The sequence below is a fragment of the Bradyrhizobium sp. USDA 3262 genome (assembly GCF_054060035.1).
This window is the reverse complement of sequence record NZ_JBSSCT010000001.1, coordinates 5188790-5246460: the sequence shown is the minus strand read 5'-3', so window position 1 is coordinate 5246460 and position 57671 is coordinate 5188790. Positions and strand designations below refer to the sequence as shown.

Annotated in this window: 50 protein-coding genes (2 of these 50 running past the window's edge); 20 read left to right on the top strand and 30 right to left on the bottom strand. The window is 64.9% G+C overall.

Going from position 1 to position 57671, the window contains the following annotated elements:
• Nucleotides 1-16, bottom strand: partial view of a carboxymuconolactone decarboxylase family protein gene (locus ACVWYP_RS24085; protein WP_304500124.1) — the 5' portion only. It extends 464 nt beyond the left edge of the window; 16 of the gene's 480 nt are visible here — the first part of the coding sequence; the start codon lies at nt 14-16; its stop codon lies off the left edge, out of view.
• A gap of 95 nt (nt 17-111) precedes the next feature.
• Between ACVWYP_RS24085 and ACVWYP_RS24080 the strand changes: the two genes are divergently transcribed.
• Both ACVWYP_RS24080 and ACVWYP_RS24075 read left to right on the top strand, forming a co-directional pair.
• On the top strand, nt 112-684 hold the full coding sequence (locus ACVWYP_RS24080; RefSeq protein WP_304500295.1) for a MarR family winged helix-turn-helix transcriptional regulator: 573 nt from the start codon (nt 112-114) through the stop codon (nt 682-684).
• A gap of 140 nt (nt 685-824) precedes the next feature.
• Nucleotides 825-2060 (top strand): lytic murein transglycosylase, encoded by a 1236-nt coding sequence (locus ACVWYP_RS24075; protein ID WP_304500123.1) that lies wholly within the window; start codon nt 825-827, stop codon nt 2058-2060.
• Nucleotides 2061-2346: 286 nt separating this feature from the next.
• Here the strand turns inward: ACVWYP_RS24075 and ACVWYP_RS24070 are convergent, their stop codons facing one another.
• From ACVWYP_RS24070 to ACVWYP_RS24040, 7 genes are all read right to left on the bottom strand, one after another.
• Nucleotides 2347-3165 carry a glucose 1-dehydrogenase gene (locus ACVWYP_RS24070; RefSeq protein ID WP_304500122.1) on the bottom strand — a complete coding sequence of 273 codons (819 nt, stop codon included), beginning with the start codon at nt 3163-3165 and terminating at the stop codon, nt 2347-2349.
• Between the two features lie 18 nt (nt 3166-3183).
• Nucleotides 3184-5025, bottom strand: a complete 1842-nt coding sequence (gene recJ / locus ACVWYP_RS24065) for a single-stranded-DNA-specific exonuclease RecJ (protein WP_304500121.1) — start codon at nt 5023-5025, stop codon at nt 3184-3186.
• A gap of 55 nt (nt 5026-5080) precedes the next feature.
• Nucleotides 5081-5800, bottom strand: a complete 720-nt coding sequence (locus ACVWYP_RS24060) for a haloacid dehalogenase type II (protein WP_304500120.1) — start codon at nt 5798-5800, stop codon at nt 5081-5083.
• Between the two features lie 119 nt (nt 5801-5919).
• A complete protein-coding gene (gene glpX / locus ACVWYP_RS24055) occupies nt 5920-6918 on the bottom strand; it encodes a class II fructose-bisphosphatase (protein WP_304500119.1) in 999 nt (332 codons plus the stop codon).
• Nucleotides 6919-6997: 79 nt separating this feature from the next.
• The gene (locus ACVWYP_RS24050; RefSeq protein WP_304500118.1) at nt 6998-8317 is read right to left on the bottom strand and encodes a homoserine dehydrogenase; all 1320 of its coding nucleotides are present in this window, start codon (nt 8315-8317) and stop codon (nt 6998-7000) included.
• A gap of 38 nt (nt 8318-8355) precedes the next feature.
• A complete protein-coding gene (locus ACVWYP_RS24045) occupies nt 8356-9576 on the bottom strand; it encodes an LL-diaminopimelate aminotransferase (RefSeq protein WP_283061657.1) in 1221 nt (406 codons plus the stop codon).
• Nucleotides 9577-9792: 216 nt separating this feature from the next.
• Nucleotides 9793-10068, bottom strand: a complete 276-nt coding sequence (locus ACVWYP_RS24040) for a hypothetical protein (protein ID WP_016842954.1) — start codon at nt 10066-10068, stop codon at nt 9793-9795.
• Between the two features lie 291 nt (nt 10069-10359).
• On the opposite strand from ACVWYP_RS24040, the gene ACVWYP_RS24035 reads away from it, so the two are divergent.
• Together ACVWYP_RS24035 and ACVWYP_RS24030 are read left to right on the top strand one after the other, a co-directional pair.
• Nucleotides 10360-12168 (top strand): PHA/PHB synthase family protein, encoded by a 1809-nt coding sequence (locus tag ACVWYP_RS24035; protein WP_304500117.1) that lies wholly within the window; start codon nt 10360-10362, stop codon nt 12166-12168.
• Between the two features lie 73 nt (nt 12169-12241).
• Complete coding sequence (locus ACVWYP_RS24030) at nt 12242-12640, top strand: MAPEG family protein (RefSeq protein ID WP_304500116.1); 399 nt, start codon at nt 12242-12244, stop codon at nt 12638-12640.
• Between the two features lie 46 nt (nt 12641-12686).
• Here the strand turns inward: ACVWYP_RS24030 and ACVWYP_RS24025 are convergent, their stop codons facing one another.
• From ACVWYP_RS24025 to ACVWYP_RS23995, 7 genes are all read right to left on the bottom strand, one after another.
• Nucleotides 12687-13283 (bottom strand): class I SAM-dependent methyltransferase, encoded by a 597-nt coding sequence (locus tag ACVWYP_RS24025; protein ID WP_304500114.1) that lies wholly within the window; start codon nt 13281-13283, stop codon nt 12687-12689.
• Nucleotides 13284-13297: 14 nt separating this feature from the next.
• Nucleotides 13298-14278, bottom strand: a complete 981-nt coding sequence (argC, locus tag ACVWYP_RS24020; RefSeq protein ID WP_304500113.1) for an N-acetyl-gamma-glutamyl-phosphate reductase — start codon at nt 14276-14278, stop codon at nt 13298-13300.
• Nucleotides 14279-14398: 120 nt separating this feature from the next.
• Entirely contained in the window at nt 14399-15445 is a 1047-nt protein-coding gene (gene argC, locus ACVWYP_RS24015; RefSeq protein ID WP_304500112.1) for an N-acetyl-gamma-glutamyl-phosphate reductase, read from the bottom strand.
• On the bottom strand, nt 15442-16116 hold the full coding sequence (locus ACVWYP_RS24010; protein ID WP_304500111.1) for an FMN-binding negative transcriptional regulator: 675 nt from the start codon (nt 16114-16116) through the stop codon (nt 15442-15444). The genes argC (ACVWYP_RS24015) and ACVWYP_RS24010 overlap by 4 nt, the downstream gene beginning before the upstream one ends.
• A gap of 341 nt (nt 16117-16457) precedes the next feature.
• Nucleotides 16458-17447, bottom strand: a complete 990-nt coding sequence (locus ACVWYP_RS24005; protein WP_304500110.1) for an MBL fold metallo-hydrolase — start codon at nt 17445-17447, stop codon at nt 16458-16460.
• 217 nt (nt 17448-17664) lie between these two features.
• On the bottom strand, nt 17665-20316 hold the full coding sequence (locus ACVWYP_RS24000; protein WP_304500109.1) for a DUF3857 domain-containing protein: 2652 nt from the start codon (nt 20314-20316) through the stop codon (nt 17665-17667).
• 141 nt (nt 20317-20457) lie between these two features.
• Nucleotides 20458-20988, bottom strand: a complete 531-nt coding sequence (locus ACVWYP_RS23995) for a DedA family protein (protein WP_028332199.1) — start codon at nt 20986-20988, stop codon at nt 20458-20460.
• 189 nt (nt 20989-21177) lie between these two features.
• Between ACVWYP_RS23995 and ACVWYP_RS23990 the strand changes: the two genes are divergently transcribed.
• The 4 genes from ACVWYP_RS23990 (at nt 21178) to ACVWYP_RS23975 (ending at nt 25719) form a co-directional block, all read left to right on the top strand.
• Nucleotides 21178-21546: a hypothetical protein gene (locus ACVWYP_RS23990; RefSeq protein ID WP_028342133.1), complete on the top strand. Its 369-nt coding sequence runs from the start codon at nt 21178-21180 to the stop codon at nt 21544-21546.
• A 126-nt stretch (nt 21547-21672) separates the two neighbouring features.
• Complete coding sequence (gene parE / locus ACVWYP_RS23985) at nt 21673-23733, top strand: DNA topoisomerase IV subunit B (RefSeq protein WP_028342134.1); 2061 nt, start codon at nt 21673-21675, stop codon at nt 23731-23733.
• A gap of 227 nt (nt 23734-23960) precedes the next feature.
• Nucleotides 23961-24752, top strand: a complete 792-nt coding sequence (locus ACVWYP_RS23980; RefSeq protein WP_028342135.1) for an outer membrane protein — start codon at nt 23961-23963, stop codon at nt 24750-24752.
• 196 nt (nt 24753-24948) lie between these two features.
• Nucleotides 24949-25719, top strand: coding sequence for an SDR family NAD(P)-dependent oxidoreductase (locus ACVWYP_RS23975; protein ID WP_304500108.1), 771 nt, complete (start codon nt 24949-24951; stop codon nt 25717-25719).
• A 36-nt stretch (nt 25720-25755) separates the two neighbouring features.
• On the opposite strand, the gene ACVWYP_RS23970 is transcribed toward ACVWYP_RS23975, so the two are convergent.
• Nucleotides 25756-27000, bottom strand: a complete 1245-nt coding sequence (locus ACVWYP_RS23970) for an FAD-dependent oxidoreductase (RefSeq protein WP_304500107.1) — start codon at nt 26998-27000, stop codon at nt 25756-25758.
• A 72-nt stretch (nt 27001-27072) separates the two neighbouring features.
• The gene (locus ACVWYP_RS23965; RefSeq protein ID WP_304500106.1) at nt 27073-28569 is read right to left on the bottom strand and encodes a caspase family protein; all 1497 of its coding nucleotides are present in this window, start codon (nt 28567-28569) and stop codon (nt 27073-27075) included.
• Nucleotides 28570-28798: 229 nt separating this feature from the next.
• Between ACVWYP_RS23965 and ACVWYP_RS23960 the strand changes: the two genes are divergently transcribed.
• The 4 genes from ACVWYP_RS23960 to ACVWYP_RS23945 all read left to right on the top strand — a co-directional run bounded on the left by ACVWYP_RS23960 (nt 28799) and on the right by ACVWYP_RS23945 (nt 33868).
• Complete coding sequence (locus ACVWYP_RS23960; RefSeq protein WP_304500105.1) at nt 28799-29752, top strand: helix-turn-helix transcriptional regulator; 954 nt, start codon at nt 28799-28801, stop codon at nt 29750-29752.
• Between the two features lie 226 nt (nt 29753-29978).
• Nucleotides 29979-30695 (top strand): helix-turn-helix transcriptional regulator, encoded by a 717-nt coding sequence (locus ACVWYP_RS23955; RefSeq protein ID WP_304500104.1) that lies wholly within the window; start codon nt 29979-29981, stop codon nt 30693-30695.
• A 253-nt stretch (nt 30696-30948) separates the two neighbouring features.
• Nucleotides 30949-32484, top strand: coding sequence for a DEAD/DEAH box helicase (locus tag ACVWYP_RS23950; protein WP_304500103.1), 1536 nt, complete (start codon nt 30949-30951; stop codon nt 32482-32484).
• 316 nt (nt 32485-32800) lie between these two features.
• Nucleotides 32801-33868, top strand: a complete 1068-nt coding sequence (locus ACVWYP_RS23945; protein ID WP_304500294.1) for a GGDEF domain-containing protein — start codon at nt 32801-32803, stop codon at nt 33866-33868.
• 117 nt (nt 33869-33985) lie between these two features.
• On the opposite strand, the gene ACVWYP_RS23940 is transcribed toward ACVWYP_RS23945, so the two are convergent.
• The 8 genes from ACVWYP_RS23940 to ACVWYP_RS23905 form a co-directional block, all read right to left on the bottom strand.
• Complete coding sequence (locus ACVWYP_RS23940; protein ID WP_028342141.1) at nt 33986-34468, bottom strand: TfoX/Sxy family protein; 483 nt, start codon at nt 34466-34468, stop codon at nt 33986-33988.
• Nucleotides 34469-34645: 177 nt separating this feature from the next.
• Complete coding sequence (locus ACVWYP_RS23935) at nt 34646-35035, bottom strand: HesB/IscA family protein (protein ID WP_028342142.1); 390 nt, start codon at nt 35033-35035, stop codon at nt 34646-34648.
• A gap of 74 nt (nt 35036-35109) precedes the next feature.
• On the bottom strand, nt 35110-35481 hold the full coding sequence (locus ACVWYP_RS23930) for an SUF system Fe-S cluster assembly protein (RefSeq protein WP_016845787.1): 372 nt from the start codon (nt 35479-35481) through the stop codon (nt 35110-35112).
• The gene (locus tag ACVWYP_RS23925; RefSeq protein ID WP_304500102.1) at nt 35478-36719 is read right to left on the bottom strand and encodes a cysteine desulfurase; all 1242 of its coding nucleotides are present in this window, start codon (nt 36717-36719) and stop codon (nt 35478-35480) included. The genes ACVWYP_RS23930 and ACVWYP_RS23925 overlap by 4 nt, the downstream gene beginning before the upstream one ends.
• A gap of 2 nt (nt 36720-36721) precedes the next feature.
• Nucleotides 36722-38044, bottom strand: a complete 1323-nt coding sequence (gene sufD, locus ACVWYP_RS23920; protein ID WP_304500101.1) for a Fe-S cluster assembly protein SufD — start codon at nt 38042-38044, stop codon at nt 36722-36724.
• A gap of 17 nt (nt 38045-38061) precedes the next feature.
• Nucleotides 38062-38814 carry a Fe-S cluster assembly ATPase SufC gene (sufC, locus tag ACVWYP_RS23915; RefSeq protein ID WP_028342146.1) on the bottom strand — a complete coding sequence of 251 codons (753 nt, stop codon included), beginning with the start codon at nt 38812-38814 and terminating at the stop codon, nt 38062-38064.
• Between the two features lie 57 nt (nt 38815-38871).
• A complete protein-coding gene (gene sufB / locus ACVWYP_RS23910; RefSeq protein WP_038380064.1) occupies nt 38872-40368 on the bottom strand; it encodes a Fe-S cluster assembly protein SufB in 1497 nt (498 codons plus the stop codon).
• Between the two features lie 94 nt (nt 40369-40462).
• A complete protein-coding gene (locus ACVWYP_RS23905) occupies nt 40463-41620 on the bottom strand; it encodes a cysteine desulfurase family protein (protein ID WP_304500100.1) in 1158 nt (385 codons plus the stop codon).
• A gap of 459 nt (nt 41621-42079) precedes the next feature.
• On the opposite strand from ACVWYP_RS23905, the gene ACVWYP_RS23900 reads away from it, so the two are divergent.
• The gene (locus ACVWYP_RS23900; protein ID WP_016843213.1) at nt 42080-42727 is read left to right on the top strand and encodes an alpha/beta hydrolase; all 648 of its coding nucleotides are present in this window, start codon (nt 42080-42082) and stop codon (nt 42725-42727) included.
• Between the two features lie 98 nt (nt 42728-42825).
• Here the strand turns inward: ACVWYP_RS23900 and ACVWYP_RS23895 are convergent, their stop codons facing one another.
• From ACVWYP_RS23895 to ACVWYP_RS23885, 3 genes are all read right to left on the bottom strand, one after another.
• Entirely contained in the window at nt 42826-43155 is a 330-nt protein-coding gene (locus ACVWYP_RS23895; protein ID WP_304500099.1) for a DMT family transporter, read from the bottom strand.
• A gap of 3 nt (nt 43156-43158) precedes the next feature.
• Nucleotides 43159-43836 carry a glutathione S-transferase family protein gene (locus ACVWYP_RS23890; protein ID WP_038388384.1) on the bottom strand — a complete coding sequence of 226 codons (678 nt, stop codon included), beginning with the start codon at nt 43834-43836 and terminating at the stop codon, nt 43159-43161.
• Nucleotides 43837-43918: 82 nt separating this feature from the next.
• The gene (locus ACVWYP_RS23885; RefSeq protein ID WP_304500098.1) at nt 43919-45022 is read right to left on the bottom strand and encodes an anhydro-N-acetylmuramic acid kinase; all 1104 of its coding nucleotides are present in this window, start codon (nt 45020-45022) and stop codon (nt 43919-43921) included.
• Between the two features lie 151 nt (nt 45023-45173).
• Between ACVWYP_RS23885 and tyrS the strand changes: the two genes are divergently transcribed.
• The 5 genes from tyrS to ACVWYP_RS23860 all read left to right on the top strand — a co-directional run bounded on the left by tyrS (nt 45174) and on the right by ACVWYP_RS23860 (nt 50499).
• Nucleotides 45174-46427 carry a tyrosine--tRNA ligase gene (gene tyrS / locus ACVWYP_RS23880; protein ID WP_304500097.1) on the top strand — a complete coding sequence of 418 codons (1254 nt, stop codon included), beginning with the start codon at nt 45174-45176 and terminating at the stop codon, nt 46425-46427.
• 113 nt (nt 46428-46540) lie between these two features.
• On the top strand, nt 46541-47791 hold the full coding sequence (locus tag ACVWYP_RS23875; RefSeq protein ID WP_304500096.1) for an MFS transporter: 1251 nt from the start codon (nt 46541-46543) through the stop codon (nt 47789-47791).
• 763 nt (nt 47792-48554) lie between these two features.
• Entirely contained in the window at nt 48555-49361 is an 807-nt protein-coding gene (locus ACVWYP_RS23870) for an AraC family transcriptional regulator (RefSeq protein WP_304500095.1), read from the top strand.
• Between the two features lie 147 nt (nt 49362-49508).
• Nucleotides 49509-49916 (top strand): ester cyclase, encoded by a 408-nt coding sequence (locus ACVWYP_RS23865; protein WP_304500094.1) that lies wholly within the window; start codon nt 49509-49511, stop codon nt 49914-49916.
• A gap of 67 nt (nt 49917-49983) precedes the next feature.
• On the top strand, nt 49984-50499 hold the full coding sequence (locus ACVWYP_RS23860) for a cupin domain-containing protein (RefSeq protein WP_304500093.1): 516 nt from the start codon (nt 49984-49986) through the stop codon (nt 50497-50499).
• Between the two features lie 16 nt (nt 50500-50515).
• On the opposite strand, the gene ACVWYP_RS23855 is transcribed toward ACVWYP_RS23860, so the two are convergent.
• Entirely contained in the window at nt 50516-54217 is a 3702-nt protein-coding gene (locus tag ACVWYP_RS23855) for a YhdP family protein (protein ID WP_304500092.1), read from the bottom strand.
• Between the two features lie 228 nt (nt 54218-54445).
• On the opposite strand from ACVWYP_RS23855, the gene ACVWYP_RS23850 reads away from it, so the two are divergent.
• Nucleotides 54446-55183 carry a peroxiredoxin gene (locus ACVWYP_RS23850; RefSeq protein ID WP_304500091.1) on the top strand — a complete coding sequence of 246 codons (738 nt, stop codon included), beginning with the start codon at nt 54446-54448 and terminating at the stop codon, nt 55181-55183.
• Nucleotides 55184-55283: 100 nt separating this feature from the next.
• Complete coding sequence (locus ACVWYP_RS23845; protein ID WP_304500090.1) at nt 55284-56645, top strand: M23 family metallopeptidase; 1362 nt, start codon at nt 55284-55286, stop codon at nt 56643-56645.
• Nucleotides 56646-56715: 70 nt separating this feature from the next.
• Here ACVWYP_RS23845 and ACVWYP_RS23840 read toward each other — a convergent pair whose 3' ends face one another.
• Nucleotides 56716-57671: the 3' portion of a DUF5666 domain-containing protein gene (locus tag ACVWYP_RS23840; protein WP_304500089.1), read on the bottom strand. The gene runs 283 nt beyond the window's last position; the window shows 956 of its 1239 coding nt (coding positions 284-1239); its start codon lies beyond the right edge, outside the window; its stop codon occupies nt 56716-56718.

Here is a 57671-nt window from a genome sequence, read left to right as displayed (position 1 = left end):
TGCGGGCATGTGACATTGGCCTGGCCTCATGTTATCAGTGTACTGAGATATTATCAGAGCTCTGATATCATCGGCAAGATGCGGACATCGGCGAAGGCGACGGCAGGCGACATGGCGGCAATGCGGAAACGAGGCAAATCCGGCACCGCCGAGCGGCATCCGGTCAAAGCCTTCGGCCGAAGGGCCGCAGCGAATACAGGATCGACCGCAGGCGACGTCCTGCTCGCCCCTTCCGTTCCGGCGCCGGGCGAAGGCAAGCGCGGCGAGCAGGGCTATCTCGCCTATCTGCTGCGCCAGGCCCACGCGGCCTCGCGGCTGTCGATGGAACGCCAACTGGGACGGCTCGGCGTCACCTCGCCGCAATTCGTCGTGCTGACGATGCTGAAAGCCTATCCGGGGCTCTCGGGCGCCGATCTGGCTCGCGTCGCGCTGCTGACGCCGCAGACCGTGAGCGTGATCATCCGCAACCTCGAGCGCGACGGCGCGATCCGCAAGACGCCGCACCCCGTCCACGGCCGCGTGCTGCAATGGACCCTGACCGGCCATGGAACCGCGCTGCTGGAGAAATGCCGGCAGATCGCCCAGGCCCAGGAACGCCGGCTCGCCGTCAGTCTCGACGCCAGGTCGGAACAGGTGGTGCGCCGGTGGCTGTCAAAAATCGCCATAGATTTGCAGGATAGCTAGAGCATGCCCCGGAAAAGTGGGAACCGGTTTTCCCTCGCGACAAACGCGGAACGCGTTTGCGCGGAGGTCATGCTCAAAACAATGGCTCCTGCGGCGGCGTGGCTTTTGGCTCACCCGGTCGGCGCCGCTACACTGGCCCGATGAAACAGCCTGATTCTCCGAAATCCCTTGCCCGCCGCGCCGTCCTGAAGGCGGGGCTCGCCGCAGGCGTGGTGCTCGTCAATCCGCTCGGCGCGCTGGCGGCAGCCCCTCCGGGCTTCGACCAGTGGCGCGACAATTTTCGCGCCCGCGCGCTGGCAAAAGGCATTTCGGAGGCGACCTGGAATCGCTGCATGGGGTGGATCGAGCCCGACATGAGCGTGTTCAGGCAGATGCGCAACCAGCCTGAATTCCACGAGCAGATCTGGCAGTACATCAATCGCCGCGTCTCCGACTGGCGGATCATCCATGGCCGCGAGGCACTGAAGAAGAACGAGGCGCTGTTCGGCCGGATCGAGCGCGACTTCGGTGTCGAGCGCGGCACGCTGCTCGCGCTGTGGGGCGTCGAGTCCGCCTATGGCGATCCGCTGGTGCAGCAGAACCACATGACGCCGGTGTTTCCCTCGCTGGCGGCGCTCGCCTGGAACGAGCCGCGCCGCAAGGCCTATTGGGAGACCGAACTGATCAACGCGATGAAGATCGTGCAGCGCGGCTGGAGCACGCCTGAGGAGATGAACGGCTCCTGGGCCGGCGCGATGGGTCATTCGCAGTGGATGCCGGAAGTCTGGCTCAATGTCGGCTTCGACTATGATGGCGACGGCAAGGTCTCGCCGTTCGGCCGGCCCGACGACGCGCTGGGCTCGACCGCGAAATATCTCGTCAATCGCGGCAAATGGCACCGCGGCGAGCACTGGGGTTACGAGGTCCGCGCGCCCGGCGGCGACACCAGCAGCAGCCGCACCTATGCGGCCTGGGCCAGCGCCGGCGTGACGCGCGCCGACGGCCAGCCGTTTCCGCAGCCGAACGCATCAGCGCGACTGTGGATCCCGGTCGCGGGCGGCCCGGCCTTCCTGCTCGGTCCGAACTTCAATTCGGTGAAGAGCTACAACCCGTCGATGAACTACGCGCTGGCGATCTGCCATCTCGGCGATCGCTGCCTCGGCGGGCCGCCCTTCATCCAGCCCTTCCCGGGCTCGGAGCGCGCGCTGACACTCGCCGAAGTGCAGGAGATGCAGACGCGGCTGACCAAGGCCGGCTTCGACACTGGCGGCACCGACGGCCGCGTCGGCAACGACACCATGAAGGCGATCAAGGATTTTCAGATCAAGATGGGCCTGTTGCCCGCCGATGGTTACGGCGGGCTCAAGGTGCTGGCGCGGTTACGGCAAGGCGGGTAGCTCGCAGCACATACTCCGTGTCGTCCCTGCCTAGTGCGCAATTGCGCACGGGAGCAGGGACCCATAACCACAGATGATGATTGTTGCACACCGCTGGAATGAACAAGTCCCGTTCACAACATCGGCCGCGGAGTATGGGTCCCTGCTTTCGCAGGGACGACGGCGGTTGGGATGCAAATGCGCCGCTCAACTCCTCGCAGCTGCGTAGCCCGGGTGAGCGAAAGCGATACCCGGGGACGCATTTCCCGCATATCGCTCCGCTCATGCGGGCTACGACAATTCGCGGCTAGCCGCTCGCAGGCTGCCGCACGACGCCGCCGGCGTTCATGCCGCCGTCGATCACGAGCTCGCTGCCGGTGACGTAGCGCGAGGCGTCCGAAGCGAGATAGAGCACGCCCTGGGCAATCTCGATGGCCTGGCCGGCGCGGCCCAGCGGTGTGGCGAACCTCGCGCGCTCCTCCGGATCGATCGGCGCGTTCTGGCCGGCGCCGGTCGCGCCAGTCGGGATCTTGCCCCAGATCGGCGTGTCGATGATGCCGGGATGCACCGAGTTGACGCGGATGCCGTCGCCAAGCTGGGCGCATTCCATTGCGATCGACTTGGCAAACAGGCGGACCGCGCCCTTGGTGGCGCTGTAGCCGGAAAGGGTCGCCGCACCGCGCAGGCCGGCCAGCGACGACATCATGATGATGGAGCCGCCGCCAGTTTTACGCATCAGCGGCAGCGAGTGCTTCACCGACAGAAATACGCCGTCGATATTGATGGCGGTCTGGCGGCGCCAGTCGGCGAGCGACATCTCGACAATCGAAGGCGCCCCGATGCCGATACCGGCATTCGAGACCATGATGTCCAGGCGGCCATAGCGCTTGCCGATATCAGCTACAACCTCGATCCAGCGCTCCTCGCTGGTGACGTCCTGCGGCAGAAAGCTCACCTTGCGGCCGGCCTTCGTAAGACGGGCTGCGAGCTCCGGTCCCCTCAACTCATCGATATCGGTGGCAACAACGGTCGCGCCTTCCTGCGCGAGCAATTCAACGATGGCCTCGCCAATGCCTGATGCGCCGCCGGTCACCAGTGCGACCTTGCCTTCAACCTGTCCTGACATGTCCTCTCCCAACGTTTCTTATCGGATCACCGTCGGGCCCTGATCCGGCACCGCGACGTCGAGGACACGGAATTGCACACGTTCGGTGCCTTGCCAACGGTCGACCGCAAGAGAGCCCGCCACGTGCAATTGCTGGCCGCGATTTTGCGTCAAGGCGCTGCCGAGCTTCTGTCCGACGGAACGGAACGCGATACCGTTGACGATCGAGCCGTCGCCTGACTTGAAGCGCAGCCGCAAATGCGCCTGCCCGACCTCGTCGGCATAGACCAGCTGATGCGACGGGAGCGCGATCACCGGTTCCGGATTGGCGCTGCCGAACGGGCCCGCGCGATTGAGCGTCGCGGCGAACTCCGGCGTCACCGCGCGCGCGGTCACGGCGCCGTCGATGAACAGCTCGTTCTCGTGGCGCGAATTGGCGACGTCGGCCGCCAGCGCGCTCTCCATGTAGGCGCGGAATTCGGCCAGCTTCTCCTTGCGCAACGTGACGCCGGCCGCCATCGCGTGCCCGCCGCCCTTCATCAGGAGGCCGTCATGCACCGCCTGCCGCACCGCCTTGCCGAGATCGACGCCGCCGATCGAGCGGCCCGATCCGGTGCCGATGCCGCCGGGCTCCAGCGCGATCGCAAACGCGGGACGCGCGAACTTCTCCTTCAGCCGCGCCGCGACCAGCCCGACCACGCCGGGATGCCAGCCTTCCGCCGCGGTGACGATGACAGCGCCCTTGTCCTCGAGCCCGAGCGAAGCCAGCGCCTCGGCTTCGGCCTGTGCCTCGGCCGCCTGCTCGATGACGCGCCGTTCGGCATTGAGGCGATCGAGCTCGGCCGCGATCCGCGCAGCTTCGGAGACGTCGCCTTCGAGCAACAACCGCACGCCGAGATCGGCGCGCCCGATACGACCGCCGGCATTGATGCGCGGCCCCAGCATGAAGCCGAGATGCCAGGCCTCCGGCGGGCCGTTGAGGCGCGCGACATCCATCAGCGCGGTGTGGCCGACATGGTCGCGGCGGCGCATCGCGATCAGGCCCTTGGCGACAAAGGCCCGGTTCAGCCCGATCAGCGGCGCGACATCGGCCACGGTACCGAGCGCGACGTGATGCAGCACGCTAAGCAGGTCCGGCTCCGGCATCTCGCCGGTCCAGAAGCCGCGATGGCGCAGTTCGCGATTTACGGCAACCAGGGTCACCAGCACGAGGCCGACCGCTGCGAGATGGCCGAGCCCCGAGAGATCGTCGGGCCGGTTGGGATTCACCAGTGCGTCGACCTCGGGCAACACATCGCCGGTCTGGTGATGATCGATCACGACGACCGACATCCCGAGCTTCCTGGCTTCCGCCAGCGGCTCGATGCTGGTGGTGCCGCAATCGACCGTGACGAGCAGCGTCGCGCCCTTTGCCGCCAGCGCGCGCACGGCGTCGACGTTCGGCCCGTAGCCTTCGAAGATGCGGTCGGGAATGTGGATCAGCGGGTCCAGCCCGCAATGGCGGAGATGCCAGGTCAAGAGCGCGGCCGAGGTCGCGCCGTCGACGTCATAGTCGCCGAAGATCGCAACCTTCTCGCCGCGATCAGCGGCATCCGCAATGCGCCTGGCCGCGTGCTCCATCTCGGTGACCGTATGAGGATCCGGCATCAGCTTGCGGATGGTCGGATCGAGGAAGTCGGCGACCTCGTCGATCCCGACATCGCGCCCCGCCAGCACCCGCGCCAGCATTTCCGGCAGGTTGTGACGCTGCACGATCGCGAGCGCCCGCGCCGCCCCGCGCGCATCCAGCCGGTCGCGCCAGAGTTTCCCGGTCAGCGACCGCGTCACGCCGAGGAACGCCTGTGGCGCCTCGACGGGTAGTGCGGATGCGTGCAGCGTCATGATCCTTTCCCAATCAGGCAGGAATCGTAACGCTTCGATGATTTGTGGACCAGTTCTAGCAGCCCATCCGGCCGGCGATTTCCCCGAAATCCTTGCCCACGATGTCCCACTCGCCGGTGGCCTCGAAATCGACCTTCTGCAGCGGGCCGTATTCGGTCGGGCGCGCCACGAAGGCGGTCTTCAGGCCGAGCTTCTGCGCGTGCTTCAGGTCGTAATTGTGCGCGGCGACCATCATCACCTGCTCCGGCGGCAGGCAGAGCAGCTTCGCGGCGCCGAGATAGGTTTCCGGATCTGGCTTGTAGTGCTCGAACAGTTCGGCCGACATCACGAGGTCCCAGGGCAGGCCTGCGAACTTCGCCATATTGGTGAGCAGCGCGACATTGCCGTTGGAGAGCGGCGAGATGATGTATTTGGTCTTCAGCCGGGTCAGACCGGCGACGCTGTCGGGCCAGGCGTGCAGGCGATGCCAGCCCAGCGTCAGATGCTGCAGGTCGGCCTCGGTCAGGCCCTTGACGTCGAACTGCGCGACGAGTTTTTCCAGCGAGCGGCGGTGCAATACGTCCAGGATGACGTAGCCGTTCTGCGGGTTCTTGCGCACCTCGTCCATCGAGGCCGCATAGACTGCGCGCCAGCCATCGACCAGCGCGGTCCAATCGGCCTTGATACCGCGCGTCTCGCCCCATCTGGTGAAGTCGTTAATCAGGCTGGAGCGCCAGTCGACCACGGTCCCGAACACGTCGAATACCAGCGCCTTGACACCGGACAGATCGGACATGCGCGTCTCCCTTTTCTTGTTGTTGTTTACGCTGTCGTTCCGGGGCGATGCGAAGCATCGAACCCGGAACCTCGAGATTCCGGGTTCGTCCTTCGGACGCCCCGGAATGACAGCGGATATTAGTCCAGGTGGAATTTCTCGAGCTGCCGATGCTCGGCCTTGATGTAGCGCACGGTGCCGGTGACCGAGCGCATCACGACCGTCTCGGTCTCGATCACGTCCTTCTTGAACTTCACGCCGGTCAGCAGCGAGCCGGTGGTGACGCCGGTGGCGGCGAACAGGCAGTCGCCCTTGGCCATGTCCTCGATGCCGTAGATCATCTTCGGATCGGTGACGCCCATCTTGTGGGCGCGCTCGCGCTTTTCCTCGGTGTCGAGGATCAAGCGGCACTGCATCTGGCCGCCGATGCAGCGCAGCGCCACCGCCGCGAGCACGCCCTCGGGCGCGCCGCCGGTGCCGATATACATGTCGACGCCGGTCTCATCGGGTTTGGCACAGTGAATGACGCCGGCGACGTCGCCATCGGTGATCAGCTGCACGGCAGCGCCCGTGGAACGCACGCTGTTGATGATGTCGGCATGGCGCGGACGGTCGAGCACCAGCACGTTGATCGCGCTGGGGGCGACGCCCTTGGCCTTGGCGAGCCGGCGGACATTGTCGGCCGGCGGCGCGTCGAGCTCGATCACGTTCTTGGCGTAACCCGGACCGATCGCGATCTTCTGCATGTAGACGTCGGGCGCGTGCAGCAGCGTGCCGCCATCGGCCATCGCCATGGTGGCAATCGAGCCCGGCATGTTCTTGGCGCACAGCGTGGTGCCTTCGAGCGGGTCGACGGCAATGTCGACCTTGGGGCCGGCATTGAGGCCGACCTTCTCGCCGATGAACAGCATCGGCGCCTCGTCGCGCTCGCCCTCGCCGATCACGACCGTTCCCTCGATCGGCAGCTTGTTGAGCTCGCGCCGCATCGCGTCGACCGCGGCCTTGTCGGCGGCCTTCTCCTGGCCGTGGCCGCGCAGCCGCGCGGCCGACACCGCCGCGCGCTCCGTCACGCGCACGATTTCGAGCGTCAGGATGCGCTCGAGCAGCATCTGCGGCGGAACGGAAATATGGGTCGACATCGGCGTACTCCTTAAGCCTCGGGGACAGGCCAGCCTGCCCGCATCAATCGTCTCACGCCCGACCCGTTCAGGCCATGCGCTAGTTTTTCTCGATCCGGATCACCTGCGGCCGGCCGCTGATGACCTTATCGCGCTGCACTGCGGCCAGCGCACGATGCACGGCATCCTCGCTGGTCGCATAGGTAATCAGAATGACCGGGACCGGTGAAGGTTTTTTGGCCGCACCGTTCACATCGACGCCATCGGGGTGCCGTTGCACGATGGATTCCAGAGATATCTTCTGTTCCGCCAGGCGGGTGGCGATTGTTGCGGCAGTGCCTGCAAGATCGCGCGCCATCAGGCGGATATAATAACCACCCTCATGGCGTTCCATCGGCGCCTTGGAGGTGTCGCGCAACCGCTCGACCGGGCGGCCGAACGGCTTGGCGCGGATGCCGCGGGCCACATCGGCGATGTCGGCGACCACGGCCGAAGCCGTCGCGCCGCCGCCGGCACCGGGTCCCACCAGCGTAATCGGCGGAATCCCCTCGCCGTCGATCGCGACCGCATTGGTGACGCCCATCACCTGCGCAATCGAGGATGATTTCGGCACCATGGTCGGGTGCACGCGCTGCTCAATGCCCTTTGCCGTGCGCACCGCGACACCGAGCAGCTTGACGCGGTAACCGAGTTCCGCGGCGGCCTTGAGGTCTTCCGGCGTGATCGAGGAGATGCCTTCGACATAGACCGCGCTTTCCGCGACCTTGGTTCCGAAAGCGAGGCTCGCCAGGATTGCGAGCTTCTGCGCGGTGTCGTGACCATCGACGTCGAACGACGGGTTGGCTTCGGCATAGCCGAGACGCTGGGCGTCCTTCAGGCACTCCTCGAACGACAGGCCCTCCTGCTCCATCCGGGTCAGGATGTAATTGCAGGTGCCGTTGAGGATGCCATAGACGCGGTTGACGCTGGTGCCGGCGAGGCCCTCGCGCAGCGTCTTGATGACCGGGATCGCCGCACCGACCGCCGCCTCGAAATTCAGCGCGCCGCCGTGCTTCTCGGCGGCCGCGGCGAGACGCAGTCCATGCTTGGCGATCAGCGCCTTGTTGGCGGTGACGACCGACTTGCCGGCCTTCAGCGCGGTCTCGATCGCGGACAGCGCGGGATCGCCGGCGCCGCCCATCAATTCGACGAAGCAGTCGATATTGGGATCTTCGGCGAGCGCCTCGGGGCTCTTCGCCCAGGCGATGCCGCGCAGGTCGAGGCCGCGCTTCTTGGCTTTCGAGCGCGCCGTGACCGCGACGACGCGAACGCCGCGGCCGCTGCGCTCGGCCAGCGCCCGTCCTTGCGTTTCGATGAGGCGGACGACATCGGCACCGACGGTGCCGAGCCCCGCTATGCCCACGTTCAGGGGTGCGACCATGGATTTAAGGGACCTGGAGATTAAGCGACCTGGAAGGATTAGCGTCGGTTGGCGAGAGGAACGACGTTGTGCAACGTTTCGATGCCGCTTTCAAGGAAGCGGCGCACGCCGCGCGCGGCCTGCCGGATGCGCTGCTCGTTCTCCACCATCGCGATGCGGACATAGCCCTCGCCATGCTCGCCGAACGCCACGCCGGGCGACACCACGACGCCGGATTTCTCCACCATCAGGGTCGCGAACTGCATGCTGCCGACCGCCTCGAACGCCTTGGGCAGCGGCGCCCAGGCAAACATCGAGGCCTGCGGCGGCGGAATGTCCCAGCCGGCGCGGCCAAATGACTCGACCAGCGCATCGCGGCGCTTGCGGTAGGTGTCGCGCATCTCGCGGATGCAGTCGTCGGGACCGTTCAGCGCCGCGGTCGCCGCCACCTGGACCGGCGTGAACGCACCGTAATCGAGATAGGATTTGACGCGCGCCAGCGCCGCGATGATCCGCTCATTGCCGACCGCAAAGCCCATGCGCCAGCCGGCCATCGAGAACGTCTTCGACATCGAGGTGAACTCGACGGTGACGTCGATCGCGCCGGGCACCTGCAGCACCGATGGCGGCGGATTGCTCTCGTCGAAATAAACTTCGGCGTAGGCGAGATCGGACAGGATGAAGATGTCGTGCTTCTTCGCGAACGCGACGAGGTCCTTGTAGAAGTCGAGGTCCGCGACATAGGCGGTCGGGTTCGACGGATAGCAGACGATCAGCGCGATCGGCTTCGGGATCGAATGGATGATCGCCCGCTCGACCGCCTCGAAGAACTGCGGCGTCGGCTCCGAGGGCACCGAGCGGATCACGCCGCCCGCCATCAGGAAGCCGAACGCATGGATCGGGTAGCTCGGATTGGGGCACAGCACGACGTCGCCGGGCGCCGTGATCGCCTGTGCGACGTTGGCAAACCCCTCCTTCGAGCCGAGCGTCGCAACCACCTGGGTGTCGGGGTTGAGCTTGACGCCAAAGCGGCGCGCATAATAGGCGGCCTGGGCCTTGCGCAGGCCGTTGATGCCGCGCGAAGCCGAGTAGCGGTCGGTCCGCGGCTTGCCCAGCGTCTCCTTGAGCTTCTCGATCACATGCGGCGGGGTCGGCAGGTCCGGGTTCCCCATGCCCATGTCGATGATGTCGGCCCCGGCGTTGCGCGCGGCCGCCTTGGCCTGGTTGACCTTCTCAAAGACGTAAGGCGGCAGACGGCGAATGCGGTAAAAATCTTCCATGGGACCCTTGCTCCGACAACCGCGATGCCAGAATCGACCCCCTTGGTCCAGTTTGCGGAAGCCGGCTCGGCCTCTGACAGAAATCGCACTGAATCAATGACTTAGAGCGAATTCAGGCGCACGATCTGGGGGCTGCGGCCGGATCTGCGGTTGAACTGGGTTTCTTTTAGCACGGACACCGGGCGGCGCCAGCGCTGATCGGCCGTTTGTCGGGCGCTACTTGCCGCTTTGGGCGGCCGTCGAGGCCTGGCGCGCGCGCGCGGCAATCAGCTCCTGTTCGATCTTGGCCTGGTCCGCCGGCTTGATCGTCGGATCGGCGCGGTCGGGCGGAAGATCATGGACCGGCAGGTAGCCGCCGGCGTCCTTCTCCCGCGCCGGCGCATCGGCCGGCATTGTCATATCGGCGATCGTGCTCGAGCACCCGCTCAGCGCCACCAATGACGCGAGCAGCACTGCGGCCGCGAGCCCCCTGTTCATTCGATCGATCGGCATGCGCCGAATTGTCCCCAACAAGCTAGCGCGCACGTCGCACGTTGCCGACACGGGTCGCACTGGTACGAGCCTTGCAGCGTCCCCGCTGCGTTAATTCCGACTTTAGCGTTTCAAACCATTGTCGCCCGAAACGCTTAAAGCGGGAACACCAAAAGCGATCCCTGAGGCTTCAATATGACGGAACAAAGATTTTTTCTCGCACCGCAACAGAGCGAAATGCTGGATTTTGACTGATTTGCGTTGCCGCACCGCGCGATGACGCCCTCCAAACGACGCGATATTGTACCTCAGATGAGCAACGTTAGCACCGACACCCAGACCACCCCGAAATTCAACGCCGAAGCCTTCGCCATGAACATCGCGCGGGCCATGGAGAGCAGCGGCCAGGCGCTGGCAGCCTATCTCAAGCCGCGCCAGTCGGGAGAAGTCCGCGACAAGCCGCCGAATGAGCTCGGTGAGGTGATCAAGACCTTCAGCGTGATCGCCGAATACTGGCTGTCCGACAAGGAGCGCGCCTCGTCGCTGCAGATGCAGCTCGGCAAGGACTATCTCGATCTCTGGGGCTCGGCGGTGCGTCGCATGGCCGGCGAGGCCGATGCCAGGCCGGCGATCGCCCCGGCCCCGCGCGACAAGCGCTTCCAGGACCCGGAATGGAAGTCGAACCAGTTCTTCGATTTCATCCTGCAACTCTATCTGCTGACCTCGAAATGGGCGCAGCAGCTGGTCCAAGACGCCGACGGGATCGATCCGCACACGCGCAAGAAGGCCGAATTCTACGTCCAGCAGATCACCAACGCGCTGGCGCCGTCGAACTTCGTGCTGACCAATCCGGAGGTGCTGCGCGCCACCGTCGAAACCAATGGCGACAATCTGGTGCGCGGCATGAAGATGCTGGCCGAGGATATCGAGGCCGGCCACGGCACGCTGCGGATCCGCCAGTCCGACTCGAGCAATCTCGAAGTCGGCGTCAACATGGCGACGACGCCGGGCAAGGTGATCTTCCAGAACGAGCTGATGCAGCTGATCCAGTATTCGCCGGCGACCGAGAACGTGCTGCGCACGCCGCTGCTGATCGTGCCGCCCTGGATCAACAAGTTCTACATCCTCGATCTGCGCCCCGAGAAATCCTACATCAAATGGTGCGTCGACCAGGGCATCACGGTGTTCGTGATCTCCTGGGTCAATCCGGACAAGGAGCTCGGCAAGAAGACCTGGGCCGACTACATGACCGAAGGCCCGCTGACGGCGATGGACGTCATCGAGAAGGTCACCGGCGAGATGAAGGTGCACACCGCCGGCTATTGCGTCGGCGGCACCCTGCTCGCCTCGACGCTCGCCTATCTCGCCGAGAAGCGCCGCCAGCGTGTGACGTCGGCGACGTTCTTTGCCGCGCAGGTCGACTTCACCCATGCCGGCGATCTCCTGGTGTTCGTCGACGAGGACCAGATCTCGGCGCTCGAACGCGACATGCAGGAATCCGGCGTGCTCGAGGGCAGCAAGATGGCGATGGCCTTCAACATGCTGCGCTCGAACGACCTGATCTGGTCGTATGTCGTGAACAACTATCTGAAGGGCCAGACGCCCTCCTCGTTCGACCTGCTGCACTGGAATTCGGATGCGACGCGGATGCCGTCGTCGAACCACTCCTACTACCTGCGCAACTGCTATCTGGAGAACCGGCTGTCGACCGGCACCATGGTGCTGGACAACACGCTGCTCGATCTGTCGAAGGTGAAGGTGCCGGTCTACAACCTCGCCGCCCGCGAGGATCACATCGCGCCGGCGGAATCGGTGCTCTACGGTTCGCAGTTCTTCGGCGGCCCGGTGAGATATGTGCTGTCCGGCTCCGGCCATATCGCCGGCGTGGTCAATCCGCCCGCGTCGAACAAGTACCAGTACTGGACCAACGACAACATCAAGGACATCAAGCTCGCCGACTGGCTGAAGGCCGCCGAGGAGCACAAGGGCTCGTGGTGGCCCGACTGGCGCGGCTGGCTGGAAAGCCATGATCCGGAGACGGTCCCGGCGCGCATGGTCGGCTCCAACGGCACGCAGGTGCTCGAGGACGCCCCGGGCAGCTATGTCCGCGTCCGCGCGTAGCGCCAAGTCTTCCGCTCAGCTATAAACAGACGGTCCCGACGGTCGGGAATCGAATTCACGTGAGGGGGAGACGATGACGCGCGAACTGTTCTGGCTGTCGCTGACGGTGATCCTGACCGGGCTGCTGTGGATTCCCTACATCATCAACCGCTGCCAGGTGCGCGGCCTCTCCGGCGCCCTGGGCAACCCCTCGCGCAACGACAAGCCGCACGCGGAATGGGCCAACCGGCTGATGTTCGCCCATGACAACGCGGTCGAGAACCTCGTGATCTTCGCGCCGCTGGTGTTGATCCTCAACGCGGCCGACTATTCCACCAAATGGACGGTGCTCGCCTGCGCCGTCTATTTCTGGGCCCGCCTCGCCCACCTGATCGTGTACACGCTCGGCCTGCCGGTGTTCCGCACCCTGGCCTTCACAGTCGGCTTCCTCGCCCAGGCGGTGCTGGCGCTCGCGATCTTCAAGGTCCTCTGATCCAAATATTCCCGCCGGTTGCGGCGACAGCCGCGCCGGCGCGGCATCAACTAGCCGCAGCCTTGCGGACCACGATATGCAGCATCGTCGCGGGCGCCTCGTCAAAGCTCTTGATCTCGCTGGTGTCGGACGAGACTTGCGTCCACGCCCCTGACGAGGCGTAGGTCGCGGCGAGCCAGTCCGCCGCGGGATAATTGTAGTAACGGCCGATGCTGTCGCGGCCATCGCCATGGCCGATCTTGTAGCTCGCGTAGAAAACGCCACCGGGTTTCAGCGCCCGATGGATGCGGCCGATGATGCCGGCCAATTCGTCGCGCGGCACGTGCAGCAGGCAGGCGCTGGCCCAGACGCCGTCATAGGCTTCGCGGTCCTCGAGCTCATCGAACAGCATCGCCTCGACGGGATGTTTGATGCGGCGCGCCGCGACCTCGGCCATCTCGGGCGACCCGTCGGTCGCACGCAGCACAAAGCCTTCGGCGAGCATGACCGCGGCATGATTGCCCGCGCCGCAGCCGAGTTCGAGAATCGCGCCGCCCGGCGGCAGCAGCTTCAGAAAGCCGATCAGCCGGGTGGACGGGGCTTTCGCCCACCCGGCATAGGCCTCGGCATTGCGCCGATAGAATTGCAGCGTGGCGTCGTCCACGATCCGCTTCGCCGTCAGCTGTCGGCCAGCCCGAGCATCAGCCGCATGTTCTGGACCGCGGCACCCGAGGCGCCCTTGCCCAGATTGTCGAGCCGCGCGACCAGCACCGCCTGGTGGTGCTTGTCGCTGGCGAAGACATAGAGCTCGAGCTGGTTGGTCTCGTTGAGCGCCTCCGGCTCGAGCCGCCCGCCCTTGGCGGCCTCGTTCTGCAGCGGCATCACCGAGACATATTTGCTGCCGGCGTACCACTTCGCCAGAACCGCCTGCAGATCGGCACCATCAGGCTTGCCCGGCAGCGCGTCGAGTTGCAGCGGCACCGAGACCAGCATGCCCTGCCGGTAGTTGCCGACCGACGGGATGAAGATCGGCCGCCGCGTCAGATGCGAGTAGAGCTGCATCTCCGGGACGTGCTTGTGCTCGAAGCCGAGGCCGTAGAGCTCGAAGGCCGGCGCCGAGCCGTCCTCGAAGCTGGCGATCATCGACTTGCCGCCGCCCGAATAGCCGCTCACCGCGTTGACGGTGACCGGATAATCCGCCGGCAGCAGGCCGGCATCGACGATCGGCCGCAGCAGCGCGATCGCGCCGGTCGGATAGCAGCCGGGATTGGAGACCTTCTGCGCGTGACGGATCTTGTCGGCCTGGTCGGGCGCGAGCTCGGGGAAACCATAGGCCCAGTCGGGCGCAACGCGATAGGCCGTCGAGGCGTCGAGTACCTTTGGCGCGGCATTGCCCATCGTGTCGATCAGCGCCACGGTCTCCTTGGCAGCCTCGTCAGGCAGGCAGAGGATCACGAGATCCACCTCCTCCATCAGCGCGCGCTTGGCACCGGCGTCCTTCCGCTTGTCCTCGGCGATGTGCTTCACCGCGACGTCGCCGATCGAGAGCAGCCGCTCCTGGATACCGAGGCCGGTCGTGCCGGACGCGCCATCGACGAACACGGTGGCCTTGGTCGCACCGCTTTTGGTTTTCGGTTGGTTGGTGTCGGTGAGGGTCATGGCACGTTCCTTTCGAGCTCGTTCGTTTCGTTTAGCACATCTGGCCGCGCTTGCGCCGCCAACGGGGATGGGCAGTTATCCTTAGATTGAGCGCCCCTCGCCAGCGACAACAACCCCCGCTCATGGAAACAGCGCGATCTGCTCCAGTCCGGTGGTTTCGGGCAAGCCGAACATCAGGTTCATGTTCTGGATCGCCTGTCCGGCCGAACCCTTCACAAGATTATCGAGCGTCGAGAGCACGATGGCTCGGTTCTTGATCCGGTCGGCGACGACGCCGATCTGAACATAATTCGAACCACGCACGTTCTGCGTCTGTGGCAGCACACCCTTCTTCGTCACATATACGAACGGCTCGTTGGCGTAGGCCCTTTCCAGCTCGGCGCGCAAATCGTCCGGCGTAGCCCCGTTGAGCTTGACATAGGATGTGCAGAACTCACCCCGCGCCATCGGAATGAGATGCGGGGTGAAGTTCACCGTCACAGCCGAGCCAGCGGCCGCGCCAATCTCCTGCTCAATCTCCGCCGAGTGTCGATGGCTTCCGATCGAATAGGGCGACAACCCTTCGCCGGCCTCGCTGAACAGCGTGTTCTGCTTCAGTCCGCGTCCGGCGCCGGTGACGCCCGACTTTGCGTCGATGATGATGTCGTCGACGTCAATCAGCTTTGCCTTCGCCAGCGGAACAAGCGCCAGCAGCACCGCCGTCGGATAGCAGCCGGGACAGGCTACCAGCCGCGCGGCCCTAACCTCCTCCCGGTAGAGTTCGGTCAGCCCATAGACCGCCTCGTCCTGCAATTCGAGCGCCCGGTGCTCATGGCCGTACCATTGCGCATAGCTGTCTTTGTTGCGCAGCCGGAAATCCGCGGACATATCGAGGATCTTGATTCTGGGATTGGCTTTCAGCACCGCGGCGATGATCTCTTGCGTCGTCCCGTGCGGCAGTCCGCAGAACACGGCATCGAGCCGCGTCCAGTCGACCTTTTCCCATTCCACGAGTTTTGGCAGGTCGAGCATGAAGAAGTGAGGAAACACCTCGCTCATCGTCTTGCCGGCATGGGTGTTAGCGGTAAGCGCGGTGATTTCGGCATTCGGGTGCCGCGCCAACAGGCGCACCGCATCGGCGCCGGTGTAGCCGGACGCGCCCAAAATTCCGATTTTCTTCTTCGTCATTGCTCGCTCCTCGGAAGCGTAGTCATCTCGGTCTGTATCATCGCGAAAGCCTGCGGGCGCACCTCGCGCATCAAGGCCGCGATGTCCCGGGCACCGGCTTCGGCCTGCAAAGCGAGCGTGTTGCCGACCGCTGCGAAATCGGTTTCAGACTTGTGCTGGTTCAGCTTGAAGCTGCCCTCCACCTCTTCCACCATCATCTCGAGGCCCACGATGGCCTTCTTCATGGTTTCCAGCCTCGCGGCGGTCATCTTGCCCGACACCCACGGCTTTTTCGGCAGCAGCCGGTCCTCGAACTTGGCGCTCAGTGCGTCGATCTGAACGGCAAGTTCGTCATCCGACAACGTCCGCACCGGCCCGGTCAGATGCACCGCCTGATAGAGCCAGGTCGGCACCTGATCGGGTGACACGTACCAGTCCGGCGAAACATAGGCGTCGGCGCCGGTAACGGCCAGCAGCCAGGACGTGCCACCCGCCAGCTTTATCAGCCGATTGTGACGGGCAACATGAAACAGCGCCCGCGGCGTGCCGTCGGCGGCGTAAGTCAAGTAGAACGGCAGCGCGGAGGCGATCGGCTTGCCGCCGTCCCACGCGCAGGCGATGCCGAAACCGCGCGCTTCCGCGAAGGCAAGGCTCGCGGCGCGGTCAGGCTTGAAGGGCGGTGGCGTATACATGACTGATGCTCCTGCATGACGAAGGAGCCGCCAGATCGAACCGCGTGTCTTTTTCAGGAGAGCGCCGCGGGATCAGGTCCGGCGGCAGAGGCGATGGTCTTAAACGCGAGCGACCGCCCATACCGCGATAATGCGGCGGCGGCGGGCAATGATGATGGTCGCGGCGTTGATCATGGGCGCGGCTATAAGGCCGCGCCCGCTTGACGTCAAGATGTTGCTTGTCATTCCGGGGCGCGCGCCCTGCGCGCGAACCTCAGATGCGCAATTGCGCATCGGGGAATCCAGAGATTGCGGCGCGAGATTCCGGGTTCGATGCTACGCATCGCCCCGGAATGACGAACCTAGATCGCCGGATTCCACGGTGCCGGCACGACGCGATAGCCGCCGCCGTCCTTCACCACATGGCCGAGGCCCGGGAACGGATAGTGGAAGCCCTGCACCTGGAGCCGCTCGGCAACCACCATGTCGTAGATGCGACGGCGGGTCTTCTCCGCCACGTCGCCGTCCTGGTCGAAGAACGCATGCCAGCCGGGGTTGGTCGCGAACAGGTTCGGATTGTTGGTGACGTCGGACTGGATGAAGACCTTGTCCGAGCCGGAGGCCAGCACGTAGGAGGTATGACCCGGCGTGTGGCCGACGGTCTCAACCGAGGTCAGGCCCGGCGCGATCTCCTTGCCCCACTCGTAGGGCGTGACCTTCTTCTTCAGGCCGGCCTCGAAGATATTGCGGTTGTTCTTGAACAGGCCCTGCATGCGGCCGGCCGGCGCCCGGCTCATCTCGCCGTCGTCCATCCAGAACTTCCACTCGGTCGCCGGCACCAGCACCTCGGCATTCGGGAATGCCGGCGTGCCTTCGGCGGTCAAGAGGCCGTTCACGTGGTCGCCGTGGAAGTGCGAGATCACGACCATGTCGACATTCTTGGGATCGAAGCCAGCGGCGACGAAATTGTCGGCGAACAGGCCATTGGCGCCCTTCGTGCTGGCCTTCGCCAGCGCGCCATTGCCGGTGTCGATCACCACCAGCTTGCCGCCGGTGTTGAGCACCAGCGGCGCGAACCAGATCGTCATCTGATCGCGCGGCATGAACGCCTTCTCCAGCGCCGCATTCACATCGTCGCGTTTCGCGTTCGGGATGAATGAATCTTCCAGCTTGAAGACATTCTTGCCGTCGGACACCACGGTGACGAGGATGTCGCCGACCTTGTAGCGATAGAAGCTCGGCGCCTGCTTGTCGGCGAGCGGCGCCACAGCGGCCGCAGGAACGGCTGATAGCAACGGTGCGGCGGCGATGCCGGCAGCGCCGGCAAGAGCATGACGTCGTGTCAATTCCATGTGTTGTCCTCCCAGTGAAGCGGCGCCCAATAAATTCGCAGTTGGTAGGCGAGGATGTATCAGCCTTTCGATGCCCGCGCGATGACGGTTGCGCGACTTGGCCATCGTCCGGGCTAACCCCTGCGCCGCGGCCTTATTCCGAGGCCGACGGCCGGCAACGGCTCTCGCGGCGATGGGTCGGATGCGCTGGCGCACGGTCGTCGGGCAGATCAGGAGCTCAAAGACCACCGAAGAGTTGGCGCAGGTGGCCCAAAATTCCGCCGCCTCCCAGCAATCCCTCGAGGCGCGTGCGGGCGAGCGCATTACCGCGATCGGACGCCCTGCTGTACCACTTGGCGGCTTCCTGGATGTCCTTCGGAACACCCGTGCCGCTCTCATAGGCATATCCCAGATTGTACTGGGCCTCACTGTCGTTCTGATCGGCGGCAACCCGAAGCAGCGCGATGCCCCGGGACAGGTCGAGCGGCAAGCCGTGGCCCTTGATGTAAAGCAATGCGAGATTCCCCTGCGCCCAAGCCGAGCCCTGATCGGCAGCCTTCGAAAACCAGGTCGCAGCTTGCTGATAGTCCTGGGCGAGACCGGCGCCATCCCGATAGAGGCGCGCGAGGTGGGTCTGACCGAAGACATCGCCCTGTTCGGCTGCCTTGGCGTACCATTGGGCTGCGACCTTCTCGTCACGCGCGGTGCCAAGCCCGTACTCAAATGCGTAGCCTAGCTTCCCCTGGCTGTAGGAATCGCCCTGCTCGGCGGCCATCAGAAACCAACGGATCGCTTCGGCGTAGTTGCGCTCGACGCTGTAGCCGCTTTCGTACATGTACCCCACATAGGATTGAGCTTTGGCGTTGCCATGCTCGGCATGCGGTCGGAGCAGAGCCATCGCGCGCGCGTAGTTTTGCGCCTGATACGCGTTCACGCCATCGGTAAACTCGGCGCTGATTTCCGTAACGAGCGGCACCGGTTTCGGCGTCAATCCGATCGGCCCGTATTTGAACTCCGCGAACTTGTCCAAGCCAGCCTTGATCGCCGCAGCAAATTCCGCCGGACAGACCGCAGCGTCGACGGTGAACCGCACCAACGCGCTGGAGCGAATCGTGCGGCCGTTTAGCGTGGCGGTCGCGTTGACCTCGATGCGCCCCGTCGCGGCGCCGTATGCCGTGCTGCCGCTGAAACTCTTGCTATAGATGACCGGCGCTGGCTTTTCGTAGAAGTTGGTTCCCTCAGGTACGGTGAGCGAACTGGTCTCCCGATATTCCAGCGAGCGGCACGGAAAGGCCCGGTCGGTTGGCCCGCTGGTGGCGAGCAGCAGCAGCGAGGGGCGCGGGTCAGTCAGGGGCAGCATCCTGATCCGCTCGAGATGATTGAGGCCGACGGGCTTGGTGATCTGGAAGTTCGCGGTTATCGCATAGCTGCCGGACAGGTCGCGCGGATTCGGGAAGCTGTAGTCGCCCGTACCGCTCAGCCCCGCCTGCTCGATCAGCTTCCTGGCGCCGTTCTGACGGTCCCCCGCGTCAAGGCCGAGTGCGACGGATCGTCCAACACTTGCTCCCAGTCCATTGCCGGACAACACCGAGCGCGCCTGACGTGTACCATCGCTGTGCAGCGTGTATTCCGTATCCGCAGCCAACACGAAGCGCTGCGGTGCCGTCACCGGGATACGGCCGATCGTCCCCTTGTCGATGTTGAGCGCGGGTTTGCCGCCGAGGTTCGGCGGCAGGGAATCGAACGCCACCAGCGACGAGGTCGGGTCGAGATAGCGGTCGATTGCCGGAACATAGACAATCGCGTGGTCGAAATTCTGCGTCGCGACCTGCGTCAGCGTGTACTGCAGGCCGGCATTCACCACGACAAGGTTGGCTTCGATCCCCTGAACCGCGAGCAACGCCTTGAGGATCGTCGCATGCGCCTTGCAGTCACCGTAGCGCGCCGCGAGGACTGCGGATGCGGGTTGCGACGTCAAACCACCATCCTCGAGCCCGATCTCAACGTACCGGATATTCCGCGCGACCCAGTTGTGAATTCGTTCAACTTTGCTTCGGGCGTCCGAGGCGTCGCCGACGATCTCGGCAGAGAGCTTTTCCAAACTCTCGTCAGGCTGCGCCATCGGCGCGTTACGGGCGTTCAACACCGCCGCAAAAGTTGCATAGTCCGCGAAGGTGCTGACCTCGAACCGCCGGGCATCGTCGAATGTCCCCGCGTCCATCTCGCGCGGCCTCGGCGTTTCTTGCCTGAAGAGAACATGATGGACGATCCGGTCGCCTCGCCTCTCCTCTTCATGTTCGACATTGCGCAACCCGACATGCAACGGCTTCGACGCGGGCGCATCGAGCGTGAGCTCCATTACCTCGCGAGGTTGATCCGCCATCTGACTCCAGTAGCCCGCAAATTCGCCGGGAAACACGGCTCTCTTCGCCTTGTAGATCAACCGCCCCTTGACCTTGTCGCCGGGAGCGACGTCCGGATAAGCAACCAACCGCTGCCGCTGCTCGTCAAAATAGGGAGAAGAGCCATCCGTCGAGTCCGGCTGGTCTCGGATTGCGCGTTCGTCGACCGCAATGACCCGGCCGTCGGCTTTCAACGTAGCGAGCTCGCTGGATGACAAGTCGTAGAAATAGCTGTTGTAGCGGAAGATTCGTCGAGCGAGCGCCTCGGCCCCCTTCTCATCGAGCGCTTGGGCTTCGAAATCGAAGATAGTCGTGCTCAGGCCCTGCTCGTCGAAAGTAATCGCATAGCGGCTGATCGTCCGCCGCCAGCCCGGATCGATCCAGACCCGGTGCGGGTCCGCAGTCGTTGAAGCCGATGTATCGGCTGCAGCGAAGCTCAACGGCGTCAGTAGCAACAAAGCGAAAAGGAGACAGATGCGCGCGATCATGGTGATGCAAGCCCGACGACGACCGAAACGTCGGCTGTTGAGCTAGCACCGCGAGATTACCGTCGCCTCGCCGGGATAGAAAAAGTTTTAGGTTTCTCTTTTCGCGTGTGGGCACCCGTCCGATGTCGCCGACTGTCGGCGCTACACCACCCGCCACACCCACTCGATGGCATGCGCAATGACGTCGCCGAACAACAGCAGTGCCGCCGACCAGACCAGCGCGGAGACGAAATTAGCGATCTGGAATTGCCAGTACGACATCTCGAAAATGCCGGCCGCAAGCGGCACCGAGGCGCGCAGTGGTCCGAAGAAGCGGCCGATGAAGATGCTGGGCACGCCCCAGCTCTTCACGAAGGCCTCGCCGCGCGGCAGGATCTCCGGGTAGCGCGACAGCGGCCACATCTGCGCGACCTGCTCCTTGTAGCGATAGCCGAACCAGTAGGAGACCCAGTCGCCGAGTGCGGCGCCGACCCCGCCCGCGATCCAGATCGGCCAGAAGCTGATCCCGCTGACGCCGATCAGGGCGCCGATCGCGACCAGCGCGCCCCAGGCCGGAACCAGCAATGAAATGAAGGCGAGCGATTCAGCGAACGCCAGCAGCATGACGATCGGAGCGGCCCAGGCCTGGTGATGGCGCACGAATTCGGCCAGGGCCCGCGCAAGGTCTTCCATCTCGTCGTGTGCCTTCCCGCTCCGTTGAACCTCGAATGAACCTTTCTAGCGGCACGCAGCCTAAGAACAGGTAAGCCAGCCGATTGCGTGACATCAAGTCACAAAGGCGGGGATCGAGCGTGATTTCCCGTAAGGCCCCTGAGGTCCGGGCTGGCAGGCATCTCCCTCACAAGAAAAAGGAAATACCGGATGATCGGATCGCTGATGATGTGCGTGAGCGTTCTCGTCCTGCTGTTCGGAATGCTCGCGGGCATCGCCATGGGTATCCAGCACGACTTCACGTTGGGACCGGCGCATGCGCATCTCAATCTGGTCGGCGGCGTGCTGCTGTTCCTGTTCGGCCTCTACTACCGGCTGGTGCCGGAAGCGGGCAGCATGCCACTCGCCAAGATCCAGGGCTGGCTGCATATCGTCGGCGGCGTCCTGTTCCCGGCCGGCGTTGCCGCCGTGCTGATGAAGGGACCGTCGTTCGAGGTGGCGCCGATTGTCGGGTCGCTGCTGGTGGTCGCCGCCATGGCCCTGTTCACGGTCGTTGTGTTCCGTACCTCGAAGGCGTAATCGCGGTCTCCTATCTATGGGGATGGCCGGGCTCCAGGGCGCGGCCGTCCCCATAGGCAGCCCATCCGTGGCATAGTCAGAGCAACCGATTCGCCGCGCCGTGACCGGCGCGCCACTTGAAGAACCATGGCCAAATCATTGAAATCGAACGCCAAAAGCAAATCTGCCGACGATCTGTTCGAAGCCCCGGAGCCGAAGGGACGCGCCCCGGCGAAGGCTGCTTCGCGATCCGCTGGAGGCGCGGAAGCCGGCTATACGGCGGCTGACATCGAGGTGCTGGAGGGTCTGGAACCGGTCCGCCGGCGCCCCGGCATGTATATCGGCGGCACCGACGAGAAGGCCCTGCACCACCTGTTCGCCGAGGTGATCGACAACTGCATGGATGAGGCGCTGGCGGGCCATGCCACCTTCATCGACGTGGAGCTGACCGCCGACGGCTTCCTGACCGTGACCGACAATGGCCGCGGCATTCCGGTCGACCCGCATCCGAAATTCCCGAAGAAGTCGGCGCTCGAAGTCATCATGTGCACGCTGCACTCGGGCGGCAAGTTCGACTCCAAGGTCTATGAGACCTCGGGCGGCCTGCACGGCGTCGGCGTCTCCGTGGTCAACGCCCTCTCCTCGCGACTTGAGGTCGAGGTTGCGCGCAGCGGGCAGTTGCACCGCATGACCTTCGAGCGCGGCCATCCCAAGGGCAAGCTCGAAGACCTCGGCAAGGTCAACAACCGCCGCGGCACGCGCATCCGCTTCAAGCCGGACACCGACATCTTCGGCGCCAAGGCGGCGTTCAAGCCGCAACGCCTGTTCAAGATGACGCGCTCGAAGGCCTATCTGTTCGGCGGCGTCGAGATTCGCTGGCACTGCGACCAGGAACTGTTGAAGGGCGTCGAAGACGTCCCGGCGGAAGCCAAATTCCACTTCCCCGGCGGGCTGAAGGATTATCTGGCCGCTGCGATCCACGCCGACACCCTGGTGCATCAGGATATCTTCTCCGGCAAATCCGGCCGCAGCGGCGCGCATGGCGCCTGCGAATGGGCGGTGGCCTGGACGGCCGATGCCGACGGCTTCCTGTCGTCCTACACCAACACGGTGCCGACACCCGACGGCGGTACGCATGAATCCGGCCTGCGCAGCGCTTTGCTGCGCGGCCTCAAGGACCATGCCGAACGCGCGGGCCAGGGCAAGCGTGCGGCCTCCATCACCTCGGAAGACGTGATGGTGGGCGCGGCCGTGATGCTCTCGGTGTTCGTGCGCGAGCCTGAATTCCAGGGCCAAACGAAAGACCGCCTCGCCACAGCCGAAGCGCAGCGCATCGTCGAACAGGCGATGAAGGACCCGTTCGACCACTGGCTGTCAGGCAATCCCAACCAGGCCAACCGGCTGCTCGATTTCGTGATCGATCGCGCCGAGGAGCGGCTGCGCCGCCGCCAGGAAAAGGAAACCGCGCGCAAGACCGCCGGCAAGAAGCTGCGCCTGCCCGGCAAGCTCGCCGATTGCTCCGATGCCGGTACCGAAGGCTCGGAACTGTTCATCGTCGAAGGCGACTCGGCCGGCGGCAGCGCCAAGCAGGCGCGCGACCGCAAGACGCAGGCCGTGTTGCCACTGCGCGGCAAGATCCTCAACGTCGCCTCTGCCGGCAAGGACAAGCTGACGGCCAACGCACAGCTCTCCGACCTCGTGCAGGCGATCGGCTGCGGCACGCTCGCGCATTACCGCGAAGAGGATCTGCGCTACCAGCGCATCATCATCATGACCGACGCCGACGTCGACGGCGCGCATATCGCATCGCTCCTGATCACCTTCTTCTACCGGCAGATGCCGCGGCTGATCGACGAGGGCCACCTCTATCTGGCGGTTCCGCCGCTCTACAAGCTGAAGCACGGCACCAAGTCGATCTACGCCCGCGACGACGCGCACAAGGATGAGCTGCTGAAGAGCGAATTCAATGCCAATGCCAAGGTCGAGGTGAATCGCTTCAAAGGCCTCGGCGAGATGATGCCGGCGCAGCTGAAGGAGACCACGATGGATCCGGCCAAGCGCACACTGCTCCGCGTGGTGCTGCTGGCCGACGATCGCGAGGGCACCGCCGACTCGGTCGAACGGCTGATGGGAACCAAGGCCGAAGCCCGCTTTGCCTTCATCTCCGACAAGGCCGAATTCGCCAGCGACGACCTGCTCGACGTCTAGGTCCAACCCATTGATCTGAATTGAGTTTCCGGCCGCCTTCAGATTGGGGGCGGCCATTGCCGTTTGCCTGTTCGGAGAGCCCCAGCGGCTTCGTTTTCGGCCGGTTGTGTCCCACCAGCAACAGCATTTCCGGTGGAACCACGTATAGTCCGAGCATGAGTTTCGGGAATCGGTGCCAGCGCACTCCCCTGAGCGACCTGATCGAACGCTAAGTCGAGGATTTGGATATGAAGAAGATTTTGCTCGCTCTGACCGCGGTTGCTGCGATGACGGCCTCGGCGTCGGCTGCCGACCTGGCCGCCCGCCCCTACACCAAGGCTCCTGCCCCGCTCCCGGTCGCTCCGAGCTGGACCGGCTTCTACATCTTCGGCGGTGGCGGCGGCGGCGTCTGGGACGCTGACACCGGCGTTCAGTCGACCGCCACGGGCGCTCCGATCCTCGGCTTCAACCAGCGCCAGGGCGGCGATGGCTGGTTCGGCACCGTCGGCGCCGGTTACGACTGGCAGACCGCCAACAGCTGGGTCATCGGCGTGTTCGCCGACGGTCAGTTCGGCAGCCTGAAGGGCACGATCCAGGATCAGGGTCCGTTCGTCGCCGGCAACATCAAGAACGACTACAGCTGGGCCGCTGGTGCGCGCCTCGGCTATCTGATCGCCCCGAACGTTCTGTCCTACGTCAACGCCGGTTACTCCAGCTCGCACTGGAAGGGCACCACGCTGTTCAACACCGCGTCCGCTCTTCCCTCGGGCCTGCACACCAACGGCTTCGATCGCAGCGGCTGGTTCGTCGGCGGCGGCGTCGAGAACAACCTGAACATCTTCGGCATCACCGCGCCGGGCTGGTTCATGAAGACCGAGTACCGCGCCGCTTACTACGACAACAAGAACATCTCCGAGCTGGCCGACGGCACCAACATCTCGAACGGCCGCGACATCACCTTCAAGCCGTTCGTGCAGACCATCAGCACCTCGCTGGTCTACCGCTTCAACTGGACCGGTCCGGTTGTTGCCAAGTACTGAGCTGCGTACTGATCGCTGCTGAGATAGCAGACCAAAAGCCCCGGCATCGTCCGGGGCTTTTTTGTTGCCCGAACGTCCCGGGATCGCGCCACGCGCACGCCCGCCGGCGCAGGGCGGACCGGCCGTGGCTGGTCTGGTCAGTGCCGTGACGATCGGGCACTCTCGCGCCCGGTTCAAACCTCAGCGGACAACAACAATGAAAAACGGACAGTTTGATCTCTCGGGCCGGGTCGCCATCGTCACCGGCGGCAATGGCGGCATCGGGCTGGGCATGGCGCGCGGCCTGGCGGACGCCGGCGCGGCGGTTGCCGTGGTCGGCCGCAACGAGGCGAAGTCGAAGGCCGCCGTCGAGGATCTCGGCAAGCGCGGCGCCAAGGCGATCGCGGTGGCAACCGACGTGACCGACAAGGCCGCCGTCGCGGCCATGGTCGAACGGGTCGTTCGCGAGCTCGGCCGGATCGACATTCTCGTCAACAACGCCGGCATGAGCATCCGCAAGCCTCCGCACGAGCTCGAGCTGGAGGAATGGAGCAAGGTGATCGACACCAACCTCACCAGCGCATTCCTGTGCTCGAAGGCGGCCTATCCGGCGCTCAAGGCGTCGGGCCACGGCAAGATCATCAATATCGGCTCGATGATGTCGATCTTCGGTGCGAGCTTCGCCGCGGCCTATGCCGCGAGCAAGGGCGGCATCGTGCAGTACACCCGCGCCTGCGCCAACGCCTGGGCTCCCGACAACATCCAGGTCAACGCCATCCTGCCGGGCTGGATCGATACCGACCTGACCAAAGGCGCGCGCCAGCAGGTGGCGGGGCTGCACGAGCGTGTACTTGCGCGCACGCCGGCGGCACGCTGGGGCGCGATCGACGACTTCGCGGGCATCGCCGTGTTCCTGGCGTCGCCGGCGTCGGACTTCGTCACCGGCACCGCGATCCCCGTCGACGGCGGCTATTCGGTGATGGCCTGAAAACACGAGCTCTCTTCCGATCGCGCGACGCGCGTTTCAGCCCACGGCCGGCGAATGCACGTGCTCCGGCCGCACCCCGATGGCGACCAGACGTGCGGTGAGACCCTGCAGCCAGGGCATTGCCGTGATCAACCGCAGCGCCAACGGCACCGGTTGATCGCCGGCCTTCAGCGCCGCGCTGATGATGTTGTTCTGCGCAATCACCTGCATGCGCTGCGTCACGCGCACCGGGAATTCGCGGCGACGCCGCACCACATCGAGTTCGTTTTCCGACGGCACGCCGTGAACGAGCTTCGCCGCCAGGATGTTGGCGGTCGCGACCGCATCCTGCACCGCGAGGTTGACGCCGACGCCGCCGATCGGCGACATCGCATGCGCGGCGTCGCCGATGCAGAGCAGACCGGGACGGGTCCAGCGCGTCAGGCGATTGATCGCAACCGTGAGCAGCTTGACGTCGTCAAAGCTCTTCACGTCGGCAATGCCGGCCTTGAGGATCGGTGCCAGCCGCAGCACGTCGTCGAGCAGCGCCGGCAATCCCCTCGCCTTCACGGCCTCGTATTGGCCCTTGGCGATCACATAGGCGCATTGCCAGTAGTCGCCGCGATCGAACGTCACCATCATCTTGCCGCGCTCGACGCGGGCGAACAGATTCTCGGTTTCGTCCGGACGCCGCCCGACACGAAACCACAAGACGTCCATCGGCGCGCCGATCTCCTCGACGTCGAGGCCGGCGCGCTCGCGCACGATCGAATGACGTCCGTCGCAGCCGATGGTGAGATCCGCTTCGATCTCAACCGGGCCATCGGGCGTGTTTGCAAGCACGCCCGCGACAGCGTCGCCGCGCCGGATCAGATCGGTCGCCTCGGCCTTCATCAGCACCTTCAGCGAAGGGAAGCGCCTGCCGCTCTCGCGCAGGAAACTGAGGAAGTCCCACTGCGGCATCATCGCGATGAAGGGGTATTTGACGCTGAGGCGACGGAGGTCGGCGATCCGCACCGAGGTGCCGCCGAACATGCCGTCGAGCGTCTGAATGTCCTGATGCGGCAGCTTCAGGAAGCCGTCGATCAGGCCGAGTTCGTCCATCACCTGTAGGGTCGACGGATGCACGGTGTCGCCGCGGAAATCGCGGAAGAAGTCGGCGTGCTTCTCCAGCACCACGACATCGACCCCGGCGCGTCCGAGCAGATAGCCAAGCATCATGCCGGCCGGCCCGCCGCCGACCACACAGCAGCGGACCCTGATCTGACGCGTGTTCGGCCCTGCCGGATTGCCTGCATCCATGATGCCGTCCTCTCCGCTGCCTCGCCCTTCAGGACCCGATTGTAACGCGGATCTGGCGGCAAGGATGCAAGGCTAACGCCTGAAGGTCTTGATTTCCGACACGCTGCCGTCGCGATAGGTCAGCTCGACCGAGACCGCCTTGGTCTGCGGCGCCAGCTTCAGATAGGGCTGCGCGTCGGACGGGATCGCGCTGGGATCGCGCGAATAGCAGGGTGGCATCTTCAGGACCTTGTCCGGCACCGCGGTGTCGATGCCGATGCGCACCTCGCGGATCGCGCAGCGATACGACATCAGGTGCGTATAGTAGACCAGCAGCCCGTTGAACTCGCGGAATGACAGCCAGCTGGTCGCGGTCATGTCGAGAATCTTGCGCTGGTCGCGGATCAACGCGGCGTCGGGATCGAACTTGATCGGGAACGGCCCCTGCATCATGCCTTGGGTATCGACATAGCGAATCTCGATCGTGGCTGCCGGCGCATCGGCCGGCAGCTCGACCGACGGATTGGGCATCCGCTTGCGCGTGCGCGGATCGAGCGTGTCGATGAAGCCGGTTTCGCGGAAATCGCCGCTGTCGCCGATCCGCCAGGAAATCCCGAGCGTCGGATCGGCGATCGAGAACACCACGGTCCAGCCGCCATTGTGCCGCGAGAAGCTCGCGATCGGCGCGTTGATCGAATCCTCCTTCGGCAGCTTCGGCACCGCGACCGGCGGCAGCGCGGCCACCTGCTGCGGCGGCGCGGACGGCTTGGCCGCCTCGGCCTGCCCCTTGGCGATCCCGTTCAGGAAGACGTCGTCGACCATCTGGTCGAAATAGACCGGGATCTGCTTGTGCTTCACGGTCTCGGCCATCTCGCTGACCAGGCGCCGCGTGCGCTGCGCGACCTGCACGAGATTCTCGCCGGGCTGCAGCAGCTCCTTGGCGAAGGTCCGCGTGAACACCGAATTGGGATTGGCGTCGTCGCTCGAAAGACGGTCGAGCGCGGTCTGGCGCGGCCCCGCCGAAAACACCGAGAACACGCCCTCCGGCAGCTGCGTCATCGGCGCGAGGCCACCGCCGCCGGCGACCGCGCGCGTGCCGGCGCGCTCGAACGGATTGTTGCGGCAGGCGTCGAACACCAGGATCGAGGTCCGGGCCTTCTTGTTCTGCAAGCGCTCGACGATGCGGTCGGCGAGAACCGAGGCGTCGCGCACCAATTCCTCCTGCCCTTCGGTGGCGGCCGGGACGTCGGTCGGCAGCAGGAAATTCTGGCCGGCGATCTCGAAGCCGTGGCCGGCATAGAAGAAGAACGCGGTATCGCCGGGTTCCACGGCGCGGTCGAACGCGAGCAGCGTCTCGGAGAACGCCTGCCGGTTGAGGTTCTCGGCCACCATGACGCTGAAGCCGAGCTGCTTCAGCGTGTCGCCCATGGTGCGGGCGTCGTTGACCGCCTTCTGCAGCCTGGGCACGTTCCTGTAGTCATTGTTGCCGATCACCAGCGCAACGCGCTTTTCGGCCTGGGCGGGCGCGGCCGATGCGACAAATGCAACTGCCCAAAGGATCGCCGAAACTCTCGAAAGCCAACTCTTCATCCCGTTTTCCCGCCTGCACGACAGATACGCCGCCCGTACGACCGCCGCCTAATAGTCGGAGCAGCCGTTTGGCCGGTTCAAGGCCGACCGCGGGCGGCCGTTCCGGCCGGCCACGCAGGCCGAAATGAGGGGTCCGATTTGTCTTAGGTCAAGTTTCTTTTTACGGCCCGCGTGATAGATTTGTGGCTCCATCCGGCTCGAGCTCTCCGCACGTCGCAACGGCTTTTCCGTGCACACATGGTCTACTGATCAAGTCGATCCCAAGGATCGCTTCGACTATTGGCGCGAGGTCCGCGCCAAGGGGCTGTTCGGCGTCACCGCCGAGCTGGAAGCCGACCGGCGCCGCGACTTCTTCGGCGAGTTCTCGCTGCGCAAGCTCGGCGATGCCGGGCTGGTCGAGCTGCGCGCCTCGCCGTACCGCGTCGAGCGGCGCACGGGCGACATCGCCGACGCGGCCAGCGACAGCCTGTGCATCTACCAGCAGCTTGGCGGCGGCGGCTGGTTCGGCGGCGCGCGGCTCGATGAATTCGCCGTTCGCGACGGCATGTTCGCGACCAGCTATTCGGACCTGCCCTATCGCACGGTCCCCCTGCACGACGACGGCTTCCACCTGCGCATCATCAAGGTCCCGGTGACGAACATCGTCCCGCCGGGCGCCGAGCTCGGCGAACTCGTCCCCAGGCCCATGCAGGATGAGACCGCGCTGCGGACCCTGCTGGAATCATGCTTCCGCGACCTCATCGAAAGCAACGATGCCGGGGCGGCAGGCACGGCTCCAATGGTGCAGGCGCTGGCCCATATCGCGCTGATCGAGCGCGGTATGATGCGGCCGAAGAGCCGCCTCGCGCAGCAGGCCTTGCGAACCGCCCATTTGTCGCTGGCCCGCCGCCTGATCCGGCGCCATCTGGCGCGTGCGGCGCTGTCGCCAACGCTGATTGCCGGCCTGCTCGGCATCTCGGTCCGTCACCTGCACATCCTGTTCGAGGAGACCGAGATGAGCTTCTCGGAGACCGTCACCACGCTCCGGCTCGAACAAAGCCGCCGCCTGCTCCGCGAGCAGCCGAGGCAAACGATCGCCGAGGTCGCCTTTGCCTGCGGCTTCGAGAGCCTTGCGACGTTCTACCGCCTCTTCAACGCGTCCGAGTCCATGACGCCGGGCGACTACCGCGCGCAAACGGCCTGAGCGCCCGTCCGGACTGGCCGGGACACCGCGCTCGCAATTTGCCGTGGCTCGGCCGCCCCCTTCACCTCCTTGAATTTCACACCGCCGCGCGATCCGACCTTCGCTGAACCGAAGTGATCAGCCTGCGCGCATTGAGAAGATATTTTCCGGCCATTTCGCCAGAACCACTGCGGCGCTTCGTCCGGGTTCGGCACAGCAAATTTCCTTACCGGCGACGCGCGCTCTCATGCAGAGCGAGGGATCAGTCACGATGCGCGGTAAGCACGGGGATCACAGCCAGGAAACGCTAGCTACAGGCGCCACGCGCTTTCCTCTCCATGCCGCGGACCTGCGGGCGGATCAAATCCAGGCATCTGAGCCTGCCCGTCAGGGATCACCGGCGACCAGCAATCGCCGCTGGGCGCCGCTGCTCGAAGCCTGCCTCGCCGACTTCAAGGAAGCGACGGAGGCCGGTGATACCGCGAGCATTCCTGCGCTGGTCAAGATCGTGGCGGACCTTGCGCTGATCGAGCGCGGCGCGATCAGGCCGGGCAGCCGCCGCGCGCAGCAGGCGCTGCGCGTCGGCCGGCTCAGCCTCGCGCGCCGCCTGATCACGCGTCACCTGGCAAAGCCGGCGCTGTCGCCAAGCATGGTCGCCGAGATGCTCGGCGTCTCGGTGCGCTACCTGCACGTTTTGTTCGAAGCGACCGGGACCAGCTTTTCGCAGACGGTCACCGCCCAGCGCCTGTGCGAGAGCCGAAGGCTGCTTTGCCAGAAGCCGCCGCGGCCGATCGCCGACATCGCCCTCACCTGCGGGTTCGGCAGCCTTGCCACCTTCTACCGGATCTTCGGCGCATCCGAAGGCCTGACGCCCGGCGAATTCAGGATGAAAAACAGCGTGGAAGCCCCCGTGGCGGCCTCGCCGTCCGGGGCCGGGGTCGTGATTCATTTGACCGCCAAATGACGAAAAAGACGCTTATTTCAGTCAAAACGTTAAGCTTTTTGGGCTATCCGGCCGGTTCCAAGATTGACTTTACCGGTTTCGCCCCTATGTTGCGAGGCAACGCGGCCCTCGGATCGAAGCGCGATTCGTCAGGTTTGCCGTCCGTCAGCGTTAGTCAGAGCCCCCGAGCTTTATAGAAAAGCGAGCCGTTTCGGGGCCGAACGCGACAGCCTTTTACCTGCGATGCCGAACGGCGGTTTCGACCAGAGGCTCAATGTCTTTTTCCAATCTAGGCCTGTCCGATAAGGTCCTCGCCGCAGTTGCGGCCACCGGTTACACCACCCCCACTCCCATCCAGGAACAGGCAATCCCGCACGTCCTCGCCCGGCGCGACGTCCTCGGCATTGCCCAGACCGGCACCGGCAAGACCGCTGCCTTCGTTCTCCCGATGCTCACTCTGCTCGAGAAGGGCCGCGCCCGGGCACGGATGCCCCGCACCCTGATCCTCGAGCCGACCCGCGAGCTTGCCGCGCAGGTGAAGGAGCAGTTCGACAAATACGGCGCCGGTCAGAAATTGAACGTGGCGCTGCTGATCGGCGGTGTCTCGTTCGGCGACCAGGACTCCAAGCTGATGCGCGGCGTCGACGTCCTGATCGCAACGCCCGGCCGCCTGCTCGACCACACCGAACGCGGCGGATTGCTGCTCACCGGCGTCGAGCTTCTGGTGATCGACGAAGCCGACCGCATGCTCGACATGGGTTTCATTCCCGACATCGAACGCATCTGCAAGCTCGTCCCCTTTACGCGGCAAACCCTGTTCTTCACCGCGACGATGCCCCCGGAGATCAGCCGCATCACCGAGGCCTTCCTGCACAATCCGGCCCGGATCGAAGTTTCCAAACCCGCGACCACCGCCGTCACCGTCACGCAATTGCAGGTCCCGGCCGGTCGCGAAGCGCATGACAAGCGCGAGATCCTCCGCCGCCTGCTGCGCGACGCCAAGGATCTCAACAACGCGATTATCTTCTGCAATCGCAAGCGCGAAGTCGCCGTCCTTCACAAATCACTCCAGAAGCACGGCTTCAGTGTCGGCGCCCTGCATGGCGACATGGATCAATCCGCCCGCACCGCGGCCCTCGATCAATTCCGCAAGGGCGAGATTCCGCTGCTCGTCGCCTCCGACGTCGCCGCTCGCGGCCTCGACATTCCCGCGGTGAGCCACGTCTTCAACTTCGACGTGCCACACCACCCCGACGATTACGTCCACCGCATCGGCCGTACCGGCCGCGCCGGACGGACCGGTACTGCGATCTCCATCGTCACCTCGCTCGATAGCAAATCGATGACTGCGATCGAGAAGCTGATCGGCCAGCCGATCCCGCGCGCCGAGGGCGACTACAGCGTTCACAGCGAGGGCTCCGACGAGGACGCCGCGCCGCGCCGCTCGCGCAGCCGCGAAGGTTCGCGCGACGGCGCCCGTGGCGGCCGCAAGCCGCGACGTGAACGCGAGCCGCGTGACGGTGAGCGCGAGCCGCGTCACGGTGAACGCGAAGCGCGTCACGGTGAACGCGAGCCGCGTCACGGTGAACGCGAAGGGCGTCGCGAGCGGGAGCCCCGCGAGGAGCGCGCAGCGAAGCCGGAGCGTGAACCGCGCCACGGCCGCAATTCTGCTCCGCAGGCCGCTCCGTCGCACGTGCCGTCGATCGGGCGTGCCGAGCCACGGCGGCCGCAGCGCGAGGTGGACCACGAGCCCGCCGATCATTCGCACCTGCCCGCCTTCCTGCTGCGACCCGTGCGCGCACGCGCATAAGGCCTGCTCCGATGCCGCCGCGCCAGCGGCGGTAGTCCAGCCAATCTCTGTTGCCGCCCGCGACCGGTGCACACGTCGATTCCCGGCGTTTGAAGCAAATGCGCGCAGTTTGCGCATCGCAATGCGGGCAAACGGAAAGCGTCCGAAAGTGCCGCTCAAGACGGACAAGCATCGGGCGCGCCGCATGGTCGTCGCAACCGGCTTCCCCGTAGTTCCACTATTTACCTTGCCTTCACTCTCGTCCCGTACCCTCGCCCCAATAGTTTAGTCATTGCTGCCGGGCTTAATCGGCATTGCGTGCATTGAGGGCGTGACAGTGGTCAAGCTGCTGGACGAACACGAACGTACGTTGGCCTTTGCCGAAGTCGCACTTGGCCAGATCCGCTCGCTTCGCCAGACCGCAGTCCCCCGCAACTACGAAATCTGGTACGTCTACGCGACCGGATACAACGCGCCGCTCAATAAGGTCGTCAACGAGACGCTGGCCCGCAGCGGCAAGCTCTCTGAATCCGATCTCGAGCAGATCTACGAAACCTACCTTTCGCACATCAAGACCTCGGACCGCATTGACAAGGTCGGCGCGCGCGTCATCGGCGAGATCGACGCCGTCATGAAGCTGATCACCGACGCGCTCGGCGTGTCCGCGACCTATGACGCCAGCCTCGTCGGCGCCAGCGACAAGCTTGCGAGCGCGACCACCCGCGATCACATCAAGGCAATCGTCGATAGCCTGGCAAAATCGACGCGCGAGATGCGCGAGACCAATCAGGCATTGGAGAACCGGCTCGCGCTGTCGAAGTCGGAGATCAGCGACCTGCAACACAGCCTCGAGGCGATCCGCGCCGAGAGCCTGACCGATCCGCTCACCGGCCTCGGCAACCGGAAATATTTCGACCGCTCGATCGACATGGCGGTGCAGGCCGCGCTCGCCAGCGGCGAACCGCTGTCGCTCCTGATGTTCGACATCGACCACTTCAAGTCGTTCAACGACTCCTACGGCCATCTCACCGGCGACCAGGTGCTGCGGCTGGTGGCGCAGTCGCTGAAGCAGAACATCAAGGGCCAGGACATCACCGCCCGCTATGGCGGCGAGGAATTCGCCGTGGTGCTGCCCAACACGGCGCTGCGGCAGGCGCTGACGGTCGCCGACCACATCCGCCGCGCCGTGATGGCCAAGGAGCTGAAGAAGAAGTCGACCGGCGAGATCCTCGGCCGTGTCACGATCTCGGTCGGCGTCTCCATGCTGAAGCCGTCCGACGATACCGACTCGCTGATCGAGCGCGCCGACGCTTGCCTCTATGCCGCCAAGCGCGCCGGCCGCAACCGCGTGATCTGCGAGGCCGATCCGGAATACAGCACCGAGATCCAGACCCGCGTGGCGTGATCTCCCTCACTTCCTCCACCGTCATTGCGAGCGAAGCGAAGCAATCCACCGCAACCGCATATGCGGAATCATGGATTGCTTCGCTTCGCTCGCAATGACGTGGATGGATTGGCTGCCTCAGGATGAGGAGCGCTTCCTTGCCGATCGCTTCTTCTTCGCCGACGGCCCCTTCGCAACCGCCTTTCTGGCAGCTGCTTTCTTGCCAGTAGCCTTCCTTGCAGCAGCCTTCTTCTCAGGCACCTTCGACTTTCGCGCGGCCGCTCGTTTCCTCGGCCGCTTGCGCAACGCGGCACGCTGGGCGGCGCCGAGCGCCGACCGTGCCCAGACAGCGAGTTCTTCCGAATCATCGAACAGCCGTGCCGGCAGCTGCCAGTAGGAGTTCACCGTCACCGTCTTGGAACGCGTCTGATACTGGAACGGCCCGGAGCCTTCCGCCTCGAATTGCGGGATGGTCTCCTCGTCGGCACGGAAGTAGAGCCCGGCGCGCAGCGCGAGCGCGAAATTGGTGCCGTCAGCCGAGATACCGTAGCCGGAGAACATCCGGCGCAGCGTCACCGGGCCGAAGTCGGCGAACAGGTCGGTGAGGAATTCGCGGTCCATGTGCCAATCGCCCCCGTCTGTCGCCTCATGGTAAGGAGCGCGTCTCCATCCACGTCATTGCGAGCGTAGCGAAGCAATCCATCGCGCAACAAGCGGAAACATGGATTGCTTCGCTACGCTCGCAATGACGGGCAACACAGGTGCCGATCACACGACAATCGATATGCGGACGTCTCTCTAGACCGTGGCCGGCTTGAGCTGCACCGATTCGCCGCAACCGCACGCGGAGATCTGGTTCGGGTTGTTGAACACGAACTGGGCCTGCATCTTGTCGGCCACATAGTCCATCTCGGTTCCAAGCAGGAACAGCACGGCCTTCGGATCGACCAGGATCTTCACGCCCTTGTCCTCGACCACTTCGTCGGTCGGGCGGATCTCGTGGGCGTATTCGACGGTATAGGACTGTCCGGCGCAGCCGCCATTCTTGATGCCGACGCGCAGCCCGACGATCTCGGAATCGGCGCGCTTGGTCAGCTCGGTGATCCGCTCCGCCGCGGCATCGGTCAACTTCATGACCTGCGGGCGGGGCCGCTTCGGCTTGGCTGGGGTTGGTGAAGCTTGCGTCATGTCACTCATGTGGTCAGTCCCAGCGGCAAATCAATTGCCGTTCTTCTTGAGCCTAAGTCCAATCCCCTAACGCATCACCACATATTGAGGACGAGGCGCGCCTCGTCCGACATCCGGTCCGGCGTCCAGGCCGGATCCCAGACCAGATTGACGTTGACGACGCCGACACCGGGAACGCTGGCAACCGCGTTCTCCACCATCTGCGGCAATTCGCCCGCAGCCGGGCAGTTCGGCGTGGTCAACGTCATCATGATGTCGACCGAGCGATCATCCTTGAGATCGACCTTGTAGATCAGGCCGAGCTCGTAGATGTCGGCCGGGATTTCCGGATCGAACACCGTCTTCAGCGCCGCGACGATCTCGCCGCTCATGCGCTCGGTCTCCTCCGCCGGCAGTGCCGAGGTGGTTTCCATGGTGGCCGTCTTGACTTCGGCTGTATCGGTCATGCGAACAATTCCCGCGCCTTGATCAGCGCCTGCGCCAGATGGTCGACTTCTTCCCTAGTATTATACATCCCGAAGGATGCACGGCAGGTGGCCGTGACGTTGAACCGCTCTAAAAGCGGCATTACGCAATGCGTGCCGGCGCGCACCGCAATGCCCTGGCGGTCGATCACGGTCGCGACATCGTGGGGATGCGCGCCCTTCATTTCGAACGAGATCACCGGTCCCTTGTTGCGGGCGGTTCCGATCACGCGCAGCGAGTTGATCTCGCGCAGGCGATCCTGCGCGTAGGTCAGCAGCTCATGCTCATGCGCGGCGATGCGCTCCTTGCCGATCGAGTTGACGTAGTCGATCGCAGCGCCGAGCCCGATCGCCTCGACGATCGGCGGCGTGCCGGCCTCGAATTTGTGCGGCGGATCGCCATAGGTGACCCAATCCTTGGCCACCTCACGGATCATCTCGCCGCCGCCGTTGAACGGCCGCATCGCCACCAGATGCTCGTGCTTGGCGTAGAGCGCGCCGATGCCGGTCGGTCCGTACACCTTATGGCCGGTAAAGGCGTAGAAATCGCAATCGAGGTCCTGGACGTCGATCGGCAGGTGCACCGCGCCCTGCGCGCCGTCGACCAGCACCGGAATGCCGCGGGCGTGCGCCAGCCGGATCACGTCCTTGACCGGAACCAGCGTGCCGAGCGCGTTCGACATCTGGGTGATCGCGACGATCTTGGCGCGCGGGGTCAGGAGCTTCTCGAACTCCTCGATCAGGAAGTTGCCCTCGTCGTCGACCGGCGCCCACTTGATCACGGCACCATGTCGTTCCCTGAGGAAGTGCCACGGCACGATGTTGGAATGGTGCTCCATGATCGAAAGGACGATCTCGTCGCCCTCCTTGATGTTCACCCCGCCCCAGGACGACGCCACCAGATTGATCGCCTCGGTGACGTTGCGGGTGAAGACGATCTCTTCGCTGCGGCGGGCGTTGATGAACTTCGCCACCTTGCCGCGGGCGCCCTCATAGGCCTCCGTCGCGGCATTGGCGAGGTAATGCAGGCCGCGGTGCACGTTGGCGTATTCGCTCTTGTAGGCCTCGGTCATGCGGTCGAGCACCGCATTCGGCTTCTGCGCCGAGGCCGCGTTGTCGAGATAGACCAGCGGCTTGCCGTAGATCTGCATGGCGAGCGCCGGGAAATCCTGCCGTACCAGCGCAACATCGTAACTGCCGTTGGCGACCGCCTTGTGCATGCTTACGCCCTCGCCTGAAGCCAGCGCTGCGCGGTGGCAATTGCGACCTCGCGCAACGTGTCGCTGGCGATGGACTCGATCGCCTCGCCGACGAAGGCCTGGATCAGGAGCGCCTGCGCTTCCTTCTCGGGTAGCCCGCGGGCGCGCATGTAGAACAGCAGGCTCTCGTCGAGCGCGCCGGTGGTCGCACCGTGACCGCAGGTGACGTCGTCGGCGAAGATCTCGAGCTCCGGCTTGTTGTCGGCTTCCGCGTCGTCGGACAGCAGCAGCGCGCGGGTCATCATCTTGGCGTCGGTCTTCTGGGCGTCCGGACGGACGATGATGCGGCCCTGGAATACGGAATGGGCACGGTCGTCGACGACGGCACGGAAGATCTCGCGGCTCGCGCAGTGCGGCACCGCGTGGTCCATGAACAGCGTTGTATCAGCGTGCTGCGTGCCGTTGATCAGATTGACGCCGTTGGTCTCGACCGTCGAGCCGTCGCCGGCGCAGGTGATCGTCAGCTGATAGCGGCTGACATGACCGCCTGAGGTCAGGCCGAACGTGTTGAAATGGGCGTGCGCGCCGAGCGACACCGTCGCCGAGGAAATATTGAAGGCATCGACGCTGTCTTCGACCAGGCGCACGTGATCGAGCCGTGCGTTGTCACCGATCGCAACAACCAGTCCGTCATGGGTCTGGTAGGCCTTGGCGCCGTCGGCGGCGAGATAGCTCTCCACCAGCGTCACGCTGGTATCGCGGCCGAGCCGGAGCAACGACCGCGTGAATGTCGAGGCCGGCGCGGTGCCGGATGCGACATGCACGATATGCAGCGGCTGGGTCAGCACCGCGCCGTTGGCGACGTCGATGACGACACCGTCGGTCGCCATCGCGCCGTTCAGTGCGATCATGGGGTTGGCGACATCAGACGCGAGAGCCTGCGTCGCGACGATCTCGTCGCCGGCTTCCAGCGCGAGGCGCAGCGGATTGATCGAGAGCCCTTTCTCCAGATCCTGCCAATCGGAAAGATCAGGCGCGAACGCGCCGTCGACCAGCACCAGGCGCCGGACGCCTTCGATCGCGCGGGCCTCTACGACGGCCCTGGCACGGCCCAGCGCGGCATCATCCGGGGACGCCGCGAGCGGCAGCACTTCGCGCATCAGCGCGCGCAGGTCGGTGTATTTCCAGTCCTCGATCCGGCGATGCGGCAGGCCTGATCGTTCATAAGCCTCGAAGGCCTGGCGCCGCTGATCGGCGATCTTGCCCTCGCCCGGCAGACGATCGCGCACTACAGCGAATGCATCGCCCAGCGCGCGCCCGGTCTCGGTCTTTGCAACAACGTTCATCACAAAACCCGCGTTTGTCAGGCAGCGTCTTCGAACTGCGTGTAACCGGACTCTTCCAGCTCCAGCGCCAGCTCCTTGCCGCCGCTCTTCACTACCCGGCCCTTCGACATCACGTGCACGAAGTCGGGCACGATGTAGTTGAGCAGCCGCTGATAGTGGGTGATCACGACCATCGCGCGCTCCGGCGAGCGCAGCGCGTTGACGCCGTCGGCCGCGATCCGCAGCGCGTCGATGTCGAGGCCGGAATCCATTTCGTCGAGGATGCAGACGGCCGGCTCGAACAGCGCCATCTGCAGGATCTCGTTGCGCTTCTTCTCGCCGCCGGAAAAGCCGACATTGACGCCGCGCTTCAGCATGTCCTGCGGAATGTTCAGCGACTTGGCCACCTCGCGGACCTTCTTGAGGAAGGCTGGCGACGAGATCTCGTCCTCGCCCCGCGCCTTGCGCTGGGCGTTGAGCGCCGCATGTAGGAAATTCCAGGTGGTGACGCCGGGGATCTCGACCGGATACTGGAACGCCAGGAACACGCCCTTGGCGGCGCGCTCGTTGGGCTCCATCTCCAGCAGGTCCTCGCCCCTGAACAGGATCTGCCCGCCGGTGACTTCATAGCCCGGCTTGCCGGCGATGACGTGGGAGAGCGTCGACTTGCCGGAGCCGTTCGGCCCCATGATCGCGTGCACCTCGCCCGGGTTCACCGTGAGCGACAGCCCGTGGAGGATCTCACGCTCCTCGACACGAACCTGCAGATCTTTCACTTCAAGCAGAGACATCTGATTTTTCCTGAGCATCACCCCGAGGCACGTCGGCCGCGCCGTTGGCGGGATGGATTAGCCAACCGAACCTTCAAGGCTGATCGAGATCAGCTTCTGCGCTTCCACCGCGAACTCCATCGGCAGTTGCTGCAGCACGTCCTTCACGAAACCGTTGACGACGAGGCCGACGGCTTCTTCCTGCGAGAGCCCGCGCTGGATGCAGTAGAACAGCACGTCCTCGGAAATCTTCGACGTCGTCGCCTCATGCTCGAACGTCGCCGAGGAATTCTTGGCCTCGACATAGGGCACGGTGTGCGCGCCACATTTGTCGCCGATCAGAAGCGAGTCGCAGGCGGTATAGTTGCGCGCGCCGGTGGCCTTGCGATGGGCGCTGACGAGACCGCGATAGGTGTTCTGCGACTTGCCGGCGGCGATGCCCTTGGAGATGATCCGGCTCGACGTGTTCTTGCCGAGATGGATCATCTTGGTGCCGCTATCGACCTGCTGGAAACCATTCGAGATCGCGATCGAGTAGAACTCGCCGCTCGAATTGTCGCCGCGCAGGATGCAGCTCGGATATTTCCAGGTGATCGCCGAGCCGGTCTCGACCTGGGTCCAGGAGATTTTGGAGTTCCTGCCGCGGCAGTCGCCACGCTTGGTGACGAAATTGTAGATGCCGCCCTTGCCTTCCGAATTGCCCGGGTACCAGTTCTGCACCGTCGAATACTTGATCTCGGCGTCGTCGAGCGTGACGAGCTCGACCACGGCGGCGTGCAGCTGGTTCTCGTCGCGCTGCGGCGCGGTGCAGCCCTCGAGATAGGAGACGTAGGAGCCCTTGTCGGCGATGATCAACGTGCGCTCGAACTGGCCGGTGTTGCGCTCATTGATGCGGAAATAGGTCGACAGCTCCATCGGACAGCGCACGCCCGGCGGCACGTAGACGAACGAGCCGTCGGAGAACACAGCCGAATTCAATGTCGCGAAGTAATTGTCCGAGGTCGGCACCACGGTGCCGAGATATTTCTGCACCAGCTCGGGATGCTCGCGGATCGCCTCCGAGATCGGCATGAAGATCACGCCGGCCGCCTTCAGCTCCTTCTGGAAGGTGGTCGCGACCGAGACCGAATCGAACACGGCATCGACCGCGATCTTGCGGTTCGGTGTCTGCTCACCACCGGGCGGCGGCTCGACGCCCTCGAGGATCGCGACCTCGCGCAAGGGGATGCCGAGCTTCTCGTAGGTCTTGAGGATTTCCGGATCGATCTCGTCGATCGAGGACAGCGTCTTCTTCGGCTTCGGCGCCGCGTAGTAGTAGATGTCCTGGTAGTCGATCTTCGGATAGTCGACGCGCGCCCAGGTCGGCTCGGTCATGGTCAGCCAGCGGCGATACGCCTCCAGGCGCCATTCCAGCATCCAGGCCGGTTCATTCTTCTTTGCGGAGATGAAGCGGACGGTGTCTTCCGACAGCCCCTTCGGGGCCTTGTCGGACTCGATCAGCGTCTCAAACCCATATCGATACTGGTCGACGTCGATGCGCCGGACGCGCTCGACCGTCTCTTGTACAGCAGGCATTCAATCCTCCGCTCGCGGTTTCAAGGACCGCGGTGGATATCAAGTTCCGAAAATCTCTTACGATGCTTTGTTGACGAAATCCGCTTAGAACAGTTCAAGCTGTGTTTCGTCGTTCCCCCTTAACTAAGGTATCGGCGAGCTTTCGCCAAGCCTTGAGGGTCAAATCCACGTCTGTCTCCGTGGTAGACCAGCCAAGACTGAGCCGCACCGCTCCCTGGGACACCTCCGAACGGTATCCCATTGCCTCCAGCACGTGGGACGGCTGGACCTTGCCCGACGAACAGGCGGAACCGGACGAGACCGCGATTCCCCCAAGGTCGAACCCGATGACCGCCGTCTCGGCCTTCATTCCGGGCGCCGTGAACAGGACGGTATTGGGCAACCGCTTGACGTCATCGGAGAACACCAGCACGTCCGGCGTCTGCCGCAGCCCGTGCTCGAGCCGGTCGCGCAGCCCCCTGACGCGGGCCGCGTCGCCCTTCAGCGCCGCCATCGCGGCCTTGGCGGCCGCACCGAACCCGGCGATGCCGGCGATGTTCTCGGTCCCGGCCCGCCGCCCGAGCTCCTGCCCGCCGCCGCGCAGAAACGCCCCCAAGCCCTCGACGCCCTCGGCGAGCACCAGCGCGCCCGCGCCCTTCGGTCCGCCGATCTTGTGCGCCGACAGCGTCACCAGGTCGGCCTGCGTCGAGGCCAGATCGAACGGGATCTTGCCGAACGCCTGGATCGCGTCGACATGCAGCAGCCCGCCAGCCGCATGGACGATTGCGGCGACGTCAGCCACCGGCTGAATGGCACCGGTCTCGTTGTTCGCCAGCATCACCGAGACCAGAGCCGGCGGACCGTCCGCCAGCAGTGCGCGCAGATGGTCGAGATCGATCATACCGGCGCGCGTGACATGGATTGCGGCGGTCGCCTCCGTCGCAAACCGACCGCCCGCGAGCACGGACGCATGCTCGATCGCCGACACCAGGAGCCGCTGCGCCGGCGCGCCCGCAGCGCGGCGCAATCCCGGCGTCAGTGCCAGCGCATTGGCTTCGGTCCCGCCGGAGAGAAACACCACGTCCTGCGGCCGGCCGCCGACCGCCTTCGCCACAGCATTGCGGGCTTCCTCAAGCAGCCGTCGCGCCCGCCGTCCCTCGCTGTGCACCGAGGACGGGTTGCCGATCAATTCCCACGCCGCAGCCATCGCCGCCTTCGCCTCCTGGCGAAGCGGCGTGGTGGCATTCCAGTCGAGATAGACGCGATCGGCCATGGAGCTATCCGCGGCAACCACCGTGGTTGCGGCCTTCACTGCGACATAACGACAGTTGACGACCGAGACCAGATCAGACGTCACCGGCACCGGAGATTTTTCACCCGCGGCGGGAGCCTTGCGCTGCTGCCAGACACGGCGTTCGCGGTCCCGAGCGCGATAGCATGATGACAGACCGAAACTTCAGGTAGCCTTCGAAGCAATCCGGCGTGTCGATCCGGATCGCCGCCGCCGCGTCGGCAACGCGCGCAACGCGACGCGGATTCGCGACCGCCAAGCGGCACAATTTCCTTGATTTTTGCCCCTTGCGTCATGCTAGAAGGCCTCCAGCGTGCCGCGCGGCGGTGCCTGCGCCGATTTCATCACGAGCTGCTCTGTTCGCGAACCGTCGCTGAAGATGGCTCCAACCGGTTGATTGATCGACGTCAATCAAGGGAACGCGGCAATCAAGGGAACACAATGCCTGAAGTCATTTTCACCGGCCCTGCTGGCCGCCTCGAGGGCCGCTACCACCCGGCCAAGCAGAAGAACGCGCCGATCGCGATGATCCTGCATCCGCATCCGCAGTTCCACGGCACGATGAACCACCAGATCGTCTATCAGTGCTACTACGCGTTCGCGCATCGCGGCTTCTCGGTGCTGCGCTTCAACTTCCGTGGCGTCGGCCGCAGTCAGGGCTCGTTCGATCACGGCACCGGCGAATTGTCCGACGCCGCGAGCGCGCTCGACTGGGCGCAGGCGATCAATCCGGAGGCGCGCGCCTGCTGGGTTGCGGGCTTCTCGTTCGGCGCATGGATCGGCATGCAGCTTCTGATGCGCCGGCCGGAGGTCGAGGGATTCATCTCGATCGCGCCGCCCGCCAATCTCTACGACTTCTCGTTCCTTGCGCCCTGCCCGTCGTCGGGCCTGATCGTGCACGGCGACAAGGATGCCGTGGTGCCGCCCAAGGACGTCAACACGCTCGTCGAGAAGCTGAAGACGCAGAAGGGCATCGTGATCGACCAGCAAGTCATCCCCGGCGCCAACCACTTCTTCGACGGCAAGCTCGAGCCGCTGATGGAGACGGTGACCGGCTATCTCGACATGCGGCTCGCCAACGTGCGCTGACGACGCCGACCTTGTAGCCCGTATGAGCGAAGCGACATGCGGGGCGCGGCCGACAAGAACCCGGATATCGCTGCGCTCATCCGGGCTACGGCACTGACCTATTCCGGCGCCAGCTTCAGCGCGGCAATCCCGATCAGCACCAGCGCAATCCCCGCGACCTTCATCGGGTTGAGCGCCTCGTTGAACAGCAGCACGCCCATGGCCAGCGTGCCGGCCGCGCCGATGCCGGTCCACACCGTGTAGGCGACGCCGACGCCGAGCACCTGCAGCGCGCGTCCGAGCAGGAACACGAACGCGGCGAGCAGCAGCAGCGAGACCAGCGTCCAGCCGAGCCGCGTATAGCCTTCGGCATATTTCATCGAAATCGCCCAGCCGACGTCCAGCAGGCCGGCGACGACGAGCGCGATCCAGGCAACCGAGTGCGACATGGCTTACGCGGCAAGCTTCAGCATATGCGCGCGGTGGCCGACCAGGAACGCGTGCAGCAGCGCCGGATAGTCAGGCGACACCGCGCTGCGCACGCTCGGCCGCTGTGCCAGCGCGCTGCGCCAGGCGCGAAGTTTTGGCGTGTGCGTGAAAACAGCGAGATCGGTCAGCTGGTCGAACAAATCGAAATAGCGGAAGATCGGCGCGAACACCGCATCCACCAGACTGAAATTCTGACCGGCGAAGAACGGACCGGCGCCGAGCGCGGCCTCCACGCGCGCGAATTTCGCCGCGACCGCCTGCCGCTTGCTCTCGAAGGCCGCGGCATCTGTCGCAGTCTCGAGCCCCCAGAGATCGCCGAGAATGGCCGAGCCGAACTCCATCCAGGCGCGATGCTCGGCGCGCGTCAGCGCGTTCTCCGGATGCAGCTTCGCCCCCGCCTGCGTCTCCTCGATGTACTCGCAGATCACGTTGCTTTCGAACAGCGCGACCTCCTTGCCGTCGTCGCGCGTCACCACCAGCACCGGCACCTTGCCGAGCGGCGAGATCTTCAGGAACCAGTCCGGCTTGTTGGCGAGATCGATGTCGATCCGCTCGAACGGCACGCCCTTCTCACGCAGCGCGATCACCGCGCGTTGCACATAGGGGCAGAGCTTGTGGCTGATCAGTTTCAGGGCGGCCATGACGAACCTCGCGTTCAATGCAACTGCATCGAATTAAATGCAACGGCATGGAACTGTCAAGGTAGATGCATTTGCATCTAAATCACGGTCGCGCGATGATGCCCCCGGTCATCGGGATCGGCACCCCCGTGGTGGCGGGATAGCTCAGCGGCAGGCCCTTCATGCCGCGCGCGGCAAGGAAGCCGAACGCCTGCGCCTCGATCGCATCCGCCGCCCAGCCGAGCGCCTCGGCCGGCTCGACGGTCGCCGGCGCCAGCCGCTCGCGCAGCATCCGCATCATCGTGAGGTTGGAGGCGCCACCGCCGCAGATGATCCAGCTTTTCGGCCGTTTCGGCAGCAGCGGCACGACGCGGGCGATGGCCGCGGCAGTGAAGGCGGTCAGCGTCGCGGCGCCATCGGCCGGCGCCACGGCGCCGAGCTTGAGGCTCGCGAAGTCGTTGCGGTCGAGCGATTTCGGAGGCGGCAGCGCAAAGAACGGCAGCTTCAATGCCTGTGCGATCCAGGCCTCGTCCGGTTTGCCCAGCGCGGCGAACTTGCCGGCGGTGTCGAACGGCTGGTGCATCTGACGGAACATGAAGTCGTCGAGCAGCGCATTGCCCGGCCCGGTGTCGCAGGCGATCAGCGTGTCCGTGCCGTCGATATAGGTGATGTTGGAGACGCCGCCGATATTGACGACGACGATCGGCCCCTCGCGGTTCAGCGATTGCACCAGCGCGCGGTGGTAGACCGGCACGAACGGCGCGCCCTGCCCGCCGGCCTCGACGTCGGCCGCGCGGAAATCATGCATCACCGGAATGTGGATCACCTTGGCGAGCGCCAGGGCATCGCCGATCTGCACCGTCAGCCTGCGCTCGGGGCGGTGCAGCACGGTCTGGCCATGGAACCCGACGATGTCGATATCCTGGGCGGAGATCCGGTGCTGCGCCGTGAAGCTGGCGACCGCCTCGGCATGGGCCGTGGTGACGGCCTGCTCGGCCTGCCGCAAAATCCCCGGCCGGGCGTCGCGCTGCGACAGATGAACCGCCTCCGTCAGCGCCTGGCGCAGCAGGCTGCGCTCGCCTTCAGTATAAGGCCGATAGCCCGAGGGTCCGAAAGACTTGATCTGACGGCCATCGGTCTCGATCAATGCCACGTCGACCCCGTCGAGCGAGGTACCGCTCATCAGACCGAGTGCCGTTAACATCATGTTGGAAGCGCCCCAGCCGGGAACCCCCGGCTTGTCTCAAACAAGTACATCCTATAATGCCACTGCGCGTTCGCCTGCGGCAGCCTCAGCGCCAAGGTTCCGCAAATTGATGCAAAAACCGTAAAAACAGAATGAGCTGGCTGGCCGACAAATGACTGCATTTAAATCGGATTTCCTGAACACTTTACAGGAACGCGGCTTCGTCCACCAGTGCTCCGATTTCGAGGGCCTCGACGCGCTTGCCGCGAAGGGCCAGGCGACCGCCTATGTCGGCTATGACTGCACCGCGCCGTCGCTGCACATCGGCAACTTCCTCACCATGATGATGCTGTACTGGCTGCAGCAGAGCGGCAACAAGCCGATCACGCTGATGGGCGGCGGCACCACGATGGTCGGCGACCCCTCCGGCAAGGACGAGACGCGCGCAATGCGCACGGTTGCGGAGATCGAAGCCAACAAGGCCTCGATCCGCGGCGTGTTCGCCAAGGTGCTGCGCTATGGCAATGGGCCTTCCGACGCCATCATGCTCGACAATGCCGAGTGGCTGACCAAATTGAACTGGATCGAGATGCTGCGCGACATCGGCCGGCACTTCTCGGTCAACCGCATGCTGACCATGGACTCGGTGCGGCTCCGGCTCGAGCGCGAGCAGGAGATGAGCTTCATCGAGTTCAACTACATGGTCTGCCAGGCCTACGACTTCGTCGAACTGTCGCGACGCGCCGGCTGCCGGCTGCAGATGGGCGGCTCCGACCAGTGGGGCAATATCGTCAACGGCGTCGATCTCGGCCGCCGCATGGGCACGCCGCAACTGTTCGCGCTGACCACGCCGCTGCTCACCACCGCCTCCGGCGACAAGATGGGCAAGACCGCCAAGGGCGCGGTGTGGCTCAACGCCGACCAGTTCTCGCCCTACGATTTCTGGCAGTACTGGCGCAATGTCGAGGACGCCGACATCGTCAAGTTCCTCAAGCTGTTCACTATCCTGCCGATGAGCGAGATCAGCAAGCTTGCGGCGCTGGCTGGCGGCGAGATCAACGAGGCCAAGAAGGTGCTGGCGACGGAAGCGACCGCCCTGCTCCATGGCCGCGATGCAGCGAACGAAGCCGCCGAGACCGCGCGCCGCACCTTCGAGGAAGGTGCGCTGGCCGAAACCTTGCCGACGGTGGAAATTCCGCGCGGCGAATTTGAAGCCGGCGTCGGCGTGCTCGTCGCCTTCGTCAAGGCCGAGCTCGTCGCTTCCAACGGCGAAGCGCGCCGGCAGATCAAGGGCGGCGGCCTGCGCGTCAACGATGCTGCCGTGATCGACGAGAAGATGTTGCTGACTTCGGCCAATCTCACGCCGGAAGGCGTGGTGAAACTGTCGCTCGGCAAGAAGCGCCACGTCCTGCTGAAGCCTGCATAGGCGCATTCGCATTTGTCGGTTGCAGGGAGTGCGGAAAGCGCGCTCCCTGCCTGAGCGCGATCAGCAAAAGCGGACTTCCGGTCTTGCGTCCGATCGCGCTCGAAAAGAATGCGATGGACCAGCAGACCACGCCTCCGAACGACACGCTTGCAACGCCGGCGAAGCAGTCCCGCGTCGCGCTGAACGTGCTCGCGCTCTGCTTCGTGCTGTCGGTGCTTGGGCGCGGCCTTAGCGACAGCTTCACCGTTTTCCTGAAACCGATCTCGGAAAATTTCGGCTGGGACCGCGCCTCTGTGGTGTCGGTCTACTCGCTGACCTGGCTCGCCAGCGGCCTGACCGCGCCGCTGGTCGGACGCCTGTTCGACCGCTCGGGTCCGCGCGTGGTCTATGCGCTGGGCCTGTCGCTGCTCGGTTGCGCATTCCTCGTTGCTTCACGCGCGCAAGAGCTCTGGCAATTCCAGCTCAGCGTCGGACTCTGCGTCGGTTTCGGCACCGCGCTGATCGGCAATGTGTCGAATTCGATCCTGCTCGGCCGCTGGTTCGGACCACGCCTGCCGACCGCGATGGCCGTGATGTATTCGGCGACCGGCGCCGGCCTCCTGCTGCTGTTGCCGCTGTCGCAGGTCTTGATCGAACGGATCGGCTGGCGCGAGGCCTATCAGGTGTTCGGCATCGGCGCGCTCTGCCTGCTTGTTCCGCTGGTCTTTCTGCCGTGGCGGCTGCTCGCCGGCGGATCGCCGCATATCGTCAGGAAGACGGAAAGCAGTCTGGCCGACGAAGGCTGGACGCTGCTCAGCGCGATGCGCCACCACGCCTTCTGGGCGCTGTTCTCTACCTTCTTCTTCACCGCGATCGCGATGTATGCGCTGACCGCGCAGATCGTCGCCTATCTGATCGATGTCGGCTTCCCGCCGCTACAGGCGGCAACCGCCTGGGGCTTCTCCGGCGTCGCGCTGTTCGTCGGCATGCTCGGCGTGTCCACCCTCGACGGCATCATCGGCCGCCGGCCCTCGGTATTGTTCAGCTACGGCGTCTCGATCCTCGGCATCATTCTGCTCTGGCTGCTGCAATGGTATCCGAACTACTGGCTGCTGACCGGCTTCATCATCTGCTTCGGCAGCATGATCGGCTCGCGCGGCCCGCTGATCACCGCGACCGCGCTGAAGATCTTCCGCGGCGAGCGCGTCGGCACGATCTACGGCACGATCATGATCGGCAGCGGCCTCGGCTCCGGCCTTGGCTCATGGGGCGGCGGCCTGATCCACGACTGGACCCACAGCTACAATCCGCTGATCGTCTTCGCGCTGGTCAATGTGGTGCTCGGCCTGATCCCGTTCCTGGTGGTGCCGGCGCTGCGGCGGTAAGTTCGTGACCTGCGCGTCCGCTTACCGCGCGAAGGCGACGTGGAATCCGGCATGAACGCCTGCCGGCCTCGGGCCAGTGCCTTGGGCCAACAGGCGGCATTCGCGAAATGAAACAGGCCGCCAACTGCAGCGGCCCAAGTCGATGGCTCCAATTCCTCGATTGCGAGAACCGGCTCGAGCGGTCTTGTAAGCCACGGAAGTCGATCCTAGTCCGGTACTGCTAGTCGCAGCGACGGACCCTCCGGACCGATCCGTCGTCACGCTCGATCGTGACGGTGCGGCATCCGCGATATCCGCGATCATATCCGTAGGCGCGATAAGCGGGTCGATCGTAGTCTCGGTAGTAACGGGGCTCCGGGCCCACTCTTACGCCGCCGAGCGGAGTATCAACGGCAACCTGAGCTGACGCGGGTGCAATGGAGATCGGCGTGGCCATCGCGAAGCCGGCTACCGCCAGTACACCAGCCAGTAACAGCGTTCTCATGAGAGTTCCTCCTGAGTCATTGAATTGCTCTCCAACACCCCAGATAGGGCAAGGTTCCTGCGCGAACTTCATCCGGTGGCCTAGACTTGGTGGCAGCCTCGGATGAATGCGGACAGAAACCCGCCACCGCGCGTATTCCTGAACCAGGCAAATGCACCGAGCAGTCTGTCGAGGGTCGAAAGCGGACTCGGCGCGGAGCAAATAACCCCGGGGGGCCGGCAAGACAGACATTGTCGCATGTATCGGCTCGATCTAGGCTTCCGCCGCCGAGGGGCCTCCATGGATATCAAGCGGGCATTACCCCACCCCCAACTTCGCGGCGTCTTACGCGCCTTCGAGGAGAGGCGCGTGGAGCTGGGTAGCGCGGTCCTGGCCTGGCCTGTCGCCGCACGGCCGCATCAAATCCTGATTGTCCACCTGGCTGATCCATATCGTGTCCGCATCGACGGTGGCCAGGCGAACGCTACGCCCGATACGAGCATTGTCGGTCCGCAAACCTATCGCAGAGCCCACGTGTGTCTGTCGGGTTCGATCCACGTTTTCAGCATACTGTTTCAACCGGCCGGCCTGAACCGATTGGCTGGAATCGACATGGCGTCGTTGGTCAATCAGGACCCGGCAGCCTCCGATGTCCTCGGCCAATCCGCCACGGCCGTTGGCGACGCCGTGCGCCTTGCGCCGGACTTCAATCTGCGCGTCGCCGCCGTCGAACGCTGGGTTGAGACAATGCTTGAGAAGCGCGGTCCCGACTGCGCGATTGGCGTCGCGTCACGCCGGATGATCGCCGTACGGGACCGTTCGCGGATCGGGGACCTCGTTGCAAATTCCGGCCTCAGCGCCAGTCAGTTCCAGCGCCGGTTTGCGACGCAGGTTGGAATGACGCCCAAACTGTTTGCCCGAACGATCCGGTTCGACCGGGCGTTGGTCGCCCGCCGCGATGCCCCGCACCGGACCTGGACCGACATTATTCACGAACTCGGCTACTTCGATCAGGCCCATTTCATCCGCGAATGCCGCGCGTTCGCCGGCCTGCCGCCGACCGGCCTCGTCGGCGACTGGGACAATATCTTTTTCCCCGGTGAATGACCGAAATTTACAAGCGCTCACGCTGGCTTCCCGGCAAGGTCTGCCCTCACCGAAGACCTGGATGACGGCGAGCACGACGCAGCGTAAATTCGGCGTCGTTGCAGCCAGCATCGCGGTCGGCGGTCCAAGAGAACCGGAGCGATGGGCATGTCGACGAACCTGGAGCACTTCAAAGCCATCATCGAACGTGGATTTTCGCAAGGCGATCTGACGGTCGCGGACGAAGTTTGCGCCGAGAAGCTGATCGAACATGAGTATCTGTCGAAAACCGAGCTTCCCGGCCCACAAATCCTGAAAGCGCAGATCGAAGATGCAAGAGGCAGCATCAAGAATCTGCAGCTCGCGATAGAGGCGATCGTGGAAGCTGACGATACGGTATGGGCGCGCAGCAAGGCAACAGGCGTCGATCCGCGATCGGGAAAGCCAGTCGCCATCGATGTCATCGACATCTGTCGATTTTCCGCTGGCAAACTGATCGAACACTGGGGCGTGCCCGACCGATTTGCGCTTCTTCACCAGATTGGAGCGCTGCCACCTCCGCCCAAATTAACCTAGCGCTGGCGCGGGGCTGCGAACCACTGCGGCAGCATTATCCCGGCACATGACTGGAGCGACGGACAGCATGGCATCACCGCGAATACTCGGCCCACATGATGGTCATCTCGCCGTTCTCGGCGGCACGAGCGCCCGGTTCATGGTCGAAGGGGACGACGCCGGCAGGTGCTTTGCGCTCGTCGAGCATCCAATGCAGCCGCACGCTTTGGCAGCCCCCATGCACCGGCATCATCGCGAGGACGAGTACAGTTTCGTCCTCGAAGGCAGGATCGGGGCGCTGCTCGGCGAGTCCGTCGTGATCGGCAATCCGGGAGACCTGATCTTCAAGCCGCGCGAGCAGTGGCACACATTTTGGAACGCAGGGGACACGCCGGCCCGCGTATTGGAAATCATATCGCCGGCCGGGTTCGAGAACTATTTCCGCGAGCTCGCAGCAGAATTGAGCAATCGTCGTCCTGATCCGCAGCGGCTGGCGGCGCTCTGCGCGCGCTATGCGCTCGACATGGATATGAGCAGCGTGCCCGGACTGATCCAGCGCTTCGGGGTTCGCTTTCCGGGAGCGCCACCGTCCACGCCGCGCTGATTTTGCAATTTACGCGCTAATTGTTCGTCGTCGGCAGATCGTTCGGACCGTACTGCTTGAACTCGAAGATCTTGCGCGTCAGGCCGGGGGCCAGCGCGGAGATCGGATTGACGCGCAGCACCGGCGCGCTCGGCGTTCCCACCACTTCGTAGGTCACGCCGATCAGGCCTTCATTGCTGCCGGCGCCGAGGAAAATCCCGAAGAACGGGATCTGGCCGAACATGTTGTTCAACCCGTACATCGGAATGAAGGTGCCGTTCATCCGCACCTGGTTGCCGATATAGTCGATGCTGCCTTCGATGGTCGCGCCGATGGTCGGTCCCTTGACCACACCATTGCGGATCGAAAGCTGGCCGCTCTGGCGGGTGAATTCGGCGCGCAGCGCGTCGAATCCGATGCCGTTCTGGGTGCTGACCGGCCCGCCGGCGACGGCGCGATCGAGCTGGGTTTCGCCCTTCACCGAGAAGCCGGTGATGTTGATGAGCCCTTCCCTCGGGCTCGGCTCGGGGATCGGCGGCTCCATCGCGAGCGTAAGCTGGCCGCCTACCACCTTCGAATAGGTGTCGATGAAGCGCAGGAACGCGCCGGCGTCGGCGGTCTGCAGATAGATCACCTCGCGGCCCTGCTGGCGTCCGCGCATATCGACCGTGACGGGGGTGTCGCGGCCGACCTTGCCGCTCAGCGTGAACGCCTTGAAGAACCCGTTGCGGCGCGAGACCTTGGCGTCGACGCTGCGCAGCGCTTCGCCGTTGAATCCTGCGACCGCGCCGAGTTTCACATCGACATCGAAATCGGTGGTCCTGGTCTTGCTCTTGGGATCGCTGTCGCGGCCGGAGATCGCCGACTTCAGGAAGCCGCGGCCGTCGAACACGTCGCCGCGCATCGTCACCTTGATCACGCCGTCGGGACCGCGATCGGCCCGCAGCGATGTCTTGTCGCCTTCCGACGGCGCGTAGGTCGGGAAGTACGCATTCATGAGATCGCCGTTCTGGTCGACCTCGAGCGCGCCCTTGATCGACACGCCGGCGCCGTCGATCGAGATATCCTCGAACCTGGTCGATTGACCCTTCGGCACCACGTTGAAGGTCGCCTTGCCGGCCCTGCCCTGCGCCTTGACCCAACCCGGAAGAATGTTGTCGAGCTTGAGCTGGGTCAGGTCGGCTTCGACGCCCATCTTGGTGGTGGGGCTGTCGCCGCTGCCGATCTTGCCGCTCAGCTTGATCGGGATCGCGCCCGAGACCGCGGGACCGAGATCGAGCCCGAGGCGCGCGCGGCTCGCATCGTCCAGCGTCGCCTGCAGCTTGACGTCGGCATCGCCCTCAGCCGGCTTGCGGTAGTCGAGCGAGGCCGCCTGCCCGTTGATCTTGACGTCGCCCTTGACCTGGAAGCCGGCATTGCTGGCGATCACCTTCAGCGTGTTGGCTTCGAGCTTCTGGTTCATCACCAGCTTGTCGACGGCAACGCCGGAGATGTCGGCGGTGACCGAGTAGAGCGTATCGGCCTTGGTCAGCTCGCCCTTCACGGGCATGCCGAGATTGATCGTCGCGGTGACGTTGCCCTTGCTGGCGTTGGGATCGATCGGCGGACCGGAGAGATCGCTGAGTCGGTCGGACGCGAGGATTTCGGCGGCGGCCGGCACCGGACAGTCGACCCGGAACTTGACCTTCGACGGCGACGGCTTCGGCGCCATGTCCGGCACCTCGAAGGTGAAGTCCGACAGCGTGATCTTGCGGCCCGCCGGCGTGTCGGCAATGCCCTGGTTGATGGTCACGGTCGCGGTGCGGCCGGTCACCCGGGCCTTCAGATCCGCGTCATGCACCGCGGGCATCTGATCCACCGGACGCACCGTGACACCTGAGGCGACAATGTTGACCGAGAGGCCGTCATCCGGGATCGGCGGTCCCTTGCGCGACAGGTTGTGCACCGGCGAATTGACGCCGACATCGATACGCTGGAGTGTGCCGCGGTCGATCCGCTCGAGCACCCATTCGCGCACCTCGGGCACGATGATGATCGGCCATATCCGTTTCAGGGCCGCGGCCGACATCGGCGTGCCGGCGAATCCGAGTTGCAGCCGCGGCTCGCCGGAATAGTCGATGCTGCCGGTTCCGGCGACGCCGATCTCGCCATTAGAGATGTCGGCCTGGGTCAGCAGCACGCGCTTCTTGTCGGTGTCGAACCGGAAGCCGATGTTGATGCGATTGAAGATCAACGGCGGTTCGTTCTTGTCGGCGCCGGCCAGCACGATGGTGCCGCCGGACAGGCCGGCCTGCCAGTCGGTGACGTTGTCGTTCGGCGGCTCGAGATGGCCGAGCAGCGTGATGCGGTTGGCGCCCGAAATGATCTTGATCGGCGCCAGCAGCACGCGCCGCCCCGAATCCCATTCGACGCTCATCTCGGCCGAATCGACCGGCATCGGGTAGTCGGGCGTGTCGGTGTCGATGATGTTGCCGGCGCCGACATTGATCTTGCCGCGGAAGTAGGTCGGCAGGCCGTCGCGGCCGAGTTCGCCCTTCATCTCGCCTGACAGCGGCAGGTCGGCGGTGTAGGTCAGATCCTTGGTCCGGAGCGCGAGCAGGATGTTCCGGGTGGAAACCTTGTCGGCCTTGATGTCGACCGAGCGCACGCCGTTCTGCTGCGGTCCGACCAGCACGCGCACCGACCAGGGTTTTGCGCCCTCCTCGCCGAAGCTGAGCGCAACGCCGCCGCCGCTCGGGCGCCGCAGGCTGAGGCTGATGTTCTCAAAGCTCCATTTGTTGCCGCGCTGCTGATCGTCGACGACGAGATTGCCGTTCTTCAGGCCGATCTCGTTCAGGTTCTGCCCGTCGAGGCCGGTCATGCTGAGGCTGTCGAGCCAGTCGAGACCGGCGAGCAGCCCGCTCTGGGCCGAATCGGGTGGCGCCGAGGGCTCGGCGGCAACCGGCGGCGAGGCAACCGGCGGCGGCGGTGCTGCGGGTGTCGGCCGCGGGAATGTCGGCGGCATCCCTGCCTCCCGCTTGGAGGCAACGCCGGTGGCCAGCGGCTTTGCGGTGTCGCCGGCGGACACGGTGACATTGCCGTCGGGCGTGATGCGCACCGACAGTTCCGCATCGACCAGATTGAGGCTCTCGGCCCGCAACTGACCCATCAGGAGCGCGGTTCCCGACAGGCGCACTTCGGCCTTGGGCGCGCTCGCAACCACCGCATGGTCGCGGTCGCGGACGATGATGTCGCGGATGCGCACCGCGATCCTGACGCGGCCGGCACGCTCGATCTGCGTTCCACCGACCTCGACCGTGTTGCCGTGGCCGATATTCTCCTCGATCGCCGCGGCAAGCCACGGCGTCGCCATGTCGAGATTGATCGGGCCGGCGCCGAGCCGCCACCACAGCGCGCCGAAGCAGGTCGCGAACATCGCGACCAGCACCACGAGGACCAGTCCGATGCGACGAATCCAGCGCCCGCCGTTCAGCCAGCGCTGCATGCCGGAGCAGAAATCGGTGAAGCGATGCAGGTTGGTGTTGGAACGCGCCAGCAATTGCCGCGCACGGTTGCCCGCCGCCTCATCCTGCTCGTCCCACGCAGCGTCGTCTTCCCATTGCGAGAAGTCAGCCCCGGCGCGCGGATTTGGACCCTGCGGCGACGTGTTCCTTGCCATTGCCTCTCGGTGCTGACGGCGAAGCTGATCGCCGCCATCGGGGCGCCCGTCGATGCGTATCGAGCGCTCCTGTGCCGGCATCGCCGCCTATCCTCGCCTAATCATGTTACTCGCCGATGGCCCCCAGAACGGACCAAACCAACCAATCAAAAGCCAATTCAGCAAGCGGACGGGTCACGCGTCGAATTCCTTGTCACCATACTCCGTGGCCATCAAACTTGCCCAGCGGCCGGAGCGAATCCGGCCGCCGCCAATAAGACCCGCAATACCCCAATGGTTGAGCTTCGGAAAGCGACGAAAGGAAGGCGTATGTCCAAGAAAACGCGCAAGAAATCCTCCAACACAACCGGAAAGCGGGTCGCAACAAAGGTTGCGCGCGCCGCAAGCGCAAGCACTGGGAAGTCCGCGACGAAAACCCGCACAGCGGTTGCGAAGAAGGCAGCGGCCAAGAAAACAACTAAGAAAACAACTAAGAAAACGACCAAGGCGACCGCAGCGGGTGTTCGAAGCAAAGCCTCGCACAAGCCGGCATCGAAACCGTTAAAGCGAGAGCCGGCTGCAACCGTGACCAGTTCGTCCGCCGTCACACTTGCCGAGGGCGCCACGGCGCCTAGCTTCAACCTGCCGCGCGACGGCGGGGACAGCGTTTCGCTGAAGGATTTTGCCGGCAAGAAGCTGGTGCTGTTCTTCTACCCCCGCGCCGACACCCCCGGCTGCACCAGGGAGGCGATCGATTTCACCCGGCTCAAAAGCGAGTTCGCAGCGGCAGCGACCGAAGTGGTCGGCATCTCCGCCGACACGGTTAAGGCGCAGGAGTCATTTCGAAACAAACACCAGCTGTCGGTGCCGCTGGTCTCGGACCCAGCCCACCAGATGCTGGAGGCCTATGGCGCCTGGGGCGAAAAATCCATGTATGGCAGGACCTTCATGGGAATTATTCGCACGACGGTTCTGGTCGATTCCGGTGGAAAAATTGCCCGTATCTGGCGTCACGTGAAGGTCGACGGCCACGCCGAAGCGGTATTGGAGGCTGCCCAGGCGCTCTGACGGGACGGGTTCCGTTTCCTGAAAATTAACCATGACGGGCTCAAATCGGCCCCGCAAATTAGCCGTACGGAGCTTGGTCCGACCGGCCGCGGGAGTACCGATGTCGAGCCGGTCCGGTCACCACAAACACCATCATCCGCAGGACCATGGCCGGACGCCGGCGCGCCGTCCGGCAGCCCATCACCCCGCACCTGCCGCCGCGGCGGCAGCGGCGGCGACCTCCGGCGAGGGCTATACCCTGGTCCATGCCGGCAAGCAGGTCCGGTTCGGGCCGGTGGTGTTCTGGATCATCGTCGGCACGGTGGTGCTGCTCGGCATGTGGTCGGCGGCGACCGCGACCTATTTCGCGTTCCGCGACGACGTGCTGACCCGGCTGATCGCGCGTCAGGCCGAGATGCAATACGCCTATGAGGACCGCATCTCGGAGCTTCGCGCCAAGGTCGACCGCACCACCAGCCGCCAGTTGCTCGACCAGGAGCAGTTCGACCAGAAGCTCGACCAGATCATGAAGCGGCAGTCGACGCTGGAATCGCGCGCCACCGCGCTTGGCGCGATGCCCGACGTCACCAGCACCGGATCGATCAAGCCGCAGGGCCGCGCCGAGGCGGCGCCGTCCTCCGGCACGCTAAAACCCTCCCCGATCAGCGACACCGTGATCTTCGTGGCGCCGCCGGATCGCGAGGCGCGGCTGGAATCGCGCGCGCCGCTGATCGCCAAGACGCAGCCGAACCAGTTCGCCAAGGCTCAGGGCGTCGACAACGTGCTGGTCCGCCTCCAGACCTCGCTTGACCAGGTTGAGCGGCGCCAGGTTGCCGCGCTCGCCTCGGTCGAGGACAGCATCGATTCCAAGGTGCGCCGGATGCGCGGCGTGATTTCCGATCTCGGCCTCAACATGGCGCAGCTCGAAGCGGCGACGCCGCGCTCCGGCATGGGCGGGCCCTTTGTCCCTGTGAAACTCTCTGCCGACGCCGGCGCGTTCGAACGCCAGCTCTATCGCATCAACATCAACCGCGCGCAGATGCAGCGGCTGAACCAGACGCTGGCGCTGGTGCCTTACCGCAAGCCCGTGGTCGGTGAAGTCGAATTCACCAGCGGCTTCGGCGTGCGCACCGATCCCTTCCTCGGCCGGCCGGCGATGCACACCGGCCTCGACTTCCGGGCCGCGCAAGGCGATCCGGTGCGTGTCACGGCCAACGGCAAGGTAGTGTCGGCGGGCTGGGCCGGCGGCTATGGCCGCATGGTCGAGGTCGATCACGGCAACGGCCTGTCGACCCGTTATGGCCATCTCTCCGAGATCGGCGTCAAGGTCGGCGAATACGTCAAGATCGGCCAGGTGATCGGCGCCGTCGGCTCGACCGGCCGCTCCACCGGTCCGCATCTGCATTACGAGACCCGCATCGACGGCGAAGCGGTCGATCCGCAGAAATTCCTCCGCGCCGGCGTCCGGCTCAGCGCGGGCTAGTTCAATCGCACAACGATCGATCTGAACATCGGCGCAAGCGGTCTCACTCGCGCCGATCGCGTTTGTGGCTTCAGCGGCGTCCGCCGCCGCCCATACCGCTAGGCGGCCCGCCGCCACCGAATCCACCGCCGGGACCGAGCGGCCCGCCGGGCGGGCCGAAGCCACCGGGACCGGGGCCGGTCGGTCCACTACTCAGCGGATCAGGCGCAGTCCCGCCGCCTGGCGGGCTGCTGCCCGGCATGCCGGACGGCGCCCCACCGGGGCCGCCACCCGGACCGCCGCCACCAGGCGCGCCGCGGCCGCCCGGTCCGCCAAGTCCCGATCCAGATCCCGATCCATGACCCGGCCCGGATCCGCCGCCGCCGGGGCCACGGCCCGGCGTACCCGGGCTCTTCACCGACGAGCCCGGGAACTTGCCGACCGATTGCACCGATTCGACGCGCAGCTCGCGCGGGCCCGACAGCCGCGCGTTGACGACGACGCGCGTGTCGGCCGCCGGCGAGAACCGCGAATGGTCGCGCGCGACAAAGCCGGACCCGAGCTGCAGATCATTGCCGACCCGCCGCACATAGGCCTCGATCAACAGCCGGTTCGCGCCGGCGAGATCGGAGAAATCGTCGGCGCGGCTGCGCGACACCTGCATCACGCCCTGCGCGACGTGTCCTTCGGCTAGCACGCGCTGACCGACCAGCGCCGCATCGACGCCGGCGAGCTTGAGCTCGCCGATCCGCAAGACGCCGGCACGGTCGCGCTCGAGCGGCCCTGCGACGCGCGCGGCAGCGTCATGGCGCTCCTGCACCAGACTTGCGACGACGACGCCGTCGGTGCGGCGCAGCCCGAACACGGCGACATGCGCGCCCACCTTCAGCCAGCTCTCGCGTCCGGTCCAGGCGACCGTCTGGCCGAGCACCGTCAGCCCGCCCGGCTTCATTTGCTCGACCGGCCCGGTCACCTCGCTGGTCACATCGATGCGTTTGGTCGACAGCGCGCCACCGGCGTCGCGCTGCGCCACCACGCGCGCGAGCT

Bases quoted from the DNA above. Each gene is read 5' to 3' on its own strand.
- ACVWYP_RS24010 (WP_304500111.1), bottom strand. From the start codon at position 16,116: ATGTATACGCCACCGCCCTTCAAGCCTGACCGCGCCGCGAGCCTTGCC.
- ACVWYP_RS24080 (WP_304500295.1), top strand. From the start codon at position 112: ATGGCGGCAATGCGGAAACGAGGCAAATCCGGCACCGCCGAGCGGCAT.
- ACVWYP_RS23855 (WP_304500092.1), bottom strand. From the start codon at position 54,217: ATGCCGGCACAGGAGCGCTCGATACGCATCGACGGGCGCCCCGATGGC.
- sufD (WP_304500101.1), bottom strand. From the start codon at position 38,044: ATGAACGTTGTTGCAAAGACCGAGACCGGGCGCGCGCTGGGCGATGCA.
- sufC (WP_028342146.1), bottom strand. From the start codon at position 38,814: ATGTCTCTGCTTGAAGTGAAAGATCTGCAGGTTCGTGTCGAGGAGCGT.
- ACVWYP_RS23875 (WP_304500096.1), top strand. From the start codon at position 46,541: ATGGACCAGCAGACCACGCCTCCGAACGACACGCTTGCAACGCCGGCG.
- argC (WP_304500112.1), bottom strand. From the start codon at position 15,445: ATGACGAAGAAGAAAATCGGAATTTTGGGCGCGTCCGGCTACACCGGC.
- tyrS (WP_304500097.1), top strand. From the start codon at position 45,174: ATGACTGCATTTAAATCGGATTTCCTGAACACTTTACAGGAACGCGGC.
- ACVWYP_RS24000 (WP_304500109.1), bottom strand. From the start codon at position 20,316: ATGATCGCGCGCATCTGTCTCCTTTTCGCTTTGTTGCTACTGACGCCG.
- ACVWYP_RS23860 (WP_304500093.1), top strand. From the start codon at position 49,984: ATGGCATCACCGCGAATACTCGGCCCACATGATGGTCATCTCGCCGTT.
- ACVWYP_RS23885 (WP_304500098.1), bottom strand. From the start codon at position 45,022: ATGATGTTAACGGCACTCGGTCTGATGAGCGGTACCTCGCTCGACGGG.
- ACVWYP_RS23940 (WP_028342141.1), bottom strand. From the start codon at position 34,468: ATGGACCGCGAATTCCTCACCGACCTGTTCGCCGACTTCGGCCCGGTG.
- ACVWYP_RS23890 (WP_038388384.1), bottom strand. From the start codon at position 43,836: ATGGCCGCCCTGAAACTGATCAGCCACAAGCTCTGCCCCTATGTGCAA.
- ACVWYP_RS23950 (WP_304500103.1), top strand. From the start codon at position 30,949: ATGTCTTTTTCCAATCTAGGCCTGTCCGATAAGGTCCTCGCCGCAGTT.
- ACVWYP_RS24070 (WP_304500122.1), bottom strand. From the start codon at position 3,165: ATGTCAGGACAGGTTGAAGGCAAGGTCGCACTGGTGACCGGCGGCGCA.
- ACVWYP_RS23935 (WP_028342142.1), bottom strand. From the start codon at position 35,035: ATGACGCAAGCTTCACCAACCCCAGCCAAGCCGAAGCGGCCCCGCCCG.
- ACVWYP_RS24030 (WP_304500116.1), top strand. From the start codon at position 12,242: ATGACGCGCGAACTGTTCTGGCTGTCGCTGACGGTGATCCTGACCGGG.
- ACVWYP_RS23980 (WP_028342135.1), top strand. From the start codon at position 23,961: ATGAAGAAGATTTTGCTCGCTCTGACCGCGGTTGCTGCGATGACGGCC.
- ACVWYP_RS23895 (WP_304500099.1), bottom strand. From the start codon at position 43,155: ATGTCGCACTCGGTTGCCTGGATCGCGCTCGTCGTCGCCGGCCTGCTG.
- ACVWYP_RS23930 (WP_016845787.1), bottom strand. From the start codon at position 35,481: ATGACCGATACAGCCGAAGTCAAGACGGCCACCATGGAAACCACCTCG.
- ACVWYP_RS24060 (WP_304500120.1), bottom strand. From the start codon at position 5,800: ATGTCCGATCTGTCCGGTGTCAAGGCGCTGGTATTCGACGTGTTCGGG.
- ACVWYP_RS23975 (WP_304500108.1), top strand. From the start codon at position 24,949: ATGAAAAACGGACAGTTTGATCTCTCGGGCCGGGTCGCCATCGTCACC.
- ACVWYP_RS24075 (WP_304500123.1), top strand. From the start codon at position 825: ATGAAACAGCCTGATTCTCCGAAATCCCTTGCCCGCCGCGCCGTCCTG.
- ACVWYP_RS23870 (WP_304500095.1), top strand. From the start codon at position 48,555: ATGGATATCAAGCGGGCATTACCCCACCCCCAACTTCGCGGCGTCTTA.
- glpX (WP_304500119.1), bottom strand. From the start codon at position 6,918: ATGTCGACCCATATTTCCGTTCCGCCGCAGATGCTGCTCGAGCGCATC.
- ACVWYP_RS24035 (WP_304500117.1), top strand. From the start codon at position 10,360: ATGAGCAACGTTAGCACCGACACCCAGACCACCCCGAAATTCAACGCC.
- recJ (WP_304500121.1), bottom strand. From the start codon at position 5,025: ATGACGCTGCACGCATCCGCACTACCCGTCGAGGCGCCACAGGCGTTC.
- ACVWYP_RS23990 (WP_028342133.1), top strand. From the start codon at position 21,178: ATGATCGGATCGCTGATGATGTGCGTGAGCGTTCTCGTCCTGCTGTTC.
- ACVWYP_RS23865 (WP_304500094.1), top strand. From the start codon at position 49,509: ATGTCGACGAACCTGGAGCACTTCAAAGCCATCATCGAACGTGGATTT.
- ACVWYP_RS23925 (WP_304500102.1), bottom strand. From the start codon at position 36,719: ATGCACAAGGCGGTCGCCAACGGCAGTTACGATGTTGCGCTGGTACGG.
- ACVWYP_RS23965 (WP_304500106.1), bottom strand. From the start codon at position 28,569: ATGAAGAGTTGGCTTTCGAGAGTTTCGGCGATCCTTTGGGCAGTTGCA.
- parE (WP_028342134.1), top strand. From the start codon at position 21,673: ATGGCCAAATCATTGAAATCGAACGCCAAAAGCAAATCTGCCGACGAT.
- ACVWYP_RS23995 (WP_028332199.1), bottom strand. From the start codon at position 20,988: ATGGAAGACCTTGCGCGGGCCCTGGCCGAATTCGTGCGCCATCACCAG.
- ACVWYP_RS23850 (WP_304500091.1), top strand. From the start codon at position 54,446: ATGTCCAAGAAAACGCGCAAGAAATCCTCCAACACAACCGGAAAGCGG.
- ACVWYP_RS23900 (WP_016843213.1), top strand. From the start codon at position 42,080: ATGCCTGAAGTCATTTTCACCGGCCCTGCTGGCCGCCTCGAGGGCCGC.
- ACVWYP_RS24045 (WP_283061657.1), bottom strand. From the start codon at position 9,576: ATGGAAGATTTTTACCGCATTCGCCGTCTGCCGCCTTACGTCTTTGAG.
- ACVWYP_RS23970 (WP_304500107.1), bottom strand. From the start codon at position 27,000: ATGGATGCAGGCAATCCGGCAGGGCCGAACACGCGTCAGATCAGGGTC.
- ACVWYP_RS23905 (WP_304500100.1), bottom strand. From the start codon at position 41,620: ATGGCCGATCGCGTCTATCTCGACTGGAATGCCACCACGCCGCTTCGC.
- ACVWYP_RS24040 (WP_016842954.1), bottom strand. From the start codon at position 10,068: ATGCCGATCGATCGAATGAACAGGGGGCTCGCGGCCGCAGTGCTGCTC.
- ACVWYP_RS24005 (WP_304500110.1), bottom strand. From the start codon at position 17,447: ATGGAATTGACACGACGTCATGCTCTTGCCGGCGCTGCCGGCATCGCC.
- ACVWYP_RS24050 (WP_304500118.1), bottom strand. From the start codon at position 8,317: ATGGTCGCACCCCTGAACGTGGGCATAGCGGGGCTCGGCACCGTCGGT.
- argC (WP_304500113.1), bottom strand. From the start codon at position 14,278: ATGACCCTCACCGACACCAACCAACCGAAAACCAAAAGCGGTGCGACC.
- sufB (WP_038380064.1), bottom strand. From the start codon at position 40,368: ATGCCTGCTGTACAAGAGACGGTCGAGCGCGTCCGGCGCATCGACGTC.
- ACVWYP_RS23955 (WP_304500104.1), top strand. From the start codon at position 29,979: ATGCAGAGCGAGGGATCAGTCACGATGCGCGGTAAGCACGGGGATCAC.
- ACVWYP_RS23845 (WP_304500090.1), top strand. From the start codon at position 55,284: ATGTCGAGCCGGTCCGGTCACCACAAACACCATCATCCGCAGGACCAT.